The organism is Catenulispora sp. EB89 (genome assembly GCF_041261445.1).
GTDB lineage: Bacteria > Actinomycetota > Actinomycetes > Streptomycetales > Catenulisporaceae > Catenulispora.
Genome location: NZ_JBGCCU010000016.1, coordinates 114,297 through 171,967 on the forward strand (window position 1 = coordinate 114,297; position 57,671 = coordinate 171,967).

The following is a 57,671-nucleotide window of genomic DNA, read 5'->3' on the forward strand; positions in this document are numbered from 1 at the left end:
ATCCGGCGCGACGGTGTCCTGGACAACGTGGTGCGGCGCGGCGAGCAGATCGCCGACCGGCTCAAGCCCCTGCTGGACGACCCGTGGGTGTCGGAGGTCCGGGGCCAGGGGCTGATGTGGGGCATCGAGTTCGCCGACCCGAAGAACGGCCGGCCGGCCGGCGGGCTGGCCGCGGCCGTACAGGCGGCGGCGCTGCGCGGCGGGCTCATCGTCGAGCTCGGCGGCCGGGACGACTGCGTGGTGCGGATGCTGCCGCCGCTGAACGTCACCGCCGGCATCGTCGAGGCGGCCTGCTCGATCCTGCTGACCGCGATCCGGACGGCGAAAGCCACCCACCGGGAGGCCTGAGCCATGAGCCTCATCGTGCAGAAATTCGGCGGGTCCTCGGTGCAGAGCACGGAGCGCGTCATCCGGGTCGCCGAACGCGTCGTGGCCACCCGTCAGGCCGGCCACGACGTGGTCGTGGTGGTCTCGGCCATCGGCGACACCACCGACGACCTGCTGGAGCTGGCCGGGCAGGTGAGCCCGGAGCCGGTGCCGCGGGAGCTGGACATGTTGTTGAGCGCCGGCGAGCGCATCTCCAACGCCCTGATGGCGATGGCGATCGAGGCGCTGGGGACGCCGGCCCGCTCGTTCTCCGGCGCGCAGGCCGGGATCCGCACCGCCGCGACGGCCGGGCGCGCGCGGATCACCGAGGTGCGGCCGGACCGGGTCCGGCAGACCCTCGACCGCGGCGCGATCGCGGTGGTCGCGGGCTTCCAGGGCGTGCATATGGACGAAGCCGGCGAGAGCACCGTCACGACGCTGGGACGCGGCGGCTCCGACACCACCGCCGTCGCGCTGGCGGTGGCGCTGAAGGCCGACCTGTGCGAGATCTACACCGACGTCGACGGCGTCTACACCGCCGACCCGCGCATCGTGTCCGACGCGCGCCTGATGGAGCACGTCGGCTACGACGTCATGCGGGAGCTGGCGATCAGCGGCGCGAAGGTGCTGGCGCCACGGAGTGTGGAGTACGCGGCGCGGCACGGGATACCGGTCCGGGTCCGTTCCTCGTACAGCGCCGAGCCGGGGACGATGGTCTCCGGATCGGCGGGCGCGGCGCACGCCGAGTACTCGGCGGTGGCCGGGGTGGCGCACGACGCGTCGAAGGCGAAGACCACACTGTGCGGGGTGCCGGGGTCGCCGGAGCTGACCGCACGGATCCTGCAGGTGGTCGCGGGGATCGAGGCCGAGCTGCACTATTCGGTGCTGGACGCTTCGTGGACGTCGCGCGGGCGGCCGGACATCTCGCTGGTGCTGCCGGCGCAGGACGGCCCGCCGGTGCTGCGGGCATTGCGGGAGGAGAGCGCGGAGCTGGGGTTCGAGGACCTGCGGTACGCGGAGCGGATCGGGAAGGTCTCGCTGATCGGCAGCAGCCTGCTGTCACAGCCGGGGGTCCTGGCGACCTGCTGCGAGACGCTCGCCGAGGCCGGGGTGCAGCTGGAGACGATCTCGACGTCGGATATCCGGTTCACCGCGCTGTGCCCGGCGGACCAGCTGACGGACGCGGTGCGGGCCTGGCACGCGGCGTTCGGGCTCGGGGCGCCGGAGCTGGCGGTGGTGCACGCGGGGACAGGGCGGTGAGGGATCGCCGCCACCTAGACTTCCGGTATGAAGCCGCCGGTAGCTGCCCGCCGTGACCACGAACGTTCCCGTCACGGCGATGTCGTCAACGATCCCTACGCCTGGATGATCGACGGGGAGGACGCGGAGGTTCTGGCGTACCTCAAGGAGGAGAACGCCTTCACCGAGGCCGCGACGGCCGGGCTGGCCGGGCTGCGGGAGACGGTCTTCCAGGAGATCAAGGGCCGGACGAAGGAGACCGACCTGTCGGTCCCCACCCGCAAGGGCGACTGGTGGTACTACTCGCGCAATGTCGAGGGGCTTCAGTACGCGATCCACTGCCGGGTCGCCGCCGACGGCCCGACGCCGCCGTCACTGCCCGAGGACGGGTCCGCGCTGCCCGGCGAGCACGTCCTGCTCGACGGCAACGTCATCGCCGACGGGCACGAGTTCTTCTCCCTCGGCGGGTTCGAGGTCTCCCCCGACGGCCTGCGCCTGGCCTACTCGGTCGACTTCGCCGGCGACGAGCGCTACACGCTCAAGGTGCGGGACCTGGCCACCGGCGAGGACTTCGCCGACGAGGTCGCCGACACCTACACCTCGATCGCGTGGACCCGGGACGCCTCGACGCTGTTCTACACCACGGTCAACGACTCCTTCCGGACCCACCGCGTGTACCGGCACGTGCTCGGGACGCCCGCGGCGCAGGACGAGATCGTGCTGCAGGAGGACGACGAGCGGTTCTACGTCGACGTCCGGCTCACGCGCAGCGAGCGGTTCATCGAGATCTTCTGCGGCTCGAAGATCACCAGCGAGGTGCGGCTGCTGGACGCCGACGACCCGGCCGGCGAGCTCCGGATCGTCGCGCCGCGCCGCGACGGCGTCGAGTACTCGGTCGACCACTGGGCCCATCCCGGCGATCCGTCCCGCGACCTGCTGCTGGTGCTGCACAACGCGGACGGGAAGACCGACTTCGAGCTCGCGTCCGCGCCGGTGTCCGCGCTCGGCGGCGACAGCGCGTGGACGCCGCTCGTGCCGTACCAGCCGGGCGTCCGGCTGGACTACGTCGAGGCGTTCGCCGGCCACCTCGTCGTGGCCTTCCGGCGCGACGGGCTCACCGGCCTGGCCGTGCACAAGGTCGACGCGGCCACCGGGACGCCGTCCGCGCAGGGCACGCCGATCGAGTTCCCCGAGCAGGTCCGCACGGTCAGCCCGGACAAGAACCCCGACTACGACACCACCCGCTACCGCCTCGACTACACCTCCATGGTCACGCCGTCGAGCGTCTACGACTACGACGTCGCGACCGGCGAGCTGACGCTGCTGAAGCGGCAGCCGGTGCTAGGCGGCTACGACCCGGCCGACTACGTGCAGGAGCGGGTCTGGGCCACCGCGCAGGACGGCGTGCGGGTGCCGGTGACGCTCGTGCGCAGGCGGGGCGTCGTCGCCGACGGCTCGAATCCGTGCGTGCTGTACGGATACGGCTCGTACGAGGCCTCCATCGACCCGTACTTCTCCATCCCGCGCCTGAGCCTGCTGGACCGCGGGTTCGTCTTCGCGATCGCGCACGTGCGCGGCGGCGGCGAGCTGGGGCGGCAGTGGTACGAGGACGGCAAGCTCCTGGTCAAGCGCAACACCTTCACCGACTTCGTCGCCGCCGCCCGGCAGCTGGTCGCCGACGGGTGGACCAGCCGGGACCGGCTCGTCGCACGCGGCGGCAGCGCCGGCGGCCTGCTGATGGGCGCCGTCGCCAACCTCGCCCCGGACGACTTCCGGGCGATCGTCGCCGAGGTCCCGTTCGTCGACGCGCTCAACACGATCCTCGACCCCGACCTGCCGCTGACCGTCATGGAATGGGACGAGTGGGGCAACCCGGTCGAGGACGCCGAGGTCTACGCGTACATGAAGGGCTACAGCCCCTACGAGAACGTCGCGGACGTGCAGTACCCGGCGATCCTCGCGGTGACCAGCCTCAACGACACCCGCGTCGGCTTCCACGAGCCGGCCAAGTGGATCGCGCGGCTGCGCGCCGAGGCCGGCGGCGTGCAGGACTTCCTGCTCAAGACCGAGATGGAGGCCGGGCACGGCGGGCGGTCAGGGCGGTACACCGCCTGGCAGGAGGAGTCGTTCAATCTGGCGTGGATCATCGACAAGGCGACGGGGTCGGCGACCGGTTCAGGGGCCGCCGACTAGATGATTGATTCCTGGGGGTTCCGGCGTACGGAACCGCAGCTGACATGGGAACTTGCGAAACGGCTCAGCAGCAAGCATGGGTGACCCGGACGACCTCCCTCAGCCTGGTTGGCTGTGGGTGGGCGGCCGGGGCGGCCAGGCGCCGCTGATCAGCCGTTTCGCGCCGGTACCCCCAGGAATCAATCATCTAGGGCGGTCTCAGTCGATCTCATAGCGGTAGTAGTAGTACCAGCCGGCGCCTCCGTTGCCGTTGGGGCTGCGGGGGTCGCTGGCGTAGTACGAGCAGGTGTAGGTCAGCACGTCCGGCGGGTCGTTCCGGGCCGCGCTCGAGGCGGCGCAGCTCGCCTCGGTGCTGAACTGCACCGAATACTCGCCCCGGTAGGTGAGGTAGGACGCCGTCGCGTCCGCGATGCCGCCGGTGAGGGCGAACAGGCCGGCCACGCTGACCGCCAGTGCCGTCGTGCGCCTTCGTGATGCCGTCATGGAATCCGTCCCTCGCTGGAATCGCAGTTCCGCAGTGAATAAGGCTTCTGATTCACTCCTGACCGAATTATTGTGACATGGCGGCCCGGCGCGCACCAGTGAGCAGCAGCGCCACCGGGACCGCGGCCAGGCCGGCGAGGCCGCAGACCCACAGTGCCTGGTGGAATCCGCCGGTGAGCGCGTCGGCGGCGGGGTGGCCGTGGCCGAGCATCGCACGGGAGCGCGCGGCGGCCACGGTCGAGGCGACCGCGATGCCGATCGCGCCGCCGAGCTGCTGGGAGGAGTCGATGAGGCCGGAGGCGATGCCCGCGTCGCGTTCGGTGACGCCGACCAGGGCGCCGATCGAGACCGGGATGAACACCCAGGTGACCGTTCCGGTCAGGAAGAAGGGGCCGGCGAGGTTCGCCAGGAAGCTGCCGTGCACCGGCGCCTGGGTCAGCCACAGGATCCCGGCTCCGGTCACCGTCATCCCGACGGCCATCACCACTCGGACCGAGGCGCGGGTGACCAGGATCTGGGCCGGGCCGGCGAGGACGACGCCGGTCAGGCCGACGGTCAGCCAGGCCAGGCCGGTCGTCATCGCGGAGTAGTGGAGCACCTGTTGCATGTACAGGGTGCCGATGAAGATGTAGCCGTAGAAGCTGGCGCCGAGCAGGAAGCCGACCGCGTTGGATCCGGCCAGGGACCTCAGGCGGAACAGCCGTAGCGGCAGCAGCGGCGCCTGTGCCCTGGCCTCGATGACGAGGAACGCGGCCAGCAGTACCGCGGCCGACGCGAGCAGGGCCAGCGTCCGGGCGGCCGTCCAGCCGACGGTCGGGGCCTGGGAGATCGCGTAGACCGCGAGCACCAGGGCGCCGGTCACGGTGACGGCGCCGAGGGGGTCGTAGCGGCGGCGCGTGCTGGGCTGCGCGCCGCCCGGCACGGCCCTGCTCTCCGGCACGACCCGGCGGACCAGCAGCAGGGCGGCGCCGCCGATGACGACGTTCAGATAGAAGATGTACTGCCAGCCGGCGTACCGGGTGAGGGCGCCACCGGCCAGCACGCCGAACGTCGCCCCGCTGGCGCCGACCGCGCCCCAGATGCCGAGCGCCTTGTTGCGCTCGGCGCCCTCGGGAAACATGTTCATCACGATGGACAGCCCGGCGGGCAGCACCGCAGCGGCGCCCAGGCCCTGGACTCCGCGCATGACGATGAGGAACGTGGCGCCGGTCGCCAGCGCGCAGGCCAGCGAGGCCGCGGTGAACAGCGCGAGCCCGGCGGCGAACACGCGCCGGCGGCCGAGCAGGTCGGCGGTCCGGCCGCCGAGCAGCAGGAAGCCGCCGAAGGCGACGGCGTACGCGGTCACCACCCACTGCAGGTCCGACTCGGCGAAGTGGAGCTTGGTGCCGATCGTCGGGAGGGCGACGTTGACGATCAGCATGTCGACCGCCGTCATGAAGGCGGCCACGGCGAGCAGGGCGAACGCGCGCCAGGGGTGTGGGGTGCCGGGTGGCGCGGGTGGTGCGGATGTTCCGGGCGCGGCGCCACGGATGTCGCTTCTGCCGTCCAGTGAGGTCATGGGTGTCTCCGGTGGTCGCTGGTGAGTCGCGGGCGAAAGTCCTCACCGGGTGAAGCACCGGCCGTCGCGGCGATTCACCGACGCGTCGGCGATGAATTCGGGCCGCCGCCGGTGTTGCATTCTCAGGACGGGTTTTCCAGGCGGCCGCACGAAAGGACAGGACTCACCATGACCGAGGCGACCCTCGCCCTGGCCCAGGCCGGAGACGGTGAGGCCTTCCGCGAGCTCATCGAGCCCCACCGCCGCGAGTTGCAGGCGCACTGCTACCGGATCCTCGGATCGGTGCAGGACGCCGAGGACGTGCTTCAGGAGGCCCTGTTGGCGGCATGGCGGGCGATCGAACGGTTCGACGGCCGGTCGCTGCGGGCGTGGCTGTACCGGATCGCGACCAACCACTGTCTCAACTACCTGCGCGGCGAGTCCCGCCGCCCGCAGCCGGCCGGACTGCCCGACCACGGCGCGGGGCGCTCGGCACAGGGGTGGTCCGGCGAGCCGTGGTGGCTGGAGCCGTTCCCCGGCGACGTGGACGACCTGACCGCCGGCCCCGAAGCACGCTATGACGCGCGCGAGTCGATCGCGTTGTCGTTCGTGGCGGGGCTGCAACGCCTACCGCCACAGCAGCGCGCAGTGCTGGTGCTGCGCGACGTGCTCGGCTTCCCCGCGGCCGAGACCGCGGAGATCCTGGGCACCACCCCGACCGCGGTCAACAGCGCCCTGATCCGGGCGCGCGCCGCGCTGCCGCCGGACCAGCACCCGAACGAGGTGCCGATGCCGAAGTCACCGGCCGAGGCCGCGGTCGTCGACCGGTTCGTGAGCGCGTTCCAGCGCTTCGATCTGAAGGAGCTGCTGGCGCTGCTGACCGACGACGCCCGGCTGACGATGCCGCCGGAGCCCGACGAGCACCGGGGGCCCGTGGAGATCGCGCGCTTCCTGCTGCAGACGCATCGGGGGCAGGAGTTCAAGCTGCTGCCCACCCGGGCCAACGGGCAGCCGGCGCTGGTGCTGTACCTGCTCGACCCCCAGGCGCCGATCTGGCGGGCGTGCGGGCTCATCGTGCTCGCGGTGCGGGGCGAGCAGATCCAGGCGCTGACACGGTTCGCGAGTATGGGTTCGCTTTCTCGGTTCGGTTATCCACGGACGCTGCCGCGGGACTGAAGGTTCGCTTCCGGACGTCATCCGCCTCCGAGTGCTGTTGGCGAGGAGCAACAGCCGACCCACGCAGACGCCCGGCCGGGATACCCCGGCCGGGCGTCTGCGTACCCTGCGAACACCTACCTCCTGGACGTCCCGGCCGTCCCCCGCCGCCGCGCACCGTAAGCCAGCGCACCGCCCGCGGCGAGCGCCATCAGCGCGGCCGTCGAGGTCTGCCACAGGCCGGTGGCGCCGGTCGGCGGCAGCGCTCCGACGGTGATGCGGTTCCCCGGGTCGTTCGGGTCGTTGCTGTTGTCGCCGGGGTTCGGGTCGATGGCGTCGCTGGCCGCGGTCGCCTTGTTCCTGATGTCCGAGCCGTTGCCCTTGTACGTCGGGGCCAGCCGCACCGTGAACGTCCACGACTTCGACGCCTCGGGTGCCAGCTTCGCTTCCGGGCCGCAGGTGACGGTGCCGCCGGGGGTGCCGGCCGGGCCGGTGCAGCCGTCCGGCGAGGAGACGAAGGACAGCATCGTCGGCAGCGGGTCGCTGATGCGGACGTTCGGGGCCGTCGCCGGGCCGTGGTTGGTGACCGTCACGGTGTACCGGAACGTGCCGCCGGGTCGGACCACGCCGCCGGCCGGCGGGTGGGCCGTCTTCGCGGTCGACAGGTCGGCCTCGGCCGGGGCCACCTTGCCGCCGGGCACGGTCGCCGGGGGCGAGGTGTCGTTGCCCGGATCCGGGTCCTTGGTGTCCGACTTGGCGGTCGCCGTGTTGAGCACGTCGGAGCCGTCGCCGGTGTACCCCGGGTCGAGCTTCACCGTGAAGGTCCACGACACCGACGCGCCGGGCGCCAGCGCCGCCCGCGGGCCGCACGTCACCGTCGCGCCGTACACGCCGGCCGGGGCGGTGCAGCCGTCGGCCGAGGAGACGAACGACAGCCGCGCGGGCAGCGCGTCCACGGCCCGCACCGCGACCGCGGTGGACGGCCCGGCGTTCGTGATCCGCACCCGGTAGGCGAAGGTCTGCCCGGGGCCGACCGGCGTGTCGGTGACCGTCTCCTTGTGCGCCGACAGGTCGGCCTCCGGCGGGTCGACCTTGCCGGCCGGCGGCGGGGCCGGCGGCGAGGTGTTGTCGTCCGGGTTCGGGTCGGTGGTGTCCGACTTCGAGGTCGCGCGGTTGCCCAGGTCCGAGCCGTCGCCGGTGTAGGCCGGGTCGAGCCGCACCGTGAACGTCCAGGACTTCGACGCGCCGCCGCCGAGCGAGGCCAGCGGCCCGCAGGAGACGAGCCCGCCGTCGGTGCCGGCCGGACCGCTGCAGCCGTCGGCCGAGGAGACGAACGCCAGGTACTTCGGCAGCGGGTCGGCGACGTTCACGTTCACCGCCGCCGACGGGCCGTGGTTCGTGGTCGTGACCAGGTAGTCGAAGGTCTCCCCGGGCTTGACCGGGGTCGTGCCGACCGCCGACTTCGCCGTCGCCAGGTCCGCCTCCGGCATGATCGGGCCGGGCGGCTCGATCAGCCCGCTCGGGTCCTTCTCGCCGCCGGTCGGCGAGGTCGGGGTGGCGATGTTGCCCTGGTCCGAGCCATCGCCGGTGTAGGCGTGGTCGAGCAGCACGGTGAACGTCCACGACTTCGACGCGCCCGGCAGCAGCGACGCCTCGGGCCCGCAGGTGACCGTCCCGCCCTCGCCGGCGGTGCCGGTGCAGCCGTCGGCCGAAGACACAAACGAGATCTTCGACGGCAGCGGGTCGGCAGCGCCCACGTTCACGGCGGTCGAAGGGCCCTGATTCGTGACGGTCACGGTGTACGTGAACGTCTGCCCCGGCTTCACCGGCGCACTCGACGTCGACTTCACCGTCGTCAGGTGCGCCTCCGGCGGCGCCACCGGCCCGGGCGGCGGCTTCGGATCGCTGGGATCCTTCGTGCCGTCGGTCGAGGACGTCGCGGTGGCCACGTTGCCCTGGTCCGAGCCGTCTCCGGTGTAGGACGGGTCGAGCTTCGCGGTGAACGTCCAGGTCTTCGTCTCACCGGGCAGCAGCGTCACGTCGCCACCGCAGCTGACGGTGCCGCCGTTGGTCCCGACCGGACCGGTGCAGCCGTCGACCGAGGAGACGAACGACAGCTTCGAGGGCAGCGGGTCGGTGGCCCCGACGTTCACCGCGGTCGAGGGACCGTTGTTCTTGACCGCCAGGACGTAGTCGAAGGTCTGACCCGGCTTCACCGGCGTGGTCGACGGCGTGGTCTTGGTCAGCTTCAGGTCGGCCTCGGGCTTGATCGGGCCGGGCGGGTCGACCGGCGGGCTCGGGTCCTTGGTGCCGTCGGTGGGAGAGGTCGCGGTGGCGACGTTGGCCTGATCCGTACCGTCGCCGGTGTAGGAGGGGTCGAGCTTCACGGTGAACGTCCACGACTTCGACGCGCCCGGGAGCAGCGCCGGCTCAGTCCCACACGTCACCGTTCCGCCGTTGCCGGCGGTGCCGGTGCAGCCGTCCGCCGACGACACGAACGAGATCTGCGACGGCAGGGTGTCGGTGGTGCCGACGGTCACCGCTGTCGAAGGGCCCTGATTCGTGACGGTCACGGTGTAGGTGAACGTCTGGCCCGGCTTCACCGCGGTGGAGGACGTGGTCTTCACCGTCTTCAGATCCGCTTCCGGCGTGATCGGGCCGGGCGGGTTCACCGGCGGACCGCTGGGGTCCTTCTTGCCATCGGTCGGAGACGTCGCGGTCGCGACGTTGCCCTGGTCGGAGCCGTCACCGGTGTAGGAGGGGTCGAGCTTGACGGTGAACGTCCACGACTTCGACGCACCCGGCAGCAGCGTCACGCCGCCGCCGCAGCTGACGGTGCCGCCGTTGGTCCCGACGGGACCGGTGCAACCGTCCGCCGAGGAGACGAAGGACACCTTCGACGGCAGCGGGTCCGTGGCACCCACGCTCACCGCCGTCGACGGACCGTTGTTGGTGACGGTCACCGTGTAGGTGAACGTCTGGCCCGGCTTGACCGCCGTCGTGGACGTGGCCTTCGTCGTGGCCAGGTCGGCCTCCGGCGTGATCGGGCCCGGCGGGTCGATCGGCGGGCTCGGGTCCTTCGTGCCGTCGGTGGGGGACGTCGCGGTGGCGACGTTGGCCTGGTCCTTGCCATCACCGGTGTAGGAGGCGTCGAGCTTCACCGTGAACGTCCACGACTTCGACGCGCCAGGCAGCAGCGCCGGCTCAGTCCCACACGTCACCGTTCCACCGTTGCCGGCAGTGCCGGTGCAGCCGTCCGCCGACGACACGAACGAGATCTGCGACGGCAGGGTGTCCTTGGTGCCGACGGTCACCGCCGTGGAAGGGCCCTGATTCGTGACGGTCACGGTGTAGGTGAACGTCTGGCCCGGCTTCACGGCCGTGCTCGACGTCGTCTTCACCGTCTTCAGATCCGCCTCGGGCGTGATCGGGCCGGGCGGGTTCACCGGCGGACCGCTGGGGTCCTTCGTGCCATCGGTCGGAGAGGTCGCGGTCGCCACGTTGCCCTGATCCGTACCGTCGCCGGTGTAGGACGGGTCGAGCTTGACCGTGAAGGTCCACGACTTCGAAGCACCCGGAAGCAGGGTCGCCTCCGGACCGCAGGTCACCGTCGCGGCGTTGGCGCCGACCGGACCGGTGCAGCCGTCCGCCGAGGACACGAAGGAGATCTGCGACGGTAGCGTGTCCGTCGCACCCACGGTCACGGCGGTCGAGGGGCCGTTGTTCTGCACCGTCACGGTGTAGGTGAACGTCCCGCCGGGCTTGACCGGCGTGGTCGACGTGGTCTTCGTCGTGACCAGATCGGCCTCGGGCGTGACCGGTCCCGGCGGGTCCACCGGCGGACTCGGGTCCTTCGTGCCGTCGGTGGGTGAAGTCGCGGTGGCGACGTTGGCCTGATCCTTGCCGTCGCCGGTGTAGGACGGGTCGAGCTTCACCGTGAACGTCCACGACTTCGACGCACCCGGAAGGAGCGACGCCTCCGGACCGCAGGTCACGGTCCCGCCGTTGCCGGCCGTGCCGGTGCAGCCGTCCGCCGACGACACGAACGACACCTTCGACGGCAACGCGTCCGTCGAACCCGCGGCCACGGCGGTAGAAGGACCCTGATTCGACACCGTCACCGTGTAGGTGAACGTCTGCCCCGGCTTCACCGGGGTGGCGGACGTGGTCTTGGTGGTGGTCAGGTGAGCGTTCGGCGGTGCGACGGGTCCCGGCGGATAGACCGGATCGCTCGGCGTCTTTGTCCCGCCGGTGGTGGAGGTCGCGGTGGCGATGTTCCCCTGGTCCGAGCCGTTTCCGGTGTAGGAGGGGTCGAGCTTCACCGTGAAGGTCCACGACTTCGACGCGCCGGGAAGCAGCGTCGCCTCCGGGCCGCACGTCACCGTCGCGCCGTTCCCCGCGCCGGCGGTGCAGCCGTCCGTCGAGGACACGAACGAGATCTTCGACGGCAGCGGGTCGGTGGCGCCGACTGCGACCGCCGTGGACGGGCCGTTGTTGGTGACCGTCACCTTGTAGGTGAAGGTCTGACCCGGGGCGACCGGGGTGGTGGTCGTCGTCTCCTTGGTGGTCAGCAGGTCGGCCGACGGCGTCGCGGGGCCGGGCGGGAGCACCTGGCCGCTGGGCGTCTTGGTGCCGCCGGTGGTGGAGGTCGGCGTGGCCACGTTGCCCTGGTCCGAGCCGTTTCCGGTGTAGGAGGGGTCGAGCTTCACCGTGAAGGTCCAGGACTTAGACGTCCCCGGAAGCAGCGTCGCCTGCGGGCCGCAGGTCACCGTCCCGCCGTTGCCGGCGGTCCCGGTGCAGCCGTCGGCCGAGGACACGAACGACACCTTCGACGGCAGCGGGTCGGTCATGCCGACGGCCACCGCTGTCGAAGGACCGTCGTTCCGCACGGTCACCGTGTACGTGTACGTCTGGCCGGGCTTCACCGGCGTGGTCGAGGCGGTCTTCGTCGCGACCAGCGCCGCGGTCGGCGTGATCGGGCCCGGCGGATAGACGGTGCCGCTCGGCGTCATCGTGCCGGGGGTGTCCGCCGAGGGCGTGGCGACGTTGCCCTGGTCGGTGCCGTCACCGGTGTAGGACGGGTCCAGCTTCACCGTGATCGACCAGGACTTGGACGCGCCGCCGGCCAGGGAGGCCGCAGGGCCGCAGGTGACGGTCCCGCCGTTGCCGGCGGTCGCGGTGCAGCCGTCCGGCGAGGACACGAACGACACCTTCGAGGGCAGCGGGTCCGAGGCCTTGACGTTGCGCGCCTGGTCGGGGCCGTTGTTGGTGAGGGTGATCTGGTAGGTGAAGGTCTGGCCCGGGCTGACCGGGGTCGTCGAGGCCTGCTTGCGCGCGGCCAGGTCGGCCTGCTCGACCTTGATGGTCGCCACCGCCGGGTCGGAGGTCTTGGCCGGCGTGCCCGGCACCGGGATCCAGGTGGCGGTCGCGGAGTTGGCGATGGTCGTGCCGGCCGGGGCGGCGGCGTTCACCGTCACCTGGAAGCTCACCTTCCAGGTCTCGCCGGGCTGCACGACGCCGCCGGCGGTCGGCGGGCCGCCGGTTCCTACGGCGACCTTGATGGCGCCGCCGACGAAGCCGTTCGCGTCGCTCACCGCGGTGGCCACGCCGGTCGGGCTGATCAGCTTGATCGAGCCGGGCACGAAGGCGGTGTTCGCGGGGATGACATCGTTGATGTACGAGCCCGTGGTCTGGGTGTTCCCCGGGTTGTTCGCGGAGATCGTGTAGGCCAGGGTGTCGCCGCGCCGGGCCGGGCTGTTGCCCTGCACGTCCGCGACGGTCTTCGTGGGCTTCAGGCAGCCCGGCGAGCCGAAGACGATGTTGTCGAGGAAGTTGCCGATGCTGTTGTTGCCGCCGGTGGAGGAGACCGAGACGAAGGCGAAGCGGGTGACGGTCTGCCCGGACGGGACGGTGTAGGAACCCGTGTAGTGGCCCCAGGCGGTGTTGCCGTCGGAGATGGAGGTGCTGTTCTGGCCGTTCGGGGTCTGGGCGATCAGCGAGCCGCCGGGCGGCCCGATCTCCAGCCGCATGACGTCGGTGCCCAGGCGGCCGCGGTGGGACAGGGCCCAGTTCATCGGGGTGCCCGGCACGGTCGGGATGTCCTGGTAGAGCGTGGAGACCTCGTTGGCGTTCAGTTCGACGAACTGGTTGCCGTCGGCCGACGGGACGCCGTTGGTGCCGCTGCGCCAGATCTCGATCTTGTGGTCGCTGGCGGTGGTGTTCCAGCCCGGCACGGTCGAGTCGTCGACCATGGTCACCCCGGCCGAGGTCACCGGCTGCTCGAAGCTGCCGTTGACCAGGTTCACCGGCACGTAGCCGCAGGCGTCCTTGGGCGCGGTGACCGAGGTCGCGGTGGTCGAGCGGTTGTCGGTCAGGTCGGGGTCGGTGCTGCCGGCGGCCGCGGCGATGGTCGCGGTGTTGTTGAGGACCTGGGTCTTCATCGACGTCGAGGTGTTGCCCTTGACGGTGATGACGATCTGCCCGCCGACCGGGATGTCGACGTTCGCTGATACGGCGTTGCCGGTGCCGGTCGCGGTGGCGCAGACGGCTCCGCCGGTGGCGGCGCAGGACCAGGCGACGCCGGTCAGCTGCGAGTCGACGGTGTCCTGGACCACGGCACCGGCGGCCGCGGCCGGGCCGGCGTTCGTCGCGGTCAGCGTGAAGGTGATCGGGTCGCCGGCCTGGAGGACGTCCGGCGCCGACTTGACGATCTTGAGGTTCGTCGTGGTGTCGACCTTGAACGGCTGCGTGTTGCTGGCCGGATAGACGGCCGACGGCGCGGCGGGGTCGGTGGCGGTGGCGACGACGGAGTGCGAGCCGTTGGCGAGCGCCGACGACGGTGTGCACGACCAGGTGTTGTCCGGCTGCACGGTCGCGGTGCACAGCGTCGCAGAGCCCTCCTTCACCGTGATGGTGGTGCCGGGCACGCCGGTGCCGCTGATCGGCGGCTTGCTGATGAGCTGCGTGGAGTTGGCGGCCGGGCCGGTGATGACCGGGGCAGGGGCGACCCACTGGAGGGTGACCGAGCCGTCGGTGCGCGCCGCGCTGCCGAGGCCGGCCTGGGTGCTGCCGTCGGTGACGCCGGCGCCGCCGGTGTAGCCGGAGCCACCGCCGCCGCCGGTGTCGCTGTTGGTGCCGCCGGTGTCCTGCTGGCACTGGCCGCCGCCACCGCCGAAGTACCCGCCGCCGCCACCGCCGCCCGCGTCGGCCCCGCCGTTGCCGCCGTTCCCGCCCCGGTAGCGCGCGCCGGCGGTCGGGCCGGAGGCGCAGTTGTTGGTGGTGACGGCCGCGGGGCCGCCGGTGCTCTGGCTGCCGCCCTGCCCGCCGGAGCCGCCGCCGGAGCCGGGGTTGCCGCCGTTGGCGCCCGAGGCCCCGCCGCCGCTGCCGCCGGAGGACCCGCCCTCGGCGCCGCCGGCCCCGCCACCGGCGACGAGCAGCGGGGTCCCGGTGAGCGAGGCGCCGGTCCACAGGGCGCTCATGCCGCCGCCGGACCCGCCGCTGAAGCGCGAGCCGCTGCCGCCGCTGCCGCCCGCGCCGTAGGTGGCGGCGCCCTTCACCGTGCCGGCCTGGCCGACCATGACGGTGAGGCTGTCGCCCGCGGACACCGCGAGCGTGCCGGTGGACAGGCCGCCGGCCGCGCCGTTCCGCCCGCCGCCGCCCGCACCGGACGCGCTCACCGTCAGGCTGCTGACGCCCTTGGGCACGACGAAGGCCTGGTCGCTCCCGGAGTACGTGAAGCTGACGCAGGCGGTGTTGGAACCCGTCGGCGTGCACGCGACCTGCGCGGCCAGCGCCGGAGCGGCGCCGAGCGCGAAACCGGCCGTCGTGGACGCGACCACCAGGGCGGCGCTGGTGACGACGCGCAGCAGGCGGGCGGCTGCGGCGCCGGCGCCGGGGCCTGCGGTCGCGCCGAGGCCTGCGGGTCGGGGGGCCAATTTCACGGGTCCTCCGGCGGGGAAGGGAAGGAGGTGCGGATGATCAGCTACGAATCATCAGCAAGGTATGGCCCCTGCTTCGCATTTCCCACTAAAGAGGCATGACTTGGAGAAATTGCGCCTGTTCAGCGCATTTCTGTGACTATAGCGGCGGCAACCACCGGCAGACTTCCCGACCCCGCACGACCATCCGGTCAAGGACGTGGCCACGGGGATCGAGCACTGAGCCGGCCGTGAGGGCCGGAGGTGCATCTAGGATGTCCATACTTTGCGGCCCACACATCTGCAATTTTCAGTCCACTGCGAACATCTTGCGCTCCGTCGTCGCGGCAGGCATCTTGTACCCAAGAAATCCGTCGCACCTTGTCCGAGTCACGAGGAGCTGCTGTGAAGCTGAGATCTCTGCGTTCGAGCCGCCTGGGCGCCGGCGCCGCCACGGCGGCGCTCATCGGCGCCGCGGTGCTCGTGCCCGCGTCGGCGGCGCGGGCCGGTACCGAGCCGCCGATCATCGCGGGGTTGTACTGCAACAGCTGGGGCGCCAACCAGTTCTTCTGTTCCATGTCCGTCGAAGGCGGGATTTCGCCCTGGACCTCGTACTGGTCGGGCGCGGCGAACGTGAGCAGCTTCGGTTCCCACGGCGAGAGCTACACGCTGGGAACCTGCACGACGCAGGGCCTGTACACCCAGGTCAACGTTGTGACGTCCGACGGCTACGGCTACTACTCCGCACCGGCGTCTTTCGGATTCACCTGCGCATAACCCGCGCGGCGATCGGCCCAGAAGCCCCATTGCGCCGGCCCGCCGCGGGACAACCGCGTCGGGCCGGCGGTGAAATCAGCTTCCTGTGAGGTTCGGGTTAGGTGCGGACTAGGTGCGGATCAGGTGTGAATCAGTGTGCAGAGAAAGACTGCGGCACGAGGCCGTACGCCGACAGTCCACTGATGGCCATCTGCCCGCCGGTCTGGCCGCCGTTGTCCGGCCGGTCTGCGACGACCCGGATGTAGCGGGCCCGGACCGGCGCGTCGAGCTGGATCCCGGTGAGGCCGCCCATGGCGTCGGTGCGGCGGGCGACGGTGTAGTAGTCCGAGCCGTCGACCGACACGTCGATGTGGAACGCGGTCGCGAACGCGCTGTGCGCGGCGCCGTCCGGCTGCAGCAGCGTGATCACGTCGAGCGACCGCGGCTGCTGGAGAGCGACCTGCTCGATCCAGCGGTACTGCTGCGTCGCCTGGGCGTAGGTCGTCGGATCACCATCGACCGCGTAGGACGGCAGCGAGTTCGGCTGCATCTGGGCCTGCGTGCCGTCGATGTACAGCGCCTGTGCGGGCTTGCCCAGCGCCAGATCCGGCTGCGGGGCAGCGGGAGTGGCCGGGGCGTAGGCGCCGACCTCGTTGATCGCCATCTGTCCGCCGGTCTGGCCGCCGTTATCCGGCTTGTCCGCGACGATCCGCAGGTAGCGCGTGCTCAGCGGCGAGGAGAAGACCACCGGGACGGTCCCCCAGCCGCTGTCCGTCACGGTGCCGGCGGTGGTCCACGCGCTGCCGTCGGCAGAGGCGTCGACATGGAACGCGGTACCGAAGGCCTGCTGCGGCATGCTCACCGTCATCGAACCCAGCGTCGTGGGCTGCTGCAGATCCACGATCAGCTGCCAGCGGTACTGCCCGGTCGCCTGGACCGCGGTACCGAGATCGCCGTCGGTCGCGTACGAGACCTGGTCCCCGGGCTGCAACTGCGCGGTGCTGCCGTCGAGGTACTGCGCCTGGGCCGGCTTGCCCAGCGCGAGGTTCACCGGGGCGGTGCCCCTCGGCGCGGACGCGAGGCACGCGTACTGCGGCTCGAGTCCGGCGGCGGCGAGCAGCGAGGCGGGCACGCCGGTGCCGTCCGAGGAGACCTGGATGTTGCCGCTGATGGTGACGTTCGTCGGGTTGCCGGCCGGCCAGTCCGGCGTGGTGTTCTCGGCGTAGTTGCCGGTGAAGACGAAGTCGCCGTACGGCGTTCCGCTCCCCTCGTAACTGCCGCCCATCGACGGGATGTCGTTGCCGTAGATCGCGTTGCCGGTCATCGTGATGTACTGGCTGCCGCCGTCGGTGTAGATCGCGTGCCCGACCGCCCCGGCGCCGTAGCGCACCACGTTGCCGCTGATCGTCAGGCCGTCGGCCAGCGAGTCGCCCTCGATGCCGAGCACGTAGATGCCGCCGCCGTCGATACGCTGCTGCAGGAAGTCGTAGACCAGGTTGTTCAGGATCTTGTTGCCGGTGGCCTCGGTCGCGGCGTGGCCCCAGCCCCAGTTCGAGCTGATGCCGCTGTAGGGCACGTCGTTGATCTGGTTGTGCTCGATCACGTCATTGCGCGTGTAGCCCTGGAAGATGCCGACGCCGCCGGTGTACTCGACCGCGATGTTGTGGACCCAGTTGTCGGCGATCGTGTTGTTCGCGGGCATCAGGCCGAGGTCTGCCGGGGCGGCGTCGGAGCCGTTGCCGATCTCCAGGCCGTTGCCGGAGATGTCGGTGAACTGGTTGCCCTGGATCGTCGAGCCCTCGACGTTCTGGCCCAGCTGAAGCCCGGCGGCGCCGAGGTGCTCGAACGTGCCGCCGGTGATCGACAGCCCCGAGGTGTGGTCGAACACGACGTTGCCCGGCGTCATCGTCCAGGCGCCGTAGGGGCAGGTGCCGGGATCCGTGGTGGAGAAGCGCGTGCACGTGCCCTCGGTGCTGTACGCGTTGGTCCCGGTCAGGCGCATGTTGGCCTGCACCTCGGCGAAGCCGTCGGGGCCGTTCGGCTCGGTCCAGGCGCCGTACTCGAACGACAGGCCCTTCAGCGCCAGGCCGGTCAGCGGGTTCGCTTCGGTGCCGGTGCCGGAGACCAGCGTCTGAAGCCGCGGGATCTCGACGTCCGCGGTCGCCGGGTTCTGGCCCGGACGCGGCAGGTAGTACATGGTGTGCGCCGACCGGTCGAGGTAGAACTGGCCGGGCTGGGTGAGCAGTTCCTTGGCGTTGTCCACGAAGCTCGGCGTGCTCGCGTTGACGCCGTACGGCTTCAGGGTGATGTTCTGGAAGCAGGGCTCCTGCATCGTCACGGTGGTGCCGGAGACGGACGCGATGCCGCAGCGCAGCTGCGTCCAGCTGGCGTTGTAGACGAATTCGACGTCTGAGATGTTGCCCCAGCCGTCCAGCGCGGTGCCGGACGCGGTGTAGCCGGTGGCGGTCTGGGTCAGGCCGACCGGCACGGAGCCCTGGGCCCGGTCGGCCCGGACGCCGTCCACGTACAGCTGCCGGGTGTCGGTGCCGGCCGGGACGTTCGCCTGCCACAGACCGCTGCCGTCGGACGCCTGCGTCCAGCCGGTCACCTGCTCGCCGCCGCTGAGCACCGGGTGTGCCCCGGGGGCGGCCTGGTAGGTGACGGTGTTGCCGCCGGAGGCGGAGTCGCCCTGCGCGGCGTCGAAGGCGAGCGTCTGGTCGAGGCGGTAGGTGCCGCCCTGGAGGACGACGGCGACGCTGGTCTGCGAGGCGCGGGCGGCCTGCCGCGCGCGTTGCTGCGCCGTCTGCAACGAGCACGGATCGGCGACGGAGCAGTCGTTGCCGGAACCGTTCGGTGCGACGGTGAAGGTGGCTACTGCGCTCGGGCCGTGGTGCGCGGCCACGGCCGAGGCCGCGGGGCCGGCGACGAACCCGGCGGCCAGCGCGACGGCCACGGCTATCGCGCGTGCGGGTCTTGCTGATCTCAGTGTGCGCATGGTTTCACTCCTTGGTCGAGCCGGCGAGCATGCCCGAGACGAGCGCCCGCTGGGAGAAGAGGAAGAGCACGAGGACAGGCAGGATCGCGATGATGATCGCCAGCGCCAGTTCCGGACTGGTGATGTCCAGTCCCTTGCCGGCGACCGGGTTGAAGGACGGTGTGGAGGACAGCAGCTGGTTCAGCCCCACCTGCACCGGGAACTGCTGACTGCTCGGCAGGACCAGGTAGGGCAGGAAGAAGTTGTTCCAGTTGCCGACGAAGCTGAAGAACGCGACGAGCCCGATCACCGGCCGGGCCAGCGGCAGCGCCACCCGCCGGAAGATCTGCCACTCGTTCGCGCCGTCGATGCGGGCGGCGGCGAGCATGTCACGCGGCAGGCTGGTGGCGAAGTAGATGTAGACGAGGTACACGCCGAACGGGAAGAACGAGAACGGCAGGATGATCGACCAGGCGGTGCCGATCAGGTGGAACAGGTTCAGCTCCAGGAAGATCGGCAGCACCAGGGCCGCGCTCGGCATGATCATGACGATCAGCGTCACCGTCAGCAGCAGCTTGCGGCCGCGGAAGTTCATCAGCGCCAGCGCGTAGCCGGCCGGGATGCTCGTGGCCAGCGTGAGGACCAGCGCGCCGCCGGAGTAGACCGCGGAGTTGCGCAGCCACAGCCAGATGGCGCCGTTCTGGAACGAGGTCAGGTGCCGCCAGGCCGCCGCGAGCTGGCCGAAGGAGCCGAACGAGAGCGGGAAGCCGCTGTTCAGCTGCGCGTCGGTCTTGGTCGGGGCGAGCAGCAGCCAGAGCACCGGGACCACGAAGAACACCAGCAGCGTCACGATGATCGCGGCGACGACGAGCGTCGAGACCAGGCGTGAGCCGCGCCGGGCGGCGCCGGTCCGGGCGTCGGGCGCACGGTCGGCTTTGCCGCCGGAACCGCCATCAGAGGTGCCGCCGGACCGGGAGGCGGCCGAGAGGATCGTCATCAGTCTTCATCCACCTTGAACAGGCCGGACCGGGTGACCAGCAGACCGGCACACACCAGGCCGACCGCCAGCAGCACCAGCGAGATCGCGGCGGCGCCGTTGAAGTCCCCGTTCTGGAACGCGAAGACGTAGGCGAGCTCGTTGGGCGACCACGTCGGGCTGACCCGGTTCAGGCTCGCCGTCTGCAACAGCTGCGGTTCCACGAACAGCTGGGTGCCGGCGGCGAAGGCCAGGATCGCCATGTAGACGATCCACTTGCGGATCATCGGGATCTGAATGCGCCAGGCGATCTGCCAGGGCCCCGCCCCGTCGATGCGCGCCGCTTCCAGGACCTCGTCCGGGATGTTGTTCAGCGCGCCGTACATAACGACGATCCAGCCGCCGGCCCCGGTCCAGAACGCGATCAGGACGAGGATGACCGGCAGGTTCCCGGGCGCCAGGACCTGGTCGAAGTTCTGCATGCCGAGCGCGCGCAGCAGGCGCGCGGCCGGACTGACCGCCGGGTCGAGCATGAACAGCCAGACCAGCACACTCGCCACACCGGCGAGCGCCCCGGGGATGTAGAACAGGAACCGCAGCACCGCCGAGACGCCGCTGCCGACCCGGCTGCGCAGGATGACCGCGACCACCACGGTGAGCACGACCACGAGCAGCAGCCACATCACCAGGTAGACGCCGATGTTCGCGAACGCCGGGCCGAAGCGGAAGTCCTGGAAGACCTTGGAGAACTGGCCGAGTCCGGTGAACTGGCCGTCGGCGTTGGTGAAGGCGAGGTAGACCGAGTAGCCGGTCGGGAAGACACCGAACGCGAGCAGCAGGACGGTGTAGCCGGCGACGAACAGGTAGCCGACGCGGCCGGTCCGGCCGGCCTGCCTGGACCGACCGGCCCGCCCCGCACGTCCGGCACGTCCGATCCCCCCGGCCCGCCGCCGCACGAGGCGGCGGGCCGGGCCGCTCGCGGGTCCCGCGAGCGGCTGTTCCTGGAGCGCCGTCATCGCGTGACGACCGTGTACCCGACCGACTTCGCCTCGTTGACGATCGCGGTCTGCCAGGCGGGCAGGGCCGAACTGAGCGACCTGCCGGCGGTCAGCGCGGACAGCACCGCGTTCGACCACGGCGTGGCGTCGCTGAACTTGGTGTTCGACCAGCCGGTCCACACCTCGTTCGCGGCGGCGAGGAAGACGTCTGAGACGTCGGTGGCGAAGTAGTCCTTGTTCGCCGGGTTCGCCAGCCAGGCCTTGGCCCCGGCGACGAAGGCCGGGTAAGTCGGGGCGCCCTGCAGGTTCTCGGTCGAGGTGGTGAGCCAGGTCGTGAGGTCGGTGGCGGCCTTGATGTTGGCGCTGTGCGAGGAGACCATCCAGATCCCGCCGCCGACGTTGCCGGTGGCCGTCGTGCTCTGGCCGTCCCACTTCAGCGGCGCCGAGGCGGCGATCTGGCCGGCCGGGACCTTGAACGCGGAGTTGAACAGGTACTGGCCGTACCAGGAGGGGCCGACCGCCATCAGGACCTTGCTGCCGTCGAAGCCCTTGGTGAAGAAGCCCTGCGTGCTCACCGCCTTGTCGGCGATCAGCGGGTCCAGCAAGTTCGCCATCCGCGTGCACTCCGGCGCGGTCAGGTCCACCTTCAGGGTGTTGTCGCCGACCAGCTGCTGCGCCGGGCACTGGCTGGACCAGAAGTAGGACTCCTGCGAGTTGGTGTCGCCGACCGCGCCGACCACGTAGCCGGGGTGCTCCGCGGCGACCTTCTCGCCGAGCGCCTGGTACTGCTCCCACGTCGTCGGGACCTGGTAGCCCCACTGGTCCATCAGCTTCTTGTTGTACCAGGTCACGACCTGGGCGATGTCGTTGCGCAGACAGTAGGTGTGGCCGCCGGTCTGGCACGGCGCGAGCGAGCCGGCGGCGAAGCCCTGCAGCGTCGAGGCGGGCACCAGCTGGTCGACCGGCGCGGCGAAGGCCTTCGCGCTCGGGTTCGTCGGCACGCTGGCCCACGTGACGTCGGTCGGCGAGGCGAAGACGACGTCGGGCCAGCCGCTGCCGGTGCGGTCGAACAGCTGCACCTTGGTCTGCAGGTAGGTCGAACCGTCGGCGCTGCCGTCGTAGGTGACGACGTTCATCTTCACGCCGGGGTGTTCCTGCTGGTACTTCTGCACGTCCGGCAGCCGCGTGGAGTCGGTCCAGACCGTGATCGCGGCGGCGTTGTCCTGCGCGGCCTGCTTGAACTCGGACGGGGCGCCGGCGGTCTTCGTCGTGGCGCTCGCGCATCCCGACAGCGCCGCCGCGGCGCCGACGACGAGCGCGGCGGCGGCGATCGTCCGTCCGCGGGTGCGGGCGACTGTGCGTGGAGACATCATCGTCTTGCCTTTCTGAGGGAGGGGTCGGGCGAGGGGTCGGGCAGGTTGTCGGGTGGAGGTGCTGCTAGGCGGCCGCGCCTTCGACGTAGGGCCGGAGGGCGCTCGGGTAGTCCAGGCCCGGGGGCAGCGCGATGCCCGGACCGGTCGGCGCGTGCACGAGGCCGTCCTGGTCGACGGCGCGTTCGCGGACCACCGGGTTCGAGGTGACCAGCGACTCGTAGTAGGTGGTGTTCGAGATCGCCATGCACAGGTGCTGGTTCGGGATGTCCGAGCCGTGCACCTCGGCCCGGAGCCGGTAGGCATCGGCGAGGTGCGCGGTGCGCATCGCGCCGGTGATCCCGCCGCGAAGGTTGGTGCTGGCGCGCACGCCGAAGGTGGCCGCGCCGGCGGCGATGAAGTCGGCGGAGTTCATGTGCGCGCCGTCGGAGGTCTCGGCGACCAGCAGCGGCACGTCGACGAGCTCAGCCAGGCGCCGGTAGGCGCTGACGCTGAACTCGCGCATCGGCTCCTCGTACCAGAGGTACTTCGCCTCGGACAGCGCCGCGCCGACGTGCAGGGCGTCGGGCAGGTCGAAGCCCGCGGAGCCGTCGTACATCAGCGGGACCTCGGGGCCGAGGTGGTCGCGCAGCGCGAGGATGAGCTGGGCGTCGCGCCGGGCGTCACCCCAGGCGTGCAGCTTCACGCCGTGGTAGCCCAGGGCCAGGCACTGGTCGGCGACGTCGAAGAACTCTTCGACGCTGCCGAAGGTCGAGGTCGAGGCGTAGGCCGGGATCTCGGTGCGGTACCCGCCGAGCACCTGCCAGGTCGGCAGGTTCTGCGCGCGGCCGGCCAGGTCCCAGAGCGCCACGTCGATCAGGCCGAGCGTCGGCAGCGGCAGTTCGTGGATGCGGTCGAGCTCCCATACGCGGTGCCAGATCCATTCACGCTGCAAAGGGTCCTGGCCCAGGAGTTCGGGGCGGAAGATCCGCTCGACCAGGTCGTCGAGCAGCACCGCCGCGCCGGGCCGGGAGAAGAAGGCGACGCCTTCGACGCCGGCGTCGGTGCCGATCCGCAGGATGCCGCCCTCCCCCGCCGGCGCGCTGCCGGCCAGGCCTTCGCGCCACCGGAAGGGCGGATCCACGGCGGGCACGGGGACCCGGAAGGACTCGACGTGGGTGATCTTCATATCTGCTTCCTGATCGCTGCCGGACGCGGTGCGCCCGGGAAAGGGCCGGAAAAAGGCATGGCGGTATCGAGGAGTGGCTAAGGAGGCGTTTCAGGGTGCGTGAAGTCCGCGGGGGCGTTCCGGGGCAGGCGCTATCGCGGCCGCACCGTCGCGGAGCCGGCTTTCCGGGCCGGGTGACGGGGTGCTCGGTGGTGCTCGGATCTCTGAGTGGTGAGGTGCCGGTTTGGGGCGTGCTGGGTAGCGGCGTGCCGGTCAGGCAGCCGCAGGAACAGGCGTGTCAGGCGAGCGGCAGGGTTCAGGCCCGGGTGTCGGGGGTGAACAGCCGGTCGCGGATCCGGTTCTCGAACTGGTGCCGGGTGGTGTCCACGTGCTGGGCCATCAGGTCCATCGCGCGGACGGCGTCCCCGGCGCCGATGGCCTCGGCGATCTCGACGTGCTGCCGGCCGGCGGCCTCCAGCGAGCCCGGGGCCAGGCCGTGGAACAGCAGGACGTCGCTCTGCGCGGCGAACTTGCGCACCGTGGCGACCGAGGACTGCAGGAAGACGTTGTGCGCGGCCGCGGCCACGGCGGTGTGGAACAGCTCGTCGGCGTGCCCGAAGGCGTCGGCGTCGCCGGCCACCCCGACCTCGGCCGACTCCAGCGCCGCCTCGCGGATGGCCTTGACCTCCAGCGGCGTGGCGATGGTCGCCGCCCGCCGGGCGGTCTCGGTCTCGATCACCTGGCGGTAGTCCAGCAACATGAGCACGTGCTCCATGTCAGTGGGCTGATAGTGCGCCAGCTGGTCGTTGTCGGCGACCGCCGGGGCCGCGGCGACGAAGATGCCGGCGCCGCGCCGGACCGTGAGCCGGCCGATCGCGGCCAGGACTTTGACGGCCTCGCGCGTGACGTTCCGCGTGACGCCGAGGATCTCGGCCAGGCCCTGCTCGGTCGGCAGCCGGTCGCCGGGGCGCAGGTTCTCCTCGGCGATGTAGTGCAGCAGGCGTTCCGCGACGAGTTCGTAACCGGGCCGGTACCGGTCGTCGTCCGGCGCGGCTCCGTCCGGACCCAGGGGGGCGGGGTTCCTCGTCACGGTCGAAGTCCTCCCTTGGGTGAGTGACGGCGTGGGATGAGTATGGCAGATCGTCGAATTAATGCAACTCATTCGCCACAGGAGCCGGTCATGGCGGCCATGAATCAGATCAATCCTGGATCTTTGTGGGCAAGTTCTCCGCCGACTCTGCGGATTGATCTGATTCTTTGGTCAGAAGCCGGAGTGCGTCGGGTAGACGGTGTTGCCGGACCGCTCGATGTTGATCTTGACGCCGCGCAGGATGTGCGTCCTGATCTCCGAGACAGTGATCGGGTCCGTCTCCTTGCTGCGCACGTTCGTGCTCTGATTCACCGCGAGGCCCTGCATGCTCTCGGGACGCTCCAGGGCGATGAGGGCCAGGACGTGGTCCGGCGGCATCCAGACCGGGAACATGGTGCTCTTCTTGACCGCCCCGGAGGTCTTGGCGTTCTTGTACCGCCAGGTGATGACGTGCACCTTGTCCTTGCGGCCGGCGCTCTCGCCGGTGTCGACCTCGACGATCCCGGCCGGCAGGGTCCCGTTCTTGTCCAGGTAGGCGTGCAGGCCTTGCGGGGCTTCGTGATTCACCGCGCTGCCGATCGGCACGCCGTGGAATATATGGGCTTTGAGAGCCGCGTTGACGCCGCCGGCCAGCTGGTGCGCGGCCGTCTCGGCCATGTCGATCCGGCGCTGGTGCTTGCCGCGCTCTTCGTCGGTCTTGGCGCGCTGGACCGGGACGTGGGAGTGCCGGCTGTGCTGGGTGTGCTGCTCGGTCGCGACGAGGCGGCTGACCGCGGCGTTGCCGATCGAGCGCTGCAAGGCGAGGACGTTCTGGGCCGTCAGCGGCTCGGCGGCGGGCGAGCGCGAAGCGCTGCTTTCGGCCCGGCGCGGGGTCTCGCGGGCCTCAGCCCGGCTCTCGGAGGAAGTCCGGCCGTGGGTGTGCATGGTTCGGCGACTCCTGCTCGATCGGGACGTGCCACAGACTGGACGATTCTCGTTCAGCGGGAGCCGCGCGCGACATGTCCGCCCGGACGGGATCACGGGCAGATTCGGGTGCCCGTAAGGGTTCTGGCCGCTGTGGCGGTTCTCTCGGCGGTCAGGCGAGGTCTGCGGCGAGCTCCGGCTCGGCTCCGGCGGCACGCCCCGCCACCCGGCGGGCCAGCACGTATCCCCCGGCCGCGGCCGCCAGGCACGACACCCCGCCGACCGCCAGCCCCGAGCGCGGGTCGGACAGCGCGATCACCCAGCCGACCAGCGGCCCGCCGATCGGCGTCGTGCCCTGGAACGCCACCTGCCACAGCGCGATCATCCGGCCGCGCTTCTCCGGGTCCGAGGTCAGCTGGATCGTCGAGTTGCCGATCGCGATGAACGACACGCTGGCCCAGCCGACCAGCAGCATCACCGCGCAGGACAGCGCGAACACCGGCGCGTAGGCGGCGGCCAGCATCGACACGCCGAAGCCGGTCGAGGCGATGACCATCGGACGCACGCCGGTCCGGCCGCGGGCCGCGGTGAACAGTCCGCCGACGACGGCGCCGACGCCCATCGCCGAGGTCATGAAGCCGAACGCGACCGAGCCGCCGTGGAACGTCCGTTCCACGAAGACCGGCAACGAGACCTGGAACTCGTACGCCAGCAGCCCCACCAGCCCCATCATCGCCAGCGGTATCGCGATCGTCGGCGTCGCGGCGGCGTAGCGCAGACCCTCGCGGAGCTGGCCGCGGGCCCGCGGCGTCGGCGGACTCGGCCGCAGCGCGGAGCGGTCCATACGCAGCAGCGAGGCGACGACCGCGACGAAGCTGGCCGCGTTGAACAGGAAGCAGACCCCGATGCCGACCGCGGCGATCAGCACCCCGCCGACGGCCGGCCCGACCGCGCGCGCCGCGTTCACCATCACCGAGTTCAGCGTGATGGCGTTGCGCAGCTCGTCGCGGCCGACCATCTCCCGGACGAACGACTGGCGCGTGGCGTTCTCGAAGGCGTTGTTCATGCCCAGGACCACGGCCAGCGCACACACCTCCCAGAAGCTGACCGCCCCGAAGACGGTGAGCAGGCCGAGCACGAGCGCCTGGATCCCCATCGCGGTCTGCAGGATGACCATGAGGCGCTTCTTGTCGGCCCGGTCGGCGACGACGCCGCCGTAGGGGCCGAAGAGCAGGACCGGCAGCGTCTGGAGCGCGACGACCAGACCGAGCGCGGTGCTGGAGTGCGTGAGGGTGAGGACCAGCCAGGACTGGGCGGTCATCTGCATCCACGTGCCGACCAGGGATATGGACTGGCCGGTCATGTAGAGGCGGTAGTTGGGGACCTTGAGCGAGGAGAAGGTCCGCTGCCGGACGGATTGCTGGTCAGGGGGCTTCGGCGGGTTCGGTGGAATCGGCGCCGTGACCGGTCCGGCGTTGACGGTGCTCATACGACGACGGCCTTCCGCTGCCCGACTTTATTTGTTTAAGCGTACTAAATAAAGATCGGGCGCGGGTCGGCGGGGTGCCCCGGGCCTGGTCAGGAGAACGGTAGGGCGTCCTGGTGGCAGATGGTGCCAGGTGCCGGAAGGGCTCCGGTCTGGAGGTAGGCGTTCTCGTAGTCCGTGGCGCAGGTGCTGGGGTTGAGGAGTTCGGTGTGGCCGTAGCCGTCGATCGTGAGCAGGCCGGCGTGGGCCAGCTCGTGCGTCATCGCGACCGAGTTCCAGTACGGGGTGTCGGGGTCGCCGGTGTTGCCGACGACCAGGATCGGGTGCACCGTGGGCCGGTTCCACGGCCCGGTGTAGGTGTCCGCGCTCTTGGGCCAGGTGGCGCAGATCTCGGTCGTCCACGTCCAGGACAGGCCGACCAGTCCGGCCCTGGCCTGCGACATCCGGGCGGCGGCGGTATAGGCGCGGGGGTCGCGGGGGTGGTCGCTGTCGGAGCAGATCGTTGCGATGGTCTGCTCGCCGCCGGTGTAGGGCGTCGGGTCCGTGGCCGGTGTGGGGGCGGGGGAGCTCACGGCGCTGACGGGACTCCCGGGATTGGCAAGGCCCGCGAGGCTGACGGGGTTTGCGCCGGCAGGGCTGACGGGGTTTGCGCCGGCAGGGCTCACGGGGCTGGCGCCGGCAGGGCTGACGGGGTTTGCGCCGGCAGGGCTGACGGGGTTTGCGCCGGCAGGGCTGACGGGGTTTGCGCCGGCAGGGCTCACGGGGCTGGCGACAGCCTTTCCGGTGCGCGCGGCCTGCCAGAGCTGCTGGAGGAACGTCGTCCCGTCCGCCCACTGGCTGACCTGCGTCAGCGGCAGGCTGAAGGTCGCGCACACGTCGTCGCAGGTCTGCGCGTTCGGCGGGGTGCCGACCGTGACCGGATGCGCGTGCAGGAGCTGCATCAGGGTGCTGTATTTGGCCCGGGTGGCGGCCGGCGTCCCGGCGGAGAAGGCGCACTTGGCGGTGAAAGTCCGGCCGCACAGGTTCAGCAGCCCGTCGAGCGTCCTCGCGCTGGCCACGTCCGCACGCATCGCGACGAACGGCGGCAGCTTCCCGCCGTCGCTCCCGGTCCACACCGCCGGGTCGACGTTGCCGTCCAGGATCATGCGGCCGACCTTGGCGGGGAAGAGGTTGGCGTAGACGGCGCCCAGGCCGGTGCCGTACGAGCCCGCCACGTAGTTCAGCTCCGGCTCCCCCACCGACTGCCGCAGCAGGTCCATGTCCCGGGCCACGTCGGCGGTGCTGGTGTGCTGGAGCAGGCTGCCGTTGGTCCGGGCACACAGCGCGGAGTAGCGCGCCATGATCTGGTCCCAGGTCGTGATCTGCGCCGGGGTCACGGGGACGTCGGCGGGGAGTCCCGCCAGGAAGCTGTTCTCGGCCGCCTCGCTGGGGAAACAGCGTACTGAGGTGCTGTAGCCGAACCCGCGCGGGTCGAAGTTGATGATGTCGTACTGCGCCACCCACGACGCGGGCAGCACACTGAGATAGCGCGGGAAGTTCGTCAGCTGCTCGTAGGGGCCGCCGGAGTTGAAGAACAGAGTCCCCCGGCGGTGCGCGGTATCTGTGGCCTGATGCCGCATCATCATGATGCTGATCTTCTTGCCGTCCGGATGCCGGTAGTCCAGCGGCACCTTCACCGTCGCGCACTGGAGGCCGTCCTGACATGCCTGCCAATCGGCCGGTGCCACCGATGGAGCCGCCCCGCTCGGTGGTGCCGCCGCATCAGCCACGGCGACCGTCGGCACCAAAGCCATCGCGGCCGCCGCCATGACCGCCGCCATCCGTCGAATACTCATACGCTGTCCTCTCCGCCCGATCATCAACGCTCGAAGTAGACCACCGGCCGACACTGAATCGCTTCAGCCTGGAGGCGCGCCGAGGCTTGCGACTTGAGGCGGATTCGCCTCCGACCTCAGACGGATGTGGAGTCTGACGCCGACGGCAGGCGCGGTGTGCCTTGCGAACGTCCGTCGAACGTCCGTGAAGATCCATGGGGACGAACACGAGGGCATTTGCGGCTGCCCGAACGAGCGGTGGAGACGGGACCGTACGTCCGGGATTCTCAACGCAGCGTTCTACCGGCCCTGACCGGCCCGTAAGGTGTCCGGACAAGGTTGCCCGACCGGTGTTCGCAGGCGGGCTCGGGCTGGTGGGCGGGCGGGAAGCAGCGGATGGTGTGGGTTGACCTGAACCCGGTGACGGCGGATGTCGAGCCCGGTGGCGAGGCGACGGTGGCGATCACCGTGCGGAACACCGGCGACATCGTCGAGGAATACCACCTGCAGGCCACCGGGGACCCCGGACAATGGGCCGTCGTCGAACCACAGACGCTGCGGCTGTACCCCGGCACCACCGGCACCGCACAACTCACCTTCACACCACCCCGCAGCTCCGAAGCCCAAGCCGGACCACAGCCCTACGCGGTGAAAGTCACCCCACGCGAAGACCGCGAAAACACCTTCGCCATCGAAGGCATCCTGCGCGTCGCAGAATTCGCCGACCTCCGCGCCGAACTCGTCCCGGCCACCACCCGCGGTTGGCACCGCGGCCGCGTCAAACTGGCCGTCGACAACTACAGCAACGTCGCCACCAGCGCCGCCGTCGCCACCACCTCCAACAACACCAACCTGCGCATCGACATCCGCACCCCGGCACTACGACTGCAACCCGGACGCGCACAATTCAGCAAATTCGCCGTCCGACCAGGGCGGCTACTGTGGTTCGGCGTCAAAGCCCGGCATCAGTACAACATCACCGTCACCCCATCGGGATCGGGGCAGCCGGTCAGCCTGCAAGGTACGTATCTGCAATCGGCGCTGCTGCCGCGTTGGCTTCAACGACTACTGATGTTCTTCGCCGCAGCAGCCGCAGCCGTTCTGGCGCTTTGGTTCGGCATCCATCCGTCGTTCGCCTCCAGCACACAAGCCTCACCACAACCCAGCGCCACCGGCCCGCAGGTGATCGTCATCCAGCCGACACCATCCGCACCGCCGAGCACACCATCGCCGACACCGTCGTCGAAGCCGACGTCCAGCGCGGTGCCTCCGGCACCGACGTCGAGCGCCGTCGCCCCACCGCCGCCGGCGTCAAGCTCCAAGTCCGCCGCTCCCCCGCCGCCGCCATCGACGCCGTCGCCCTCCAAGTCGCTGCAGTCGACGCAGATCAAGACGACGAACATCCTCAACTACGCCGCCAACGCCTCAGTCGACCTGTTCCAGGACCACTTCGCCGACGGTCAGCAGGTGGAGATCTGGCCCACCGCGCACAACAGCGACCAGGCCTGGACGGTCTGGCTCTACGCCGGCACCGGCATCGGCGACTACAACCTGGTCATCCAGTCCAACGACCAGCCGGACAGCGCGGGCACGAAGGTCCTGCAGGTGGACCCGAACAACAACGCCAACGTGACCATCTCCGACAACTGGGGCGGCGTACCCGGCCTGCAGGCCCACCTGGTGGCCGACTACCAGCAGTGGTCCCTCACCAGCATCCCCGGCAACTCCACCTACGGAGTGCTGAAGAACAAGCAGACCGGGACCTGCCTGGCCGGCAAGGGCAACCAGCAGTGGCTCACGACGGCGCCCTGCAACACCGGGGATCAGAACCAGTGGTTCTGGTTGTTCGCGCTCTGATTCGCGCCGCATCGCTTCCGGCTGGACACTGACCGGGATTCGGCCGTCCGGCTGGTGCGTACCGAGACCGGTATCCGCATCGATCGCCGAAAGCCATGCGGGCTGAAGCGGATCAGACCGAACCGCCCGACACATTGTCCGACCCGCCGCCCGACACGTTGTCCGCCAGCAGCCGCAGCAGCCGCTTCGCCTCGTCGAACTGCTGCGGGGTCAGCGCCATCGCGGCGCCGATGGCGGCCGGCACGTCGGCGGCGCGGGTGCGCAGGTCCTCGCCCTGGTCGGTGAGGCTGACCTGGACCGTGCGCTCGTCGTCCGCGACGCGTTCGCGGCGGACCAGGCCGTTGGCCTCCAGGCGCTTGATCAGCGGGGTGAGGGTGCCGTAGTCGAGGTGGAGGGCGGCGCCGATGTCCTTGATCGGGACCGCGCCGTGTTCCCACAGCACCAGCAGCACCAGGTACTGCGGGTAGGTCAGGCCCAGGTCGTCGAGCAGGGGGCGGTAGCGCTGGGTCACGGCGCGCGAGGCCGCGTACAGGGCGAAGCAGAGCTGGTCGTCCAGCAGCATCGAGAAGCCCGGGTCCGGGGCGGGAGCGTCGTTCACCGTTCGTGCGGTGTTCATGACCACCAGCATAGCTCTGGAGGCGATTGCCTCGTGAACGCTTAGCTTGTACACGATGTAATCGCGCACTAGTCTTCTGGACGTGAGCTTCTCCGCTCACCGAAGCGAAGTACGCAGCGAACCCCAAGGAGCCAGCCATGTCCGAGCACGCGCCCACCGCCGCCGCTCCCGCCTCCGCCCCCGTCCTGGAGCCGGCGGCCGCCGAGTTCGCCGCCGCCACCGCCAACCCGCCCTACCTGTTCGACCTCGGCCCGGTCGAGGGCCGCAAGGCCGTGGACGACGTGCAGTCCGGCGAGATCGAGAAGCCGGCCGTCGACGAGGAGTGGGTCACCGTCACCGGCGGCCCGACCGGCACGGTCCGGGCCCGGATCGTCAAGCCGGCCGGGAGCACCGGCGTGCTGCCGGTCATCGTCTACATCCACGGCGCGGGCTGGGTGTTCGGCAACGCCCACACCCACGACCGCCTGGTCCGCGAGCTGGCCGTCGGGGCGCGGGCCGCCGTCGTCTTCCCCGAGTACGACCTGTCGCCGGAGGCCCGGTACCCGGTCGCGATCGAGCAGAACTTCGCCGTCGCACGTTGGGTCGTCACCGACGGCGCGACCCAGGGCCTGGACGCCACGCGCATCGCCGTCGCGGGCGACAGCGTCGGCGGCAACATGGCCGCGGCGCTGACCCTGATGGCCAAGGAGCGCGGCGGCCTGCCGCTGGTGCAGCAGGTGCTCTTCTACCCGGTGACCGACGCGAGCTTCGACACCGCTTCCTACCACCAGTTCGCCGAGGGCTACTTCCTGCGCCGGGACGCGATGCAGTGGTTCTGGGACCAGTACACGACCGACCCGGCGCAGCGCGCCGAGATCACCGCCTCCCCGCTGCGGGCGAGCCTGGAGCAGCTGGCGGACCTGCCGCCGGCGCTGGTCGTCACCGGCGAGGCCGACGTGCTGCGCGACGAGGGCGAGGCCTACGCGAACAAGCTGCGCGCGGCCGGCGTGCCGGTGACCGCGGTGCGGTACCAGGGCGTCATCCACGACTTCGTCATGCTCAACGCCCTGCGCGGCACGCACGCCGCCGAAGGAGCGATCAACCAGGCTGTCGCGGTGCTGCGAACGGCTCTTGGGACGAACTGAGGTTTTGCGGCTTCTGGAGGCGTCGTGTGGGGCGGCGCCGCAGAAGCCGCACGCTTATAAGGAGCACGGCTATGGTGCACAGCGCCATCACCGCCGAGAGCAGCGCGAACGCGTCCGCGTAGGCGTGCGGGCGGAGGTATCCGCCGGCGGCGACCCGCGCGGCGAGCGCCGTGTCGTGCAGGTCAGCCGCGATCGCTTGGGCGATGCCCGCCCCGAAGCCCGCGATCACGACCGCCTCGCTTCCGAGGCGGAGGAAGTTCATCGCTCCCGCCGCGGTCCCCGACTGGTCGTCGGGGACCGAGCCGATGGCTTCGCGGTCGACCATCCCCATGGGGAGCCCGAATCCGCATCCGAGAAGCAGCATGCCGGGGATGAGGGCGCCGTCCGGGGCCGTCGGTGTGAGCGCTGGGAGCAGGAGCAGAGTCCCCGCGGCCAGCAAGGCCGTCGCGGCGAGCATCAGCCGGGCCGTTCCGCCGAGGGCCTTGGCGAGGCGCGGCGCGACCAGCGGGGCCAGCACGGTCGGGACCGTCATCGGCAGCATGATGACACCCGCCTGGTCGGCGGCGATGTCTTTGACGGCGGACAACGCCACCGGGAGGTAGGTCAGCAAGGCGACGTACCCGAACGCCCCGGCCACCGGAATCAGGGCGAAGCCGAGGAACCGGCGGTTGCGGAGGACGACCAACAACCCGTCGCGCCGGGCGCCGCCAGAGGTCACCTCGTCGGGGGTCTTCAGGAGCATGCTCGCCACTCCCGACGCGGCTGTGACCACCGCGATGGTGACGAACACGGCCCGCCACCCGCCGATCGTCACGAGCAGACCGCACAGCGCCGGGCCGAAGGCCAGACCCGATCCGAGGACGACGCCGAGTGCCGTGAACGCCCGGGCGCGATCGGCGCCGTCGAGGCTCGCGGACAGTAGCGACGTCGTACCGACGAAGACCGCGGCGCAGCCCGCCCCGGCGACGAGGCGCGCGAGATCGAGGGTGAGGAGCGATACGGCCGCAGCCCCTCCGAGGCTTCCGACGACGACGAGGAGCATCCCGCCGAGGAGGACCCGGCGGCGTCCGAGCCGGTCGGCCAGAGGCCCGCAGGCGAGGGTGGCTGTCGCGAAGGCGAAGTTGAAGGCGTCGACGACGCCTTGGAGGCCGGCCGGGTCGGTGCCCAGCGTGGCTCCGATGCGTGGGAGCGTGATCGCCGCACCGGCGATCGAGACCGGTGTCGCCAGCAGGGCGACCAGGGCCGCGACGATCCAGCCCCACTCGCGCCGGGCCGCCGGTCTGCCGAAATTCTGTCCTGTCACGCCCTCACCTCACGTTCGTTTGGTTGCGTGAAGGACCCTAGAAACTAGAGCTTGCTCTAGGTCAATATTGGGGTGGAGCGCCAACGCTCTGGATCGCCATCGAGAGGGCTCGTCATGACACCGCCGACAGCCGGACTCACCATCGGACAGGTCGCCACGGCGACCGGCTTGAGCGTGCACACCCTGCGCTTCTACGAACGCGAAGGCCTGTTCCTGCACGCGCCCACGCGCACCGCCGGCGGCCACCGCGTCTACAGCCCCGAAGACCTGCAGTGGCTCCAGCTGTGCAACCGGCTGCGCGACAGCGGCATGCCACTGGCCCGGATCAAGGAGTTCGCCGACCTCATCCGCACACGCCCCGACGACTACAGCGGCCGACTCCAGATGCTGCGGGAGCACGAGGCGGCGGTGATCGCCAAGCAGCAGGCCCTCGCCGAGAACCTCGAAGCCATCCGCCACAAGATCGCCATCTACGAGGAGCACCAACGGACCGGCGAAACCGCGCGGATCTACACCGATCCTCGGCGCTGACCGCAGGGCTCGGGTGCGGCGGAACGGTCCGCACCTTCGATATTGCTGTCTTCTGACGTGCTCGGATGGCTGGTGCCGGGTTTCCCCAACTGCTGAGATGAATGTGAAGGGCGGGTATCCCTGGGACCGGTGGGATAGCTTGGGAGCGAGTAAGACAGCCCCCTGACATTCGCCGTCCCCCACCCCACCGAGGAGACAGAACAGTGACCATGAACCGACGCAGCGCGCTCACCCTGGGCATGGGTGCCGCCGTGTTCACCGCGGCCGGCGAGACGCCGGCCCTGGCGTTCGCCGCCCCGTCAGACGCCGCCGACACCGCCGGGCCGACCGGGGGCGCCGGTCCGGCGTCCGGGACTGCCGCGGCCGGCAGCGACGCCGCGCTGGCCGCCTCCCTCGGCGGCGGCTTCACCAGCCAGTACGTCACCGTCAACGGCCTGCGGCTGCACTACGTGGCCGGCGGGCAGGGCGCGCCGCTGATCCTGCTGCCGGGCTGGCCGGAGACCTGGTGGGAGTACCGCAAGGTGATGCCGGCGCTGGCTGCGGCCGGGCGCCGGGTGATAGCCCTGGACCTGCGCGGCATGGGCGGCTCGGACAAGCCGGCCGGCGGGTACGACAAGAAGACGATGGCCGGCGACGTGCTCGGCTTCATCAAGGCCCTGGGTTACGACAAGGCCGACGTCGCGGGCCACGACATCGGCTCCATGGTGGCCTTCTCCTTCGCCGCCAACTACCCGCAGGCCGCGAACCGCATCGCGATGCTCGACGTCACGCACCCGAACCCGGGCTACTACCAGATCCCGATGCTCCCGCAGGCCGGCGCGCCGTTCTATCCCTGGTGGTTCGCCTTCAACCAGGTCGCCGGCCTGCCCGAGGAACTGGTGACCGGCCGCGCGCAGTACATCGTGGACTGGATGTTCGACAACCTGCTGCTGAACCAGGATGCTGTCACGCCCCTGGACCGCGCCATCTACGCCAGCGCCTACAACACCCCCGACGGCATCCGTGGCGGCAACGGCTGGTACCAGACCTTCGGCCAGGACATCACCGACCTGGCCGGCTACAGCAAGGTGACGGCGCCGCTGCTGGGCATGGTCAACCCGGTGTTCGCCGCGCAGATGCAGGCGACGCTGCCGACGCAGGCTACTGATGTGGAGGTCGTGGTGGTGCCGGACACCGGCCACTACTTCGTCGAGGAGCAGCCGCAGGCGGTCATCGACCAGTTCAACAAGTTCTTCGTGTGATTGATCGACGGCGAATCGGCGGCGGATCGACAGCGGATCGGCGGCGTGAGCCGCTGCCGCGATTGACGGCATGACCAGGGGCCCGGCGCCGAAGTGCCGGGCCCCGCTCACGCCCCCGCGTTCGGCCCCACGCTCGCGGTCGCGAGCACCCGGCGGGTCAGGTCGAAACTGGGCAGCACGCGCAAGGCTTCGTCGTGGAGGGACTGCAAAGCGGGGTCGTCGCCGGGCTCGAGGCTCGCCGCCTCGTCCCACAGCGCACGCTCGGTCGAACACCACTCCGGACGGTCCCGGACCTCGACGTCGACGAACCCGGCCTGCTTCAGGGCCGACTCGGTGTCGACCACCCGAATCAGCTTCATGACACGCTCGTCGGTACGGTCGAGGGCTTCCCAGGTCGTGAGCGCGACGCGTCCGCCGGGGGCGAGCACGCGGTGGATCTCCTGGAACGACGCGACATCCGGCTTGAACTGGATCGAGTCGACACACACGACGGCGTCGACCGAAGCGGGCGGCAGGCCGGTGTCCGCGAGATCGCCGACCCGGAACTCGGCCTCGATGCCCCGCTGCCGCGCGAGCCCCCTGGCCTGCGTGATCGCCTCGCCGGAGAAGTCGACACCGGTCAGCGTCACGCCGGTCCGCGCCGCGATCTCCAGGCCGTACCCGCCGCGTCCGCACGCGAGGTCCAGCAGCCGGTCCCCCGGCGCCAGCCGCAGGGCCTCGACCACCTCGGCCAGGCCGTCCCAGGCCAGCAGGCTCGACGACAGGACGTGCGCCGGCAGCCCCAGGAACCGCCGCTTGACCTCGTCCCCCGACGAGGTGACGGCCATGTTCGCGTACCACTGGTCGAAGTCCTCGGCCGACGGTGGCCGTCGCTCGCTCATCTCAACGTACCTCCATACCTCGGGCCGGTGACGCAAGCAGCCTACGAGGACGGTGCCGACTGGGCGACTCGGAAACGCCGCAGGCGATTTCCCGCCGACGCGGCGCGCCAAACCCCCTTTTGTCCCGTATCTCACTAAAGTCGGCGAGGTTGTATCCCAGCACAGCAAGGAGCCACCGCGATGCCCCTGGTCCGCGTCCACAACTTCTCGATCTCCCTGGACGGTTTCGGAACCGGTGAGGACCAGACTTTCGAGGCCCCGTTCGGCACCGCCGGCCAGCGGCTGACCAAGTGGTTCGTCGCCACCAGCACCTTCCGCGCCATGTTCGGCTCGGCCGGCGGCAGCCTCGGCGTCGACAACGCCTTCGCCGCCCGGTGGAACGCAGGGGTCGGCGCCGAGATCATGGGCCGCGCCAAGTTCGGACCGCAGACCGGCGCGTGGAAGGACGACGACGACTGGAAGGGCTGGTGGGGCGCCGAGCCGCCGTTCCACACCCCGTGCTTCGTCCTGAGCCACCACCCGCACCCGCCGATCACGATGGAGGGCGGCACCAGCTTCCAGTTCCTCGACGCCACGCCCGAGGAGGCGCTGCGGGTCGCGCAGGAGGCGGCCGGCGATCTGGACGTGCGCATCGGCGGCGGGCCCACCACGGTGCGGGAGTTCCTGGCCGCCGACCTGATCGACGAGATGCACCTGGCGGTCGTGCCGATCGTGCTGGGGCGCGGCGTCCGGCTCTGGGACGGGCTGGAGGGGGTCGAGGAGCGGTTCGACGTCGAGACGGTGGCGAGCCCGAGCGGCGTCGTGCATCTGACGTTCCGGCGGCGCCCCAGGACCGAGGCCGCGCACGGGGCCTAGCAGCCCTCTTAGGGGTGTACCTAGTTACACCGTCAAGACACCACCTAGCCCTATGTCTCGCTGACCTGGTCTTTTCTACCTTTGAGGACGTACCGGTGACCCACACCGGCGGTACCGGAGGGGGTAGGAGAGACGATGGCTCGCGAACGCAGCGTCGCCGCCGCGCTAGGCGGCTGGAGCGCAAGGCATCGGAAGACGGCCGTGTTCGGCTGGCTCCTTTTCGTGGTTCTGGCGACGGTGGTCGGCGGGGCCGTCGGGCAGCAGGGGCTGACCGACGCGCAGAACGGCGTCGGTTCCTCGGCCCAGGCGCTGCAGATCCTGCAGAACGCCGGGCTGTCCGACCCGGCCTCGGAAATGGTGCTGGTGCACAGCGCTTCGCAGACCGCTGACGCGGCGTCGTTCCGGACGGCCGTGGACGCGGTCGTCTCCGGGGTTCAGGCCACCGGGCAGAGCGCGCCGATTCAGAGCCCTTACAGCGCCGGTCTGATCTCCAAGGACGGGCACTCGGCGCTGGTCATGTTCGACGTGGTCGGGGACCCCGACAAGGCCTCCGACCACGCGCAGCCGATCCTGGACGCGGTCGCGAAGGTCCGGGCGCAGCACCCTGACATGAAGTTCGACGAGTTCGGCGACACCTCGGGCCAGAAGTGGCTGAACGACTCGCTGGGCAAGGACTTCAAGCGCGCCGAGTGGACCGCCGTTCCGCTGGCCTTCGGCATCCTGCTGGTCGCCTTCGGCGCGCTGCTCGCCGCCGTGCTCCCGGTGCTGCTGGCGGTGACCGCGTTCGTGGCCGCACTCGGGCTGCTCGACCTCGTCTCGCACGCCATCCCGGTGGCTTCGACCTCGACCTCGGTGATGCTGCTGATGGGCCTGGCGGTCGGCGTCGACTACTGCTTGTTCTACCTGCGCCGGGAACGCCAGGAGCGGGCAGCGGGACGGAGCCCGCAGGAGGCGCTGAGGGTCGCCGCGGCCACCTCCGGACACTCGGTGCTGGTCTCGGGCATCACGGTGATGGTCGCGATGGCCGGGATGTTCCTGACCGGGATGCACATCTTCGACGGCTTCGCGCTGGCGTCCATCCTGGTGGTGGCCATCGCGATGCTCGGCTCGGTGACCGTGCTGCCGGCGCTGCTGTCGATGCTCGGCGACCGGATCGACTGGGGACGGCGTAAGAACCGGCGGCATCGGTCGGCCCGGCAGGCTGGTACGGCCTATCCGGCTGGCTCTGCTTACCCGGCTAGCTCTGCTTATCCGGCTGGCTCCGGTTACCCGGGCGGCCCGGCTCAGCCGGCCGGCTTGGCCCAGCCGGTCAGCCTGGACCAGCCGGCCGCTGTGAAGACCGGTCGCCTCTGGAACGCGACCATGGCCAAGGTGCTCAACCACCCCAAGTCCTTCGCCGCCCTCGCCGCCGCGGCGCTGGTCGTCCTCGCGATCCCGGCGCTGGGCATGAAGACGCAGTCCCTCGGCGTCAACCAGCTCCTGCCGTCCAGCAGCCCGCTGGTCCAGACGTACAACGAGATCAGCGCCGAGTTCCCGGCCAGCCCCTCGCCGGGCATGATCGTCGTGCAAACCCCTGATGTGGCGGCACCCGCCGTCACCCAGGCCGTGGAGGCGTTCAAGACCCAGGCCGCCGCGGCCGGCGCGCTCGGCTCCGGGCCGGTTCAGGTGACGCCGTACCCCGCGCAGCACGTCCTCAAGATCCTGTTCCCGGTCGCCGGCCGGGACGCGGACGCGCAGGCCGTCTCGGCGATCAGGAAGATCAGCGACACCATCGTCCCGCACACCTTCGGCGCCATCCCGCACACCACCGCGGCCACCGGCGGCTCGCTGGCCCTGAGCACCGACTTCAACCGCCAGCTGGACCGCAGTCTGCTGCCGGTGTTCGTGTTCGTGGTCTCCGTGACCTTCCTGCTCATGCTGTTCGCCTTCCGGAGCTGGGTGATCGCGGCGACGGCGATCGTGCTGAACCTGCTGTCCACGGCGGCTGCCTACGGAGTGATGGTCGCGGTCTTCCAGCACGGCTGGGGCGCGGGGCTGGTCGGCACGAAGCCCGTCGGCGCACTGGAGTCGTGGATCCCGCTGTTCGTGTTCGTGGTGCTGTTCGGCCTGAGCATGGACTACCACGTGTTCGTGGTCTCCCGGATCCGCGAGGCGCGCGAGCGCGGGCTGAGCACCAAGGACGCGGTCGCGCACGGCCTGCGGGCCACCGCCGGCGCCATCACCAGCGCCGCGGCGATCATGGTGGCGGTGTTCGCGGTGTTCGGCACGCTCGACATGCAGGACTTCAAGCAGCTCGGCGTGGGGCTCGCGGTCGCGATCCTGCTGGACGCCACGGTGATCCGGGTGGTGCTGCTGCCGACGGTGATGATCCTGCTCGGCGAGCGCAACTGGCGCCGGGGGCGGCGGAGTGTGACGCTGCGGCCGGGGCTTCACCCGGAGGCCGTCGGTGGTCCGGTGCGGATCGAAGCCGGGCGTCAGCAGTAGTCGACCGGAGTTGTACAAAGTGCTCGGCTGGGATGACCCAGCCGAGCACTTTTCGCTGCGATCAGATGGAGACGGCGGTCGTCGTATCGCTCCGACCGCTCCGATGGATCCGATCGCTCCGACCGGTCAGCCGATCCGGCCCAGGTAGCCGTTGTTGACCAGCCACATCACGTTCAGCTGGGTCGGCGCCCCGGGCACGAGCTTGCTGTCCAGCTGGTACTGGAGGCCGCCGCCGGGCTGGGCGAACCACGCCGCGATCGGGCCGGCGTCCACGGTGAAGGGCTTCAGCACCTGGTAGTCGTGGTAGTTGCAGGTGGCGGCCGGGTTGCTGTCGAGGCTCTGCGGCGGGATGGAGCGTGCGGCGTAGGGGAGGCCTGCCGGCGCGAGGAAGGAGCCGTACTCGCTGCCGAAACGGTCCATGTCCGTACCGGGCGACACGGTGAGCTGGAACTCCAGCGGCTGGCCGTTGGGGGCTATCACGTAGCCGTTGTCCGGCGGGTAGTTCCAGCCGCCCGAGCCGCCGTTGGCCGCCGGGTTGTAGTAGGTCGCGAGGAACTGCGAGGCCGGCAGGTTGCCGGTGCGGCGGTAGCCGATCAGTTCGAAGCCCACGGGGCCCCACACGGGCAACGTGTTCGGCCCCAGGCGGGGATCGCCGTCGAAGAAGTCCGAGGAACAGCTTTCAGCCAGGTTCGCGACCGACGCGACGGAGGCGCCGGCGGTGGACGCGGCGGATGTGGACGCGGCCGCGGCTGCGGGCACAGCGGCGGCGGCAAAGCCCACGGCCGCCAGGACGAGTGCCAGAAGGGTTCTACGCATGCGGATCACAGAAGCCTGATACGGCCCGGCCGTCAATGACCCAGGGGGCCGACATCACTCGAAAGACGTCACCAAGACGCACCGCGACTAGGGGAAAACACCCCCGCCAGGTCTTGCGACCCGGACACCCCCGAGGCAGCATCACCCGTGAACCAGAGCCCTGAAACAGGATCCTGACTCACACCCCCGGGAGCCACCATGTCCACAACCCGCCGCCGGACGCGCCACGCCACCGTCCCGCTCGCCGCACTCCTCACCGCCGCCGCGTTCAGTGTCGCCACCCCGGCGCACGCCTCCGCCCTGTACGCCACAGCGACCTGCTCCAGCAGCGGAGGCGGCCATTTCGTGTGCGTCGCCACAGTGACCGGCGGAACGGCGCCCTATGCGTATTCCTGGACCCCCATCTACGACGCGGCCATCAGGAGCGGAGCCAACAGCCAGGTCGTGATCGGCCTGTGCGACGTCAACCACCAGGCGGTGCTGGGCCTCACCGTGACCGATAGCACCGGCGCCACCTGGAACACCACCGGCGGGCTCGACTGCTCCGGGATAGCCCCGTAGCCCGGGACAGCCTCGCAAAACGTCACTCGGCGACGTCACGCCCGTGTGGCAGGCGCCAGCTCGGAAGATAGCGCAGCTAATCACCGCTGGGGCGAGCCGGCGTGCTCCAGGTGGTCCGCTGACGCCGGTAGTTGTTGCGGCGGCGCCGATGGTGGTGGTGCCGTCAGTGGCCTGACGCTACCCCCGCACCGACTTGATCGGTAGATACCGGACAACCGCGCCCGGCCGAGTCCCGGCCGGGCGCGCTGCGTGCACCGAAGTCTTCGACGATCTTCCGGTTCCCCGCCATCTCCGGTTCACGGAAGAGCCTTGATCGCCGCGCCTACTAGAACGCGAAAGTTGTACAGCCAACTTGGGCGCAACGAGATGGCATCCCATGTCGTGAGCCGGAGTTCCGCCATGCCGCGGCCCCGAAGCCGCACCGCCACCCGGCAGGTGCCCCGACTGAGCCGGTGACGTCCCCGCCTCCACGAACGCGGCGGGCCGCGGCGGTCGCCTCCGAGCGTCCAAGTCCTCTGTCAGGAGATTTCATGATCCATAATTCGAACGTCCCCGACACCGACACCGCCGGCGGCGCCACCCGCCGCCGCTTCCTGCAGGGCTCCGGCGTGGTCGCCGGGTCGCTCGCGCTCGGCGGGATCGCCGGGGCCGGCAGTGCGCAGGCCGCTGTCGGCGCTGACGCCGCGACCGGCCGGGTCGCTCTGCCGCGCGGCTTCAAGGGCGACATGTCCGACCTGAAGCACGTCGTCATCCTGATGCAGGAGAACCGGTCGCTGGACCACTACTTCGGCGCGTTCCCCGGCGTGCGCGGCTTCAATGACAAGCAGGCGCTGCGCTTCCAGGACGGCACCAGCGTCTTCCAGCAGAAGGACGCCGCCGGCCGGGTCGTGACGCCGCAGGTCGACGACGGCGCGTGGGGCAACGACCACGGCGCCTGGGGCGACGTGAACCACCGCAAGTGGGACCTGTGGGTGCAGCACAACGGCGCCAGCTGCATGAACTACCACAGCAGCGCCTACATGGGCTTCTACCACTCGGTCGCGGCGCAGTACACGATCGCCGACCAGAACTTCTGCTCCGAGTTCGGCCCGACCGACCCCAACCGCAAGTACCTGTGGAGCGGCACCTCCAACAGCGAGACCGGCAACACCGACGAGTCCAACTACTCGCGCCCCTGGATCACCGTCGCCGAGCAGCTCCAGCAGGTCGGCATCGACTGGCGCCTGTACTCCGACAACAGCGGCAACGGCCGGCAGGGATACGTCAGCAGCTGGATCGGCGACTACGGCGACAACGAGCTGAAGTACTTCAAGGGCTTCGAGCCGGCCGGCCTGCCCGCCGACGACCCCAAGCTGAAGCCCGGCACCGGCCTGATCTGGCGCGGCAACGCCGCCTACTACGCCGGCAGCACCACGCCGAACGACGACTCCGACGCGAACCTCGACGCCGTCCTGAAGAACCTGCACGACGCCTGCCAGCCCGGCGCGGAGCACCCGCTGCCCGCGGTCTCGTGGATCGTCGCCCCCTACGGCTGGTCCGAGCACCCCGGCGCCGACACCATGCACGGCGAGCGCTACACCAAGAAGGTGCTCGACATCCTGCAGAGCAACCCCGACATCTGGAACCACACGCTGTTCATCCTCAACTACGACGAGAACGACGGGAAGTTCGACCACGTGCTCCCGCCGTGGCCCGAGCTGGGCACCGCGCACGAGTACGCCGGCGGCTACCCCCTCGGCTTCGGCCCGCGGGTGCCGATGCTGCTGGTGTCGCCGTGGACCCGCGGCGGGCACGTCGCCTCGGAGGTCTTCGACCACACCTCGACGATCAGGTTCCTCGAAGTCTGGGCGGCCTCGCTGGGCAAGCCGTTCACCTGCCCCAACATCAGCGACTGGCGCCGCTCCATCGCCGGCGACCTGACCAGCGCCATCGACTTCGCCCACCCGCAGCCGGGCCCGGCGACCTTCCCGGACCCGCTGGCCGAGAAGCCGGTGTCGATCACCGCCGACCACATGACGCCGCGCGCGCTGAGCTTCCAGCCGCACGCCACGCTGTCGGAGGACCGGAAGGCGGGCACGGTCACCGCGACGATGACGCTGGCCGGCGGCCCGGCGGGCAAAGCCGTGAGTTTCCAGGCCTTCCCCGACAAGTACCAGCCGTTCTCCAGCACGCCGTTCACGGTCACGGCGAAGAACTCGCGCACGTACGTCTGGAACGCGAAGGCCAACGACGGCAAGTACGCGTTCTCGATCTACGCCAACGACGGGTTCGTACGCTCCTTCGCCGGGCAGCTCGCGCCGGCCGGCAAGCACGACGGCGGGCTCCCGCGCGTGCAGGTGGATCTGGTCCGGGGCCACGGCAACGGACACCACGGCAAGAGCCAGGGCGAGGTGAAGCTCACGCTGCACAACGACGGCACGAAGCGGGTGAAGTACACGCTGACCGCCAACGACTACGTCGGCGACACACGGCACGTCTCGGTCGCGCCCGGCGAAACGCGGGTCGTGACGTGGCCGACGCAGGAGGGCTACTACGACGTGGTCCTCACAGCCGACAGCGACGCGGCCTGGACGCAGCGCTACGCCGGCCGCGTCGCCACTGCGGAAAAGAAGTCGCACTGGCACGACTAGGCCGACCTGCGACGGTCAGTCGAAGAGCACCGGGCTGAAGCCGCCGACCTTCGCGAAGACACGCGCAGCGTCGGCGGCTTCGGCGACGGTCACGCCGGAGAACGCCAGACGCAACGCGGCGGTCGGCGTCCGGAACGCGGCGCCCGGGGAGGCCTGGACGCCTTCGTCGGCGAGCCGGCGCAGCGCGGTCAGCTCGTCCATGGTCGGGTGAGCGAGAGTGAGGTGCGGAGAGTTCCCCTGCCACTCGGGCGTGCCGATGAGGTATTGGAGGAAGGACCGCTTGGCATCGAGCGTGGCCTCGACGAGGTCCGATCGCAGGGCATTGACGGTCTGAGCGTCCAGGAAGCGAGCCCAGCCACGTTGCCAGGCGGTCGGCGGGCCGTCGCTGGTCAGGGGGCGCGCGATCGACGCGATGTCCGGGGCGACGAACCAGCCGAGGCGGACGCCCGGACCGGCGAGCTTCGCGAGGGAGGTGACGGTCCACGCGCCCTCGGGAACGGGGCCGAGCCTCTTGCTCGCGAACCAGCGATAGACCTCGTTGATCACGACCGGTGTACCGGCGGCGATGCGGTCGGTCAGCACACTGATCTCGGCCGGGCCGAGGCTGCGGCCATCAGGGTTGCGGAAGGGGCTGGTCAGCCACAGCGGAACGGTCTGCGGCGCGGCGCCAAGATCCGACCACGCCCGAGCCTCGACCGATCCCACGATCTCCGGGATGTCAGAGAACGTCGGTGCCTCGACGGCCATCGCCGGGAGCGCGCCCGCACCGCCACGCACCGCCACCGCCCAAGCCGTGGCGAACTGCCGCACCCCGCCGGTGACCACCGTCCGCTCCGGCGGCGCACCGAACAGCTCGGCCAACCTCTCGCGCAGCTCCGGTTCGCCGAACGGCGCCGGGCCGCGCCACCACTCGGGCGTGCGGAAGGCCTCCTCCTGGCACCGAGCGAAGCGCTGCGCCAGGCGAAGGGACCAGAAGCGGGGCGGGCCCGTCAGGTCGATCATCCGACCGACCCGGCCGCCTGCCGGATCACCTCTTCGTCGAGCACGTAGTCCACGGTGCCGATGAAGACCTCGCCGTCGATGCGGAAGTAGGTGCCGGCCGGTGATTCGAAGCGTTCGATACCGGGGTCCAGGTCCAGCGTCGCGGCCCTCGGTGTCGCCGCACCGCGGCCGAAGCCGCCGCCGCGCCCCGCCACCAGCTCCAGCGCCAAGTCCACCGGCACCAGCCGCACGCACGTCCACGGGTTCAGCGCGATCGCCTTCGCCGCCTCGCGCCGCGCGCCGGCCGGGGCCGCCGTCAGCTTCAGGCGCTTCCGGTAGTACGAGTACGCGTCCGCCGCCACCCGCGCCGCCGACACCACGCCGTGCTCCCGCCGCGTGGCGAAGGCGTGCACTGTCGTCCCGAGGCAGCGCCGGTTCCAGTCCGCGGTGTCGGGGCGGGGTCGCGGCTCCAGCGTCGCGCGGACCGGGATCTCGCGCAGCCGGCGCTCCTGCTCCGCCGTCAGCGCCGTCGAGGCGCGCAGCGTCGCGGCGATGAAGCCGAAGAAGCCGTCCAGGTGCGCGCCCCGCAGCAGGTCCGCGAAGTGCGCCGGGTCGAAGCCGGGCAGCGACAGCGCCATCAGCAGGTCGTTGGTGTCCTTCGCCGTCACGAAGTAGTCCCCGGCCGCGTTGTTCACGATGCAGGCCAGGTTCTCCTCCGCCGCCAGCACATGGAACCCGGGCTTGTCGGCCCAGAACGCGTCCGCGATCCCGAGCCGCCCGCAGTGCCGCACCGAGTAGTCCCCGAAGTGGATGTCCACGTTCAGCAGATCCGGCCGGTCCGGCGGCGCGACCAGCGCGATCTGCCCGTACACCACCCGCTCCCGGGGATCGACCTTGAACCACGGCAGCTCGTACTTCTGGTATCGGTACCCGTGCACGACCCGCAGCTCCGTGGCCACCTTCGCGGCGTCGGCACGGTCGCGCAGGAACAGGTCGATGTCGTTGAAGTCGCGCACCGAACGGTCCGGATACATCGTGTGCGCGCCGATCCCCTTGCCGCCGAACACCGGGATACCGAGGTCCAAAGCCATGTCCTCGACGCGCCGCAGATTCGTCTCCAGCACTTCGTGCATGACGCGCAGCCGCTCGACCTTGCCCGACAGAGCAATGACACACTCGCGAACCACAGGATCGGTCTCGGCGGAATCGGCCAACCGCCGCGAAACCAGGGTCCGCATCCGCAGCGAATCCAGGAACTCGGCCGCCTCAGCAGCGCCGAGCGCCCGAATCGCTTCCACCCCGCGCTCCAACGGCAAGCGCGGCTGCATACTCGACAAGCTTCGCAGGGCCGACAGATGCTGCTCGCGGCCGCTCTTCCTCGTCATCGGTATCTCCTCTACTGATCCGCTTGCGGCTCGGCTGACGCACCCGCACGTTCCAACAGCGCCCACCAACCGCCGATGTCGGCGTTGGTCAGCGACGCGAGCAGATCGTCCGGGATCGTGACGCCGAAGGCCTGCTCCAGATCGAGCAACAGCCCCACGGTCGCCAACGAATCCAGCCCGCGCTCGGCCGGGTTCAGCTCCGCCGTCATCTCCTCACCCTCGCCGAGCGTGAGATAGGAGCGGAACAGCTTGTCAAAGCTCTGCGGCCATGGATGAGTCGACGCAGTGTGCTGAGTCATGAGTGCCTTTCATCAAGCAGCTCGCGGATGCGGACGGGCCAGCGGTCCGGCCGGGTGCCGTACCGGCAGAAGAAGGCGAACGCGAAACGCTCCAAGCCGAAGCCGACACAAGCGCTGTACGCGGTCCCGCCATCCGCCAGCGCGATCCCGTACGACTCGCCAAAGGTCATGCCGTGCACGTTGAACGAAGCGGCGGCGACCGTCCGGCCGTCCTCCACCGGCAGCCGCAGCTCGTACTTCAACCGCCGCAGCCGCTGCGCCAGCATCCGCGTCGGTACCTCGGCCCCGGCGAAGAACGGATCGTTGGCCGGCTCCACGTGCCCGGCCAGCCCCAAGTCCTCGACTAGCGCGCACGCGGCGTCCAGGAACTCCTGCCGCTGGCGGGCCACCGTCGCGGCGTCGCCGAGAAAGACCACCTCCCGAATCGTGAAGTCCCACAACCGTTCCAGCGACCGGCTGTACCTCGACTCGAAACGGAACGACTTCCCGCGCGACGTCACCACCGTCGGTTCCGCCGACAACCGGCGGCCGGCGAACTGCAAGTAGGTGTGGAAGCACATCGTCGGCGCCAAGCAGTAGCCGGCGTGCGCGCTACCACGCTCGAACAGTCCGGCCAGATCTTCGACCCCTGCGACACCGTCGGCGAACTCCCGATAGACGTCCAGATCCGTGGACAGATGGCTCGCCGACAACACGAACTGCGGGAACGACGTCAGATAGCCGCCCCGACGCAGCGCGGACGTGCTGATCAGCGTCGGATACCGATACTGCACCGCCCCGAAGCGCTCGACGGCGATCGCCCGAACGCGCCGGTCCAAAGCATCCAGAACATCGGTGAACAACGCCCCGGTGGCGACCGCCCCCGGGCCCATCTCCACCACCGCCCCGAGCTCCCGCAACGAGTCATAGACCCCTGACACCGGCACGGCCGGATGCGGCGACGTCCACACCGGCTCCGCGGCCGTCATCCGCTGCGGCAGCACCTCGGCCCGGCTGACCTGGTCGAGCTTGCGGGCCAGGACATCGCGATCAGCGGCGCCGACAGTGGTGATCTGCACGCCGGTCACCTGATCGCCGACGTGCACCAGCGTGAACGAGTCGATGTCGACGGCCAGGTAGTAGACGCGCTTGGCGAGTTCGTCGGCCAGATGCGCCGGGACCGGATCGGCGAGGTCCACGAGATAGGTCGGCACAGCGGTTCCCCCTCAGATCAGCGTCACGCCGCGGTCCAGCAGCGACAGCGCGCCGACCCCGACCGTCATCGTGTCGTCGGCGTGGTTCAGGGCAGCGGAGCGCAGGTCGCGGAACAGCCGCTCGATGCCGAGCTCGGAGTCCTTCAGATAGCCCGCGCGCAGCCCGGCGATCTGCATCATCCGGTGCGCGGCCTGGAAACTGAGCTCGGCCGCGGCGATCTTCAGGGTATTGAGTTGCAGCCGGATCCGCGGGTGGTCCAGCGGCGTGCCGTCGACCCGCGCCAGCTCGACCTCCTCGCGGACCCGGCGCAGGTACGCGCTGAGCAGTTCCAGGTCGATCCGGACCCGGCCCAGACGCTCGTAGAACAGGTCGGTCCGGCTGTCGGCGCCGCGCTTGGCGGCGAACCGGGTCAGCCCTTCGAACGCACCCCGCGCGGCGCCGAGCCAGCACGCGGACCAGCCCAGATGCGACAACGGCACCATGCTCTGCCGTGCGACGTCGCCGAACCCGCCGGGACCGCCGACCAGGTTGGTCGTCGGCACGCGTCCCTTGAGCTCCATGCCGATACTGTCCGTGGCGCGCATCCCCAGCGCGTTCCAGCCGCTGGTGACCTCGCAGACCAGATCGGCGCGGTCGGCGTAAATAAAGGAGACCTCTGATTCGGCGGCGGCCTCGGCGGCGCGCATCGTGATCAGGTAGCCGTCGGCGTGGGCTCCGCCGGTGACCACCGGCGCGGACCGCTCGATCAGCAGCGAATCGCCGTCGGCCCGCAGCGGCGACGCGGCGCTGAACAGGTCCGCCTTGCGTCCGCGCTCGCTGGTGACCGAGGCGATGTAGCAGCGGCCGGCCGCGACGGCGGGCAACACGGTCGCAGCCAGTTCGCTCGTGCCGTGGCGCGCGATCGCGTCGACCTGGAAGCAGTGCATAGCCCAGATCTGGCCCGTGGACAGGCATTGTGCGGACAGTTTCTGGGACACCTCGACGAACGCCGCGAGATCGCCGCCGAGGCCCCCGTACTCGCGCGGGACCAGCAGCCCCATCAACCCGCTGTCCCGCAGGGCCGCCATCGACGCCACCGGGAAGGCCGACTCCTCGTCGCAGACCGCCGCGTTGGCCCTCAGCACCGGCGCGACCTGCTCGACCATCGCAGAGAACTGGTTCACCAGCCCGCCCCCTCGTCCCGCTTCTCCTGCTCGGCGCGCTCGATGATGCGCCGCAGCACCCGCACGGCGTGCACCGGATGGCTGCCGTACCCGGTCTCCCCGGTGAGCATCAGAGCGTCCGCGCCGCCGAGGACCGCCGCGACGACATCGGCGACCTCGGCCCGGGTCGGACGCAGCGCGGTCCGCATCGAGTGCAGCAGTTGCGTGGCGACGATCGACGTCTTGCCCGCGTACCGGCACTGGTCCAGCACGGCCCGCTGCACGAACGGCACCTCCTCGAACGGCAGCTCGACAGCCAGGTCGCCGCGCGCGACCATGAGCCCGTCGAACTCCGCCGCCAGCTGCGGCAGCCGCTCGGCGGCGGCCTGGTTCTCGACCTTGCCGACGACCGCCTGGGCGGCGGCCAGCGCCCGGACCGCCTCGGCGTCCCCGGGGCGGCACGCGAAGGACAGCGCGACCGTCTCGACGCCGAGGCCGACCGCGAACTTAAGATCGTCGGCGTCGCGCTCGGACAGGCCCGGCGGGAAGACGGTGACGCCGGGGATCGTCAGGCCTCGACCATTGGTGAGGACTCCGCCCTCGACGACGTCGCACCGCAGCTCGTCCCGGCCGACCTCGACGACCTCCAAGGTCACCGCGCCGTCGTCGATCAGGACGGCCGTGCCCACCGGCGTCGTGTCCGGATCCCAGGGGAACGTCATCCACGTCCGCCGCTGCGCCAGGTCCCCGGGCCCGCGGGTGAGCACGACGCGGTCCCCGGCGTCCCACTGCTCCGTGCCGCCCGGCAGCCGGCCGATCCGGTTCTTGCGACCCTGCAGGTCCGCCAGGAACCGGACCGCGCGGCCCTGCTCGCGCGCGGCCTCGCGAGCCAGCCGGACCGTGGACAGATGGCGTTCCCGCGTGCCGTTGCTCATGCTCAGCCGCACGACGTCCATCCCGGCGGCGACCAGCTCCTGAATCACCGCCCGGCTCTCGCTGACCGGGCCCAGGGTGGCGATGATCGAAGTCCGGCGGCCGGCCGGCAGGGATGAGTCGGTCATGGATCGCTCCTGGTCGTTCGCTTGACGCTGCACCGATGGAACTCGCGGACGTAACGCTGCGGGTCGGTGACCGCGACCGGCGTGACCCCGTGCAGGATTCCGGCGTCCGGGAAGTTGTTGACGAAGATGATCTGGTCCGGGCCCGGCGCGCCGAGATCGATCCCGGCCTCGGCCAGCACCTGCGGCACGTGCTCGGCGCGCAGCACCGGCTTGCTGCCCGGCGTGGGTTCGACGGACCAGTCGAAGAGGTCTGCGAAGCGAAGTCCGTGATGCCGCATGAAGCCGCAGACGTCGGCCAGCAGCAGCGCACCGCCGTCGAAGCCCGCGACCGGGCCGTAGAGGTGGGAGAACAACAGCGCGTCGCGGTCGCTGTGCAGGTCTTTGAAGCTCCACTCGCTGCCGTAGAGCTCCATGGGGATGGCACCGTCAGAGGTCGTATTCACCTTGATCCGGTCGTGCCGGCCGAACTGCTCGGCGCCCAACCGGGACGCGCAGTTCTCCCAGACCTGCCGGAACAGTGCCTCGTGGAAGTTCCGCGCGAGGCCGACATCGAAGAAGTCGGACAGTCCCTCGACCACTGCGGCGCCAGGCCCGGTCGCTCGGTCCAGGAGATCGGCCACCGTCTCGACCAGCTTGTCCGGGACAGCCGTGCCGTCCAGACCGTAGTCGTGCACGGTGATCGTGGCAGCAGCCAACGATGCCTCGGCGATCGCGCCGACAGGGATGTCCGCCATGGCGTCGAACGCCTCGCGGCGCGCCGTCATCATGTCCATGCCGCGCTCCGCCCCGACGACAGAACCGTCTCCAGATCCTTCTCCACGATCTGCGGATCACGCAGACCGTCGATCAGGAACAGCCGGCCGGGCTCGTCGAAGGCGGCACGGATCGCCGCATCGCAGGCCCGATAGTCCGCGAGGCGTCGCGTCAGTTTGTCGTCGGCGTCGTCCTTGCGCGCTTGGACTTCGCCGCCGCAGTCCGGACAGTCAGGGCCCTTGCTCACCGGGACGGCGGTTCCGCAGCGAGTGCAGATCCCCCGCCCGACCACGCGTTCGCGCGCCGTCGCGTCGGGGATGTCGACGACAATGAGCGCGGCTGGTCGCACGCCGAACCCTTCAAGCGCCGCAGCCAGATCAGTGCACTGGCTCATGCTGCGCGGATAACCCTCGACGGCCACCGCCGCCGTGCCGTCCGGAAGCCGGGCGAGGAAGTGCTCGAACTCCTGACGGACCTGCGCGTCGGTCAGCAGGTCGCCGCGCAGCAGGCTGTCGCGCACCGCCAGGCCGAGCGGGTCGGACGCCTCGGCAAGGCTCAGCCCGTAGTCGCGGACGCCGAACCGGGCCAGCCACGGATGCCGCGCGTTCAGTGCGATGAGCGCCGTGGACTTCCCGGCGCCCGGCGGGCCCGCGACACAGAACACCGACACAGCGCGTGCCGTCGAGGTCGCCACCGCTCAGCTCCGATCCGGGACCGCGACGCCGTCGTCGGCGAGCGCGCGCCAGGCCCGGTCGAGCAGTGCGGCGTCGACGGTGACGCGCTCCTCGGCGAGGTGGATCTCCAGCACGCGGAGCATCGCGTACAGGCGGCGCTCGGGGGTGGTGAGCAGCAGTTCGGTGAGGTGATAGAGCTGGTTGGTGTCGGAAGCGGCCAGCGGCGCGTCGGGGAACGCGTCCCCCATGAGCGCGGCGAGTGCCTGCGGGCCGTGGTCGACGAGGAAGACGGTGAGCGGGTCGGCGTAGAGGTAGGAGACGGCCGAGGGCCAGTCGGGGAAGTCGCGGACGTCGGCGCACCGGCCGGGGTCGTTGCCCTCCAGGATCCGGGCCTTGCCGTCGTCGTCGATCAGGCAGGCCAGGCCGTCCAGGTGCACGACGGTGGGCCCGTTGTAGGTGCGGGCCGGGACCTGTTCGCCGCCGGCGTTCTCGAAGCGTTTGCCGAACACGTCGGCGCGGGAGGCGGTCGGGACGCTGATCGGCAGCCGGGACAGCTTGCGCTCGTTCATCCGGCCTTCGATGATCAGGTTCTTGTGGTAGGCCAGGACGGTGCGGCCGCCGGGGATCACGATGCGCTGCTGGTAGTCGTCCATCTCGGTGAGGTGGCCGCCGAGTTCCTTGGCGAGGTCGGCCATCGTGGGGTCGTTGTCGAGCAGCACCGAGCGGATGTAGCAGCCGACGTCCTCCAGACCGGGTTCGCTCAGGATCCTGATAACGCGCGCGGCCGGTCCCACGCCGATCCGCTGCGCGTGGAACCAGTCCAGGCTGATGCGGACGGTGAACCGGGCCTTGGCCAGTTCCGGCCCCCGGTCGCGCCAGGCCTGCACCAGCCGCAGCAGCGCCGCGCGGGCCTCCTCGTCGGTCTCGGCGAAGTGCGCGCTGGTGATGAGCTCGATCTCGTCCAGGTTCGGGGAGTCGATCTCGGCCACGAAGCGCTCGCAGAACTCCGGCTCGACCATCGGCTCGCCGCCGCCGGAGAGCACGGCCTTCCACAGGCCCATGCTGTTCATGGTCCGCAGCACCGGTCCCGGGTCGCGGGCCACGCTGTAGCGGGTCATGCGGTTCAGCGACAGCGGGGAGGCGTAGTTGCAGTGGCCGCAGCCGACCGGGCACTCCGAGGACGGCCACACATAACAAGTGGAGGCATGGGTCGGTCCGTGCTGCTGGTATTCGGGCAGGGAATCCAGGATCTCCTGGCGCAACGAATCCAGGGGCGAGGATTTCTGGGGAGTCTTGAGCACAGTTTGTCTGAACAGTGAATCAGGCATGAGATCTCCCGGTCCGGCGCAGGTCAGGGCAGATGGACGAGGACAAGGCGGGATTGGCGCGACGGCATCGGGGAACGCCGCGCCGGGTCCGGCGGAAAAGCGCCGGACCTGCCCCGTGGCGCCACCAAGGTATCCGTCCGGGATATCGGCCGTGTCCGGCTGGTGACCTTCGGATTATCCGCACCGGATTCGAAGCGCCGCAAGGCGTTCCGAACACCCGCTCGCCCCGTCTCGCCGGCGAGACGAGCCGGCTCGCCGACCTGTCGTCCGGTTCGTCGGCAAAGCACCGCATTACCCCGGTTCAGGGTTCGCGGGAAGCGTTTCCCGGTGCGGATAGTTGTCTGATTTCGAGATTCCGTCTGGTTCTTGCTGACCGTTGTTGGGGGTTTGATGCATACTCGATCTCACGGGGACCACTGCGCCGAACGCCGATCAGAGAGCTGATTCACCCGTTCGACACGGTCCCTTCGGGCGCTGGAAACCGTCGCCTCCGGAAGGGATCGCACCGCGTGAGTGGGCACATGGCGTCGACTAAACCGCATGATCCGGCCGAACCCGCGCCGCCGCCGGACCCGGTGCGGGGCTACGGCATCGGCCTGGAGGCGGTCGCCGTCGTGGACCGGACCCGGCTGCAGCTGCCCGAGGACCTGAACCTGCAGGCCTGGTGCCGGATCGGGACGCGGCTGGTGACGGTGTGCGACTCCTCGGCGTGGTGGATCGGCGACTGGCTGGTCTTCGGCCACGACCGCTACCCGGACCGCTACCGGCGCGCCATGACCGAGACCACGCTGGACTACCAGACGCTGCGGAACTACGCCTGGGTCGCGCGCGCTTTCGTGCCGTCTCGCCGGCGAGACACCCTGACTTTCCAGCACCACATGGAGGTCGCGGCGCTGCCGGAGGTCGAGCAGGACCACTGGCTGGACTTCGCCGTGCGGCTCAAGTGGTCGCGCAACGAGCTGCGCCGGCACGTGAAGGCGAACGCCCGCCGGGCCGGCCGGCGCGGCCCGGCGCGCAACGTGAGCTTGCAGCTGGAACCGAGCCGCGAGCAGTACCAGCGCTGGTTGGAGGCCGCCGAGCGGGAGCAGACCGATCTGCAGGAGTGGATCGTCGGCGAGCTGGACCGGGCCGTGCGCGCGGTGGATCCGGACGACGACCGGGCCGGGGCGGCGCTGCCGGCTGCCGGATCCGGGCACCGGTGAGGGCGGCGGGGATGTCAGCGGAGATGCCGGCCGAGACACCAGCCGAGACACCGGAGATACCGGCGAACGAGGCAGCGCTGCGGTTCCAGGGCTCCACCTCCGGCACCGGTCCGCTCACCTGGGGCCAGACCGCGATCTGGGACGTGCTGGCCTGGCTCGGCCCGGACGCGGTCACCCTGAACCGGCTCGCGTGGTGGGAGCTCGCAGCCGGGACCGACCTGGACCGAGTCATGCGTGCTCTGCCCGCGCTGGTCGAACGCCATGACTCGCTGCGCTCGCGATACTTCCAGGGCCCCGACGGCCCGCTCCAGGAAGTCGACGCGACCGGAGAGCTGTCGCTTCGTATATATGCGCACGAAGACGGCAGCCCGGCGCCGTCTCGGGAGAACGTCGGCGAACAACTGCGGCAAGAGCCGTTCGACAACGCGCGCGACCTGCCGATCCGATTCGGCCTCGTCACCCGGGCCGGCGCGCCTGTGGCGTTGTTCGCGTCGATCTCGCACATGGCGGTCGACGGATCCAGCTTCCCGATCCTGTCGGCGGACCTGCTGGACCTCCTGGCCGGCCGGGAGCTCGGACCGGCCGGGCAGCAGCCGCTGGAACGGGCCGAGTACGAGGCCTCCGAGACCGGCCTGGCCCGCGAACGCCGCGCCCTGGCCTTCTGGACCGACCGGCTCGGCGACCTGCCGGAGCCGATGCTGATGCATGCCGGACGCGCCGATCAGCCCGACTTCCTGTGGGCCCGCCTGGACTCCCCCGCCATGGCGCTGGCCGCGCGCTCGCTGGCGGCCCGCTTCGGGGTGGAGGCCGGAACGCCGGTCCTGGCCGGTCTGGCGCTGGTGCTCGCCGGATACACCGGCGAGACGGAGACGGCGCTGCGGCTGATCGTCGCCACCCGGTTCCTGCCCGCCTCGCGCAACCTGGTCGGCGCGTTCAATCTCAATGCTCTGTTCCGGGTCGGTGTCCGCGATGAGCCGATTTCGGCTTTTGTGCAGCAGACGGCCGGCGCTCAGCTGTCGGCGCTGCGGAACTGCGAGATAGATCCGCGCAAACTCGACGCTCTGATGGCGCAGACGGCTCGGAGTCGCGGACTGGACGGCAGCGAAGGGTACTGCTTCGTCAACGACGTCCGGTTGGAGCGGCAGCGGTACGGCGCCGCCGATGCCGTCGTGGCGTCGGAGCTGGCCGCCGGGATCGAGGCAGCGCTCCCTCGGACCCGAATCAGTGAGCTGTCACCGGGGAACGCGCCGAAGACGGCCAACCTGTTCGTGCACGTCCACGACACCTCCGAGCAGGCCTACCTCCGACTCGGCGGCGAACGGCGGTTCCTCGAACCGCGCGGGCCCGCGGGCTTCCTGCACGACCTGGAGCAGACCCTGATCCGGGCCGCCGGCAACCCCGACCTGCCCGCCACCGAAGCCTTTCCGAAGCTGTCCCACACCGCGATGTCCGATGACTGAGAAAGGCGGTTCCATGGATCCGGATGCCAAGGCGCTGCGCTCCCTCGCCCTGGGGTACCGGCTCAGCCAGGCCCTGTACGTCTTCGCCGAGCTCGGCATCGCCGACGCGCTGGCCGCCGGTCCCGCCACGGCGGCCGACCTCGCGCTGAAGGCCGGCGCGCACGAGGGCTCGCTGACCCGGCTGCTGCGCCTGTGCCGGGCGATGGAGCTGGTCGACGAGCTGCCGGACGGGACGTTCGAGCTCACCGCGCGCGGCACCCTGGTGCGCACCGACGTCCCCGGCTCGCAATGGCCGCGGGTGCGTGCCGCCGGCGAAGCCTGGCAGTGGGACAGCTGGGGCCGGCTGCTGGAATCGGTGACGACCGGCCGGTCGGCCTTCGAGCAGCACTACGGGTCGAACTCCTTCGAGTACTTCGACAAGACCCCCGGCGTCGGCGAGACCATGATGGGCCGCACCACCGAGGAGGCGCGGCGGCGCGGCGCGGCCATCGCAGAGGCCTTCGACTTCCGCTCGGTGCAGCGCGTCGCCGACATCGGCGGCGGCCGTGGCGCGATCCTCGGCGAGATCCTGAGTCGGCACAAGCACCTCGGCGGCGTCCTGGTCGACCTCCCCTACGCGGTCGCCGGTGCGCAGGAGGTCCTGGCCGGCTACGGCGTCACAGAACGCTGCGAGGTCGTCGCCGGCGACTTCCGTACCGATATGCCCGGCGAGGCCGACGTGTGCCTGCTGTCGGCGGTCGTGCACAGCTGGTCGGACGCCGACTCCTCGGCGCTGATCGGCCGCTGCCTGGAGCGCTACGGCAAGGTGCTGGTCGTCGACGAGGTCGTGGACACCGTCGAAGCCCCGATCGAGGTCCTGCTGAAGGACTTGCAGCTGATGGTGTTCTCCGACGGCCGCCACCGCGCGCTGGAGGAGTACCGGGAGATGTTCGCCGCGGCCGGAGCACGCCTGGCGGGCAGCGCGCCGATCGGCAAGAACGAGCTGCTGATGGAAGGAGTGCCGGCGTCGTGATCGAACTGCTCCGCCGCTTCGCCCGGCCCTACACCGGCATGATCTGGGCCGTCCTGGTCCTGCAGGCGCTGCAGACCGTGGCCCTGCTGGTCCTGCCGGCGTTGAACGCGGCCATCATCGACCACGGGGTCCTCGGCCACGACAAAGCCCTGATGCTCCGGTACGGCGCGGCGATGGTCGGCGCCGCGATCGCGCAGGGCGCGGCGGCGGTGGCGGCGGTGCTGCTCAGCGCGCGCGTGTCCACGGCGATGGGCCGGGACCTGCGCGCGGCGGTGTTCGAGCACGTCCAGGACTTCTCGGCGCCGGAGATGGCCCGGATCCCGGTGTCCTCGCTGGTCACCCGGACCACCAACGACGTGCAGCAGATCCAGATGCTGCTGACGGCCGCGCTCACGGCGGCGGTCACCGCGCCGGTACTGGCGGTCGGCGGGGTGGCGATGGCGCTGGGCCAGGACGTGGCGCTGTCCGGGCTGCTGGCCGCGCTGGTGCCGGCGCTGGCGCTGGTCGTGGCGGCGCTGGTACGCCGGATGCGGCCGCTGTCGCAGACGCTCCAGGAGCGGATCGACGGCGTGAACCGGGTGCTGCGCGAGCAGATCGCGGGGATCCGGGTCACCCGGGCCTTCGTCCGGCAGCCGGCCGAGCGGGCCCGCTTCGAGGGCGCGAACCGCGGCCTGGCCGACGTCTCGGCACGGCTGGGCCGGGTCTCGACGCTGCTGATGCCGCTGGTGGTGAACCTGGTGAACGTCGCCGGGGTGGCCGCGGTGTGGATCGGTTCGAACCGGGTCGGGCACGGGATGCGGATCGGGGCGCTCACGGCGTTCCTCACGTATCTGGTGATGATCCAGGGCGCGCTGCTGTCGGCGGCGTTCTTCGTCATCGGCCTGCCGCGCGCGCAGGTGTGCGCGGTGCGCGTGGCCGAGGTGCTGGACACGGTGCCCGAAGTGGCCGCGCCGCAGGATGCGGTGCGGGAGGTGAGCAGGCCCGGCTGGGTGGAGCTGCACGGCGTCGGCTTCCGCTACCCCGGGGCCGAGGAACACGTGCTGTCCGGCGTCGATCTGGTCGCCGAGCCGGGGACCACGACCGCGATCGTCGGTTCCACCGGGACCGGCAAGACCACGCTGCTGGCCCTGGTCTGCCGCCTGATCGACGCCACTGACGGGCGGGTCGGGATCGGCGGGCAGGATGTCAGAGCACTGGCGCCCGAGACGTTGGCGGCGCACGTGACGCTGGTACCTCAGGAGCCTTACCTGCTGTCCGGGACGATCGCGTCCAACCTGCGCATGGGACGACCGGAGGCGACCGACGAGGAGTTGTGGGACGCGGTGCGCACGGCGCAGGCCGAGGACTTCGTCGCCGCTCAGCCCGCCGGTCTCGACGCACCGGTCACGCAGGGCGGTGCCGGCTTCTCGCGCGGGCAGCGGCAACGGCTCGCGATCGCCCGGGCTCTGGTGCGGCGGCCGGCCGTGTACCTGTTCGACGATTCCTTCTCAGCCCTCGACTTCGCCACGGAGGCCGCGCTGCGCCGCGCCCTGGCGATCGAGACGGCGGGCTCGACGGTCCTGGTCGTCGCACAGCGGGCCAGCACGGCGCGGGCCGCCGACCGGATCGTGGTGCTGGACGCCGGTCGCGTGGCCGGCATCGGTACGCACGAGGAGCTGCTGCGCACCAACGAGGTCTATCGGGACATCGTTCGCTCGCAGCTCGGCGCGGCGGCGACCGAGGCGGAGGTCGGATCGTGACGGAGGTCGGAGCGTGACGGAGCAGACGATCGAGGCGCCCGCGGACTTCCGCCAGTCCGCCCGGCGCATGTACGGGCTGCTCGGCCCGAAACGCCGGCTTTCCGGGGTGGCGGCGCTCGGCGTCGGCAGCATCGCGCTG

Annotated in this window: 43 protein-coding genes (2 of these 43 cut by a window edge); 18 read left to right on the forward strand and 25 right to left on the reverse strand. The window is 70.6% G+C overall.

The window, feature by feature from the left end; genetic code table 11:
- The 3 genes in view from ABH920_RS30200 to ABH920_RS30210 are tightly spaced (at most 27 nt apart) and all read left to right on the forward strand, a layout consistent with a single transcriptional unit that may run on beyond the window.
- On the forward strand, positions 1 to 348 hold the end of the coding sequence (locus ABH920_RS30200; RefSeq protein ID WP_370352575.1) for a diaminobutyrate--2-oxoglutarate transaminase family protein. It extends 1,032 nt beyond the left edge of the window; the window shows 348 of its 1,380 coding nt (coding positions 1,033-1,380); its start codon lies off the left edge, out of view; it ends in the stop codon at positions 346 to 348.
- A 3-nt stretch (positions 349 to 351) separates the two neighbouring features.
- Entirely contained in the window at positions 352 to 1,626 is a 1,275-nt protein-coding gene (locus tag ABH920_RS30205; protein ID WP_370352576.1) for an aspartate kinase, read from the forward strand.
- Positions 1,627 to 1,653: 27 nt separating this feature from the next.
- A complete protein-coding gene (locus ABH920_RS30210) occupies positions 1,654 to 3,798 on the forward strand; it encodes a S9 family peptidase (RefSeq protein ID WP_370352577.1) in 2,145 nt (714 codons plus the stop codon).
- A gap of 198 nt (positions 3,799 to 3,996) precedes the next feature.
- Here the strand turns inward: ABH920_RS30210 and ABH920_RS30215 are convergent, their stop codons facing one another.
- On the reverse strand, positions 3,997 to 4,281 hold the full coding sequence (locus ABH920_RS30215) for a hypothetical protein (protein WP_370352578.1): 285 nt from the start codon (positions 4,279 to 4,281) through the stop codon (positions 3,997 to 3,999).
- A 67-nt stretch (positions 4,282 to 4,348) separates the two neighbouring features.
- Positions 4,349 to 5,839 carry an MFS transporter gene (locus ABH920_RS30220; RefSeq protein WP_370352579.1) on the reverse strand — a complete coding sequence of 497 codons (1,491 nt, stop codon included), beginning with the start codon at positions 5,837 to 5,839 and terminating at the stop codon, positions 4,349 to 4,351.
- Positions 5,840 to 6,007: 168 nt separating this feature from the next.
- Between ABH920_RS30220 and ABH920_RS30225 the strand changes: the two genes are divergently transcribed.
- Entirely contained in the window at positions 6,008 to 6,994 is a 987-nt protein-coding gene (locus ABH920_RS30225; RefSeq protein ID WP_370352580.1) for an RNA polymerase subunit sigma-70, read from the forward strand.
- Positions 6,995 to 7,110: 116 nt separating this feature from the next.
- Here the strand turns inward: ABH920_RS30225 and ABH920_RS30230 are convergent, their stop codons facing one another.
- A complete protein-coding gene (locus ABH920_RS30230) occupies positions 7,111 to 14,913 on the reverse strand; it encodes an Ig-like domain-containing protein (protein ID WP_370352581.1) in 7,803 nt (2,600 codons plus the stop codon).
- A 381-nt stretch (positions 14,914 to 15,294) separates the two neighbouring features.
- Here ABH920_RS30230 and ABH920_RS30235 point away from each other — a divergent pair, with 381 nt between their 5' ends.
- Positions 15,295 to 15,666 (forward strand): hypothetical protein, encoded by a 372-nt coding sequence (locus ABH920_RS30235; RefSeq protein ID WP_370352582.1) that lies wholly within the window; start codon positions 15,295 to 15,297, stop codon positions 15,664 to 15,666.
- Between the two features lie 130 nt (positions 15,667 to 15,796).
- On the opposite strand, the gene ABH920_RS30240 is transcribed toward ABH920_RS30235, so the two are convergent.
- The 9 genes from ABH920_RS30240 to ABH920_RS30280 all read right to left on the reverse strand — a co-directional run bounded on the left by ABH920_RS30240 (position 15,797) and on the right by ABH920_RS30280 (position 28,424).
- Positions 15,797 to 18,640, reverse strand: coding sequence for a discoidin domain-containing protein (locus ABH920_RS30240; protein WP_370352583.1), 2,844 nt, complete (start codon positions 18,638 to 18,640; stop codon positions 15,797 to 15,799).
- 4 nt (positions 18,641 to 18,644) lie between these two features.
- Positions 18,645 to 19,616 carry a carbohydrate ABC transporter permease gene (locus tag ABH920_RS30245; RefSeq protein WP_370352584.1) on the reverse strand — a complete coding sequence of 324 codons (972 nt, stop codon included), beginning with the start codon at positions 19,614 to 19,616 and terminating at the stop codon, positions 18,645 to 18,647.
- The gene (locus tag ABH920_RS30250; RefSeq protein ID WP_370352585.1) at positions 19,616 to 20,611 is read right to left on the reverse strand and encodes a carbohydrate ABC transporter permease; all 996 of its coding nucleotides are present in this window, start codon (positions 20,609 to 20,611) and stop codon (positions 19,616 to 19,618) included. The genes ABH920_RS30245 and ABH920_RS30250 overlap by 1 nt, the downstream gene beginning before the upstream one ends.
- Complete coding sequence (locus ABH920_RS30255) at positions 20,608 to 21,966, reverse strand: ABC transporter substrate-binding protein (RefSeq protein ID WP_370352586.1); 1,359 nt, start codon at positions 21,964 to 21,966, stop codon at positions 20,608 to 20,610. Before ABH920_RS30255 ends, ABH920_RS30250 begins: the two co-directional genes overlap by 4 nt.
- Before the next feature lie 64 nt (positions 21,967 to 22,030).
- Entirely contained in the window at positions 22,031 to 23,131 is a 1,101-nt protein-coding gene (locus ABH920_RS30260; RefSeq protein WP_370352587.1) for an enolase C-terminal domain-like protein, read from the reverse strand.
- 295 nt (positions 23,132 to 23,426) lie between these two features.
- On the reverse strand, positions 23,427 to 24,200 hold the full coding sequence (locus ABH920_RS30265) for a FadR/GntR family transcriptional regulator (RefSeq protein ID WP_370352588.1): 774 nt from the start codon (positions 24,198 to 24,200) through the stop codon (positions 23,427 to 23,429).
- Between the two features lie 171 nt (positions 24,201 to 24,371).
- A complete protein-coding gene (locus tag ABH920_RS30270) occupies positions 24,372 to 25,124 on the reverse strand; it encodes a hypothetical protein (protein ID WP_370352589.1) in 753 nt (250 codons plus the stop codon).
- Positions 25,125 to 25,275: 151 nt separating this feature from the next.
- Positions 25,276 to 26,592 (reverse strand): MFS transporter, encoded by a 1,317-nt coding sequence (locus ABH920_RS30275; protein WP_370352590.1) that lies wholly within the window; start codon positions 26,590 to 26,592, stop codon positions 25,276 to 25,278.
- An 89-nt stretch (positions 26,593 to 26,681) separates the two neighbouring features.
- Entirely contained in the window at positions 26,682 to 28,424 is a 1,743-nt protein-coding gene (locus ABH920_RS30280) for an alpha/beta fold hydrolase (RefSeq protein ID WP_370352591.1), read from the reverse strand.
- 375 nt (positions 28,425 to 28,799) lie between these two features.
- Between ABH920_RS30280 and ABH920_RS30285 the strand changes: the two genes are divergently transcribed.
- Positions 28,800 to 30,260, forward strand: coding sequence for a hypothetical protein (locus ABH920_RS30285; protein WP_370352592.1), 1,461 nt, complete (start codon positions 28,800 to 28,802; stop codon positions 30,258 to 30,260).
- 112 nt (positions 30,261 to 30,372) lie between these two features.
- On the opposite strand, the gene ABH920_RS30290 is transcribed toward ABH920_RS30285, so the two are convergent.
- Positions 30,373 to 30,876: a MarR family winged helix-turn-helix transcriptional regulator gene (locus tag ABH920_RS30290; protein ID WP_370352593.1), complete on the reverse strand. Its 504-nt coding sequence runs from the start codon at positions 30,874 to 30,876 to the stop codon at positions 30,373 to 30,375.
- A 137-nt stretch (positions 30,877 to 31,013) separates the two neighbouring features.
- On the opposite strand from ABH920_RS30290, the gene ABH920_RS30295 reads away from it, so the two are divergent.
- The gene (locus ABH920_RS30295; RefSeq protein WP_370352594.1) at positions 31,014 to 32,000 is read left to right on the forward strand and encodes an alpha/beta hydrolase; all 987 of its coding nucleotides are present in this window, start codon (positions 31,014 to 31,016) and stop codon (positions 31,998 to 32,000) included.
- Here ABH920_RS30295 and ABH920_RS30300 read toward each other — a convergent pair.
- Positions 31,954 to 33,303 (reverse strand): MFS transporter, encoded by a 1,350-nt coding sequence (locus tag ABH920_RS30300; RefSeq protein ID WP_370352595.1) that lies wholly within the window; start codon positions 33,301 to 33,303, stop codon positions 31,954 to 31,956. The two genes, ABH920_RS30295 and ABH920_RS30300, sit on opposite strands and share 47 nt — an antisense overlap.
- Before the next feature lie 114 nt (positions 33,304 to 33,417).
- Here ABH920_RS30300 and ABH920_RS30305 point away from each other — a divergent pair, with 114 nt between their 5' ends.
- Positions 33,418 to 33,834, forward strand: a complete 417-nt coding sequence (locus tag ABH920_RS30305; protein ID WP_370352596.1) for a MerR family transcriptional regulator — start codon at positions 33,418 to 33,420, stop codon at positions 33,832 to 33,834.
- Positions 33,835 to 34,043: 209 nt separating this feature from the next.
- A complete protein-coding gene (locus tag ABH920_RS30310; RefSeq protein ID WP_370352597.1) occupies positions 34,044 to 35,075 on the forward strand; it encodes an alpha/beta fold hydrolase in 1,032 nt (343 codons plus the stop codon).
- 107 nt (positions 35,076 to 35,182) lie between these two features.
- On the opposite strand, the gene ABH920_RS30315 is transcribed toward ABH920_RS30310, so the two are convergent.
- Positions 35,183 to 35,956, reverse strand: a complete 774-nt coding sequence (locus ABH920_RS30315; RefSeq protein ID WP_370352598.1) for a class I SAM-dependent methyltransferase — start codon at positions 35,954 to 35,956, stop codon at positions 35,183 to 35,185.
- A gap of 180 nt (positions 35,957 to 36,136) precedes the next feature.
- Here ABH920_RS30315 and ABH920_RS30320 point away from each other — a divergent pair, with 180 nt between their 5' ends.
- Positions 36,137 to 36,811: a dihydrofolate reductase family protein gene (locus ABH920_RS30320; protein ID WP_370352599.1), complete on the forward strand. Its 675-nt coding sequence runs from the start codon at positions 36,137 to 36,139 to the stop codon at positions 36,809 to 36,811.
- Between the two features lie 135 nt (positions 36,812 to 36,946).
- Positions 36,947 to 39,295: an MMPL family transporter gene (locus ABH920_RS30325; protein ID WP_370352600.1), complete on the forward strand. Its 2,349-nt coding sequence runs from the start codon at positions 36,947 to 36,949 to the stop codon at positions 39,293 to 39,295.
- A 126-nt stretch (positions 39,296 to 39,421) separates the two neighbouring features.
- Here the strand turns inward: ABH920_RS30325 and ABH920_RS30330 are convergent, their stop codons facing one another.
- Positions 39,422 to 40,111 carry a TNT domain-containing protein gene (locus ABH920_RS30330; RefSeq protein ID WP_370352601.1) on the reverse strand — a complete coding sequence of 230 codons (690 nt, stop codon included), beginning with the start codon at positions 40,109 to 40,111 and terminating at the stop codon, positions 39,422 to 39,424.
- 198 nt (positions 40,112 to 40,309) lie between these two features.
- On the opposite strand from ABH920_RS30330, the gene ABH920_RS30335 reads away from it, so the two are divergent.
- Entirely contained in the window at positions 40,310 to 40,672 is a 363-nt protein-coding gene (locus ABH920_RS30335; RefSeq protein WP_370352602.1) for a hypothetical protein, read from the forward strand.
- A 530-nt stretch (positions 40,673 to 41,202) separates the two neighbouring features.
- Positions 41,203 to 43,302 carry an alkaline phosphatase family protein gene (locus ABH920_RS30340; RefSeq protein WP_370352603.1) on the forward strand — a complete coding sequence of 700 codons (2,100 nt, stop codon included), beginning with the start codon at positions 41,203 to 41,205 and terminating at the stop codon, positions 43,300 to 43,302.
- 15 nt (positions 43,303 to 43,317) lie between these two features.
- Here the strand turns inward: ABH920_RS30340 and ABH920_RS30345 are convergent, their stop codons facing one another.
- From ABH920_RS30345 to ABH920_RS30385, 9 genes are read right to left on the reverse strand one after another with little or no spacing between them, the layout of a single operon-like run.
- Positions 43,318 to 44,304: an aminotransferase class I/II-fold pyridoxal phosphate-dependent enzyme gene (locus ABH920_RS30345; RefSeq protein ID WP_370352605.1), complete on the reverse strand. Its 987-nt coding sequence runs from the start codon at positions 44,302 to 44,304 to the stop codon at positions 43,318 to 43,320.
- Entirely contained in the window at positions 44,301 to 45,668 is a 1,368-nt protein-coding gene (locus ABH920_RS30350; protein ID WP_370352606.1) for a nucleotidyltransferase family protein, read from the reverse strand. The genes ABH920_RS30345 and ABH920_RS30350 overlap by 4 nt, the downstream gene beginning before the upstream one ends.
- Before the next feature lie 11 nt (positions 45,669 to 45,679).
- Positions 45,680 to 45,967, reverse strand: coding sequence for a phosphopantetheine-binding protein (locus ABH920_RS30355; protein WP_370352607.1), 288 nt, complete (start codon positions 45,965 to 45,967; stop codon positions 45,680 to 45,682).
- A complete protein-coding gene (locus tag ABH920_RS30360; protein WP_370352608.1) occupies positions 45,964 to 47,160 on the reverse strand; it encodes a hypothetical protein in 1,197 nt (398 codons plus the stop codon). The genes ABH920_RS30355 and ABH920_RS30360 overlap by 4 nt, the downstream gene beginning before the upstream one ends.
- Before the next feature lie 12 nt (positions 47,161 to 47,172).
- On the reverse strand, positions 47,173 to 48,324 hold the full coding sequence (locus tag ABH920_RS30365; protein ID WP_370352609.1) for an acyl-CoA dehydrogenase family protein: 1,152 nt from the start codon (positions 48,322 to 48,324) through the stop codon (positions 47,173 to 47,175).
- Positions 48,321 to 49,364 (reverse strand): pyruvate kinase, encoded by a 1,044-nt coding sequence (pyk, locus tag ABH920_RS30370; RefSeq protein ID WP_370352610.1) that lies wholly within the window; start codon positions 49,362 to 49,364, stop codon positions 48,321 to 48,323. Before pyk ends, ABH920_RS30365 begins: the two co-directional genes overlap by 4 nt.
- The gene (locus ABH920_RS30375) at positions 49,361 to 50,137 is read right to left on the reverse strand and encodes a hypothetical protein (protein WP_370352611.1); all 777 of its coding nucleotides are present in this window, start codon (positions 50,135 to 50,137) and stop codon (positions 49,361 to 49,363) included. The genes pyk and ABH920_RS30375 overlap by 4 nt, the downstream gene beginning before the upstream one ends.
- Positions 50,128 to 50,811: an adenylate kinase family protein gene (locus ABH920_RS30380; RefSeq protein WP_370352612.1), complete on the reverse strand. Its 684-nt coding sequence runs from the start codon at positions 50,809 to 50,811 to the stop codon at positions 50,128 to 50,130. Before ABH920_RS30380 ends, ABH920_RS30375 begins: the two co-directional genes overlap by 10 nt.
- Positions 50,812 to 50,814: 3 nt before the next feature.
- On the reverse strand, positions 50,815 to 52,119 hold the full coding sequence (locus ABH920_RS30385) for a hypothetical protein (protein WP_370352613.1): 1,305 nt from the start codon (positions 52,117 to 52,119) through the stop codon (positions 50,815 to 50,817).
- Between the two features lie 521 nt (positions 52,120 to 52,640).
- On the opposite strand from ABH920_RS30385, the gene ABH920_RS30390 reads away from it, so the two are divergent.
- The 5 genes in view from ABH920_RS30390 to ABH920_RS30410 are tightly spaced (at most 38 nt apart) and all read left to right on the forward strand, a layout consistent with a single transcriptional unit that may run on beyond the window.
- Positions 52,641 to 53,321, forward strand: coding sequence for an LmbU family transcriptional regulator (locus ABH920_RS30390; protein WP_370352614.1), 681 nt, complete (start codon positions 52,641 to 52,643; stop codon positions 53,319 to 53,321).
- Positions 53,322 to 53,332: 11 nt separating this feature from the next.
- Positions 53,333 to 54,781: a condensation domain-containing protein gene (locus ABH920_RS30395; RefSeq protein ID WP_370352615.1), complete on the forward strand. Its 1,449-nt coding sequence runs from the start codon at positions 53,333 to 53,335 to the stop codon at positions 54,779 to 54,781.
- A gap of 13 nt (positions 54,782 to 54,794) precedes the next feature.
- A complete protein-coding gene (locus ABH920_RS30400; RefSeq protein ID WP_370352616.1) occupies positions 54,795 to 55,793 on the forward strand; it encodes a methyltransferase in 999 nt (332 codons plus the stop codon).
- A 38-nt stretch (positions 55,794 to 55,831) separates the two neighbouring features.
- Positions 55,832 to 57,532: an ABC transporter ATP-binding protein gene (locus tag ABH920_RS30405; protein ID WP_370352700.1), complete on the forward strand. Its 1,701-nt coding sequence runs from the start codon at positions 55,832 to 55,834 to the stop codon at positions 57,530 to 57,532.
- Positions 57,533 to 57,545: 13 nt separating this feature from the next.
- On the forward strand, positions 57,546 to 57,671 hold the 5' portion of the coding sequence (locus ABH920_RS30410) for an ABC transporter ATP-binding protein (RefSeq protein WP_370352617.1). 1,665 nt of this gene lie beyond the right edge of the window; the window shows 126 of its 1,791 coding nt (coding positions 1-126); its start codon is at positions 57,546 to 57,548; the stop codon falls past the right edge of the window.

What these genes read in the sequence shown, in the direction of transcription:
- ABH920_RS30205 (WP_370352576.1), top strand. Translation starts at nt 352, where the DNA reads ATGAGCCTCATCGTGCAGAAATTCGGCGGGTCCTCGGTGCAGAGCACG.
- ABH920_RS30210 (WP_370352577.1), top strand. Translation starts at nt 1,654, where the DNA reads ATGAAGCCGCCGGTAGCTGCCCGCCGTGACCACGAACGTTCCCGTCAC.
- ABH920_RS30215 (WP_370352578.1), bottom strand. Translation starts at nt 4,281, where the DNA reads ATGACGGCATCACGAAGGCGCACGACGGCACTGGCGGTCAGCGTGGCC.
- ABH920_RS30220 (WP_370352579.1), bottom strand. Translation starts at nt 5,839, where the DNA reads ATGACCTCACTGGACGGCAGAAGCGACATCCGTGGCGCCGCGCCCGGA.
- ABH920_RS30225 (WP_370352580.1), top strand. Translation starts at nt 6,008, where the DNA reads ATGACCGAGGCGACCCTCGCCCTGGCCCAGGCCGGAGACGGTGAGGCC.
- ABH920_RS30240 (WP_370352583.1), bottom strand. Translation starts at nt 18,640, where the DNA reads ATGCGCACACTGAGATCAGCAAGACCCGCACGCGCGATAGCCGTGGCC.
- ABH920_RS30245 (WP_370352584.1), bottom strand. Translation starts at nt 19,616, where the DNA reads ATGACGATCCTCTCGGCCGCCTCCCGGTCCGGCGGCACCTCTGATGGC.
- ABH920_RS30250 (WP_370352585.1), bottom strand. Translation starts at nt 20,611, where the DNA reads ATGACGGCGCTCCAGGAACAGCCGCTCGCGGGACCCGCGAGCGGCCCG.
- ABH920_RS30255 (WP_370352586.1), bottom strand. Translation starts at nt 21,966, where the DNA reads ATGATGTCTCCACGCACAGTCGCCCGCACCCGCGGACGGACGATCGCC.
- ABH920_RS30260 (WP_370352587.1), bottom strand. Translation starts at nt 23,131, where the DNA reads ATGAAGATCACCCACGTCGAGTCCTTCCGGGTCCCCGTGCCCGCCGTG.
- ABH920_RS30270 (WP_370352589.1), bottom strand. Translation starts at nt 25,124, where the DNA reads ATGCACACCCACGGCCGGACTTCCTCCGAGAGCCGGGCTGAGGCCCGC.
- ABH920_RS30275 (WP_370352590.1), bottom strand. Translation starts at nt 26,592, where the DNA reads ATGAGCACCGTCAACGCCGGACCGGTCACGGCGCCGATTCCACCGAAC.
- ABH920_RS30280 (WP_370352591.1), bottom strand. Translation starts at nt 28,424, where the DNA reads ATGAGTATTCGACGGATGGCGGCGGTCATGGCGGCGGCCGCGATGGCT.
- ABH920_RS30285 (WP_370352592.1), top strand. Translation starts at nt 28,800, where the DNA reads ATGGTGTGGGTTGACCTGAACCCGGTGACGGCGGATGTCGAGCCCGGT.
- ABH920_RS30290 (WP_370352593.1), bottom strand. Translation starts at nt 30,876, where the DNA reads ATGAACACCGCACGAACGGTGAACGACGCTCCCGCCCCGGACCCGGGC.
- ABH920_RS30295 (WP_370352594.1), top strand. Translation starts at nt 31,014, where the DNA reads ATGTCCGAGCACGCGCCCACCGCCGCCGCTCCCGCCTCCGCCCCCGTC.
- ABH920_RS30305 (WP_370352596.1), top strand. Translation starts at nt 33,418, where the DNA reads ATGACACCGCCGACAGCCGGACTCACCATCGGACAGGTCGCCACGGCG.
- ABH920_RS30310 (WP_370352597.1), top strand. Translation starts at nt 34,044, where the DNA reads ATGAACCGACGCAGCGCGCTCACCCTGGGCATGGGTGCCGCCGTGTTC.
- ABH920_RS30315 (WP_370352598.1), bottom strand. Translation starts at nt 35,956, where the DNA reads ATGAGCGAGCGACGGCCACCGTCGGCCGAGGACTTCGACCAGTGGTAC.
- ABH920_RS30320 (WP_370352599.1), top strand. Translation starts at nt 36,137, where the DNA reads ATGCCCCTGGTCCGCGTCCACAACTTCTCGATCTCCCTGGACGGTTTC.
- ABH920_RS30325 (WP_370352600.1), top strand. Translation starts at nt 36,947, where the DNA reads ATGGCTCGCGAACGCAGCGTCGCCGCCGCGCTAGGCGGCTGGAGCGCA.
- ABH920_RS30330 (WP_370352601.1), bottom strand. Translation starts at nt 40,111, where the DNA reads ATGCGTAGAACCCTTCTGGCACTCGTCCTGGCGGCCGTGGGCTTTGCC.
- ABH920_RS30335 (WP_370352602.1), top strand. Translation starts at nt 40,310, where the DNA reads ATGTCCACAACCCGCCGCCGGACGCGCCACGCCACCGTCCCGCTCGCC.
- ABH920_RS30340 (WP_370352603.1), top strand. Translation starts at nt 41,203, where the DNA reads ATGATCCATAATTCGAACGTCCCCGACACCGACACCGCCGGCGGCGCC.
- ABH920_RS30345 (WP_370352605.1), bottom strand. Translation starts at nt 44,304, where the DNA reads ATGATCGACCTGACGGGCCCGCCCCGCTTCTGGTCCCTTCGCCTGGCG.
- ABH920_RS30350 (WP_370352606.1), bottom strand. Translation starts at nt 45,668, where the DNA reads ATGACGAGGAAGAGCGGCCGCGAGCAGCATCTGTCGGCCCTGCGAAGC.
- ABH920_RS30355 (WP_370352607.1), bottom strand. Translation starts at nt 45,967, where the DNA reads ATGACTCAGCACACTGCGTCGACTCATCCATGGCCGCAGAGCTTTGAC.
- pyk (WP_370352610.1), bottom strand. Translation starts at nt 49,364, where the DNA reads ATGACCGACTCATCCCTGCCGGCCGGCCGCCGGACTTCGATCATCGCC.
- ABH920_RS30375 (WP_370352611.1), bottom strand. Translation starts at nt 50,137, where the DNA reads ATGGACATGATGACGGCGCGCCGCGAGGCGTTCGACGCCATGGCGGAC.
- ABH920_RS30385 (WP_370352613.1), bottom strand. Translation starts at nt 52,119, where the DNA reads ATGCCTGATTCACTGTTCAGACAAACTGTGCTCAAGACTCCCCAGAAA.
- ABH920_RS30390 (WP_370352614.1), top strand. Translation starts at nt 52,641, where the DNA reads ATGGCGTCGACTAAACCGCATGATCCGGCCGAACCCGCGCCGCCGCCG.
- ABH920_RS30395 (WP_370352615.1), top strand. Translation starts at nt 53,333, where the DNA reads ATGTCAGCGGAGATGCCGGCCGAGACACCAGCCGAGACACCGGAGATA.
- ABH920_RS30400 (WP_370352616.1), top strand. Translation starts at nt 54,795, where the DNA reads ATGGATCCGGATGCCAAGGCGCTGCGCTCCCTCGCCCTGGGGTACCGG.
- ABH920_RS30405 (WP_370352700.1), top strand. Translation starts at nt 55,832, where the DNA reads ATGATCTGGGCCGTCCTGGTCCTGCAGGCGCTGCAGACCGTGGCCCTG.